Here is a 57,671-nt window from a genome sequence, read left to right as displayed (position 1 = left end):
CGCTATGGGTTTGGTGCACCTTTTCGGAGATTAAGCTGTAGATCTCGGTACCGGTGAGCTCTTCTAGCAGCTCAGCCCGCTCGTTTGCCGAGGCATTAAGAAATGCAGCAAACTGCCCCTGAGAGAGCAACATCGATTTGGTAAAGCGCGCAAAATCTAACCCACTGATCGACTCAATCAGCTCGTTTTTACGCTTCACTTGGCTGGCAAGAATTTCTCCCTCTTCTGCCTGCTCACCCGCTAACTTTGCTAGCTCGACCTTTGCCTCTTGTAAATTACCGTCTGCTCGATCACGCGAGCGGCGCTGACTCCAGAATGCACGGTAGCGCTGTTGTTTAATCTCGAATACAACTTCTGCCAACGACTCTGCGGTGCCCCGTGTCATCAGTTGGTTACTCGTTTTCGAGATGGTATCGATCCTTGGCGTGCGGTGATAAAGCGCTAAACAGATCGCATCTAGGATGGTGGTTTTGCCGGCACCGGTCGGGCCTGTGATCGCAAACAGGCCGCTATCAACAAAAGGGGCGGCCGCAAAGTTGATCTTCCACTCACCCTTTAAACTGTTGAGGTTTTTAAAACGTAACGACAAAATCTTCATGCGTTATCTCCCTCAGCAAACAAGTCCACTTGGTTCTGGCTCTCATCCGCCGCAGGTTTTAAGCTATTACTACGTCGTTTGGGCTTGGTGGGTGGCTCGCTGGGCAGCTCTGCCAAGGGGAACAGATCACCTTCAAGCTCTGCAACCAAAGGCTCAGCAGGCTTTTTGGTGGGACGCGTGACGACAATCCCCGTCTCCTCCTGCACCGCCTCAACAACCTGTTCGAAGCGCGCGGTTAGCTCCGTTTCAAGAGATGTGCCTACAAGCTCAGGTTCTAACGCCAAACGCCGTGCAAACACATCAAAGGGGCTCAGTTCTGCGAGGGTCTCGTTCTCTTCCTGCTGTATCCCTGCACGAGTCGTGTTACTCAGGCGCTTTACTTGCAGAATCTCAAGCGGGAGACCTTCGATCATCGTTTCGATACGTTGCTGTAAATCGCTGACATACTGATCACTGCTCACTTCAATACAGAGCCAAACTGGCAACGCTTCAGAGCCCTCACTGCTGGCCTCTTTGAGTTGGGCGGGCAGACTTTCAAGGTTACCGCGCACTGTTGCCATCGGCTGAAAGCGCGGGACGTTAATCGGCTCAATCGCGATGGACTCACGTTCTGAAAACGTCACTTGTACCACTTGCTTGGTGCTTTTTAGCTCATCAAACGCCAGTGGTATTGGCGAGCCGCAGTAGCGGATATGCTCGGTGCCCGCCACCTTTTGCGGCCGATGGATATGGCCGAGTGCGATGTAATCCGCCGGTGGAAATTCAGAAGAGGGAAACGCTTCGAGTGTGCCGATATAAACATCGCGCACGGCATCGCTGGTTTTAACACCCAGCGCCGTTAGGTGGCCGGTGGCGATAATGGGCACAGCCTTACCTAATTGATCCCGCTGCCGACACGCCGCCGTGTAGATCGCTTGGTAATGCGCAGCGATCGCCTGCCCTAGTGCTTGGTTTTTTTCTGTAGCGGAAAGATCAGCTTGGCTGCTCATCACATCGCGGGGCCGTAAAAAAGGTATCGCACAGAGCAGCGCCCCCACGGTTTGATCTTTGTTATATAAAGGAATGATTTGTTGATCTGGCGTTTCATCAGGCGCGGCCACCACATGGGTATTGAGGTATCCCAGCACGCCTTTTGACTCATTCAGCATCGCCACCGAATCGTGATTGCCTGCTAAAACCACCAACTGACAGCCGCAGTTGTTCAGCTTAGCCACGCAGTCATAATAGATTTCACGCGCATAGCTAGGCGGTGTGCCGGTATCAAATAGATCACCCGCAATCACAACTGCATTGATCTGGTTTTGCTCGACTAAGTTGACCAACCAATCGATAAACTGGCGGTGCTCTTGGGCACGATTTTTAGTGAAGAAGTGTTGTCCTAAGTGCCAATCGGAGGTGTGCAGGATTCGCATCATAAAATTTGCAGAGACCTATCAGTTGCCGCGTATAGAGGCTGTCTACCATACCAGATTTCCGCGTTCGATAGACGGATCTTCAGTGTGCGTTTAGGAACACGCCAAAATCAGCTACCTCTCACATCTATGCTGAGTATATTCCCTCGCTTAGCGAAAAAGCACTTCGAGTTTCGTTCGCAAGTCTTTCTTTTCCAAAGTGAAACATTCACGTCATCTAACTTTCATCTTAACTTTCCATAATGCGCCGCGTGGGAACCTTATAACCAATTTTAACCTCCTGCATGGAAGAACCATGATGAAAAAGAAGCTACTAACTGTTGCGATCGGTTCTGCGGTTGCATTGACAATTGCGGGCTGCAACAGCTCTTCAAACTCAACAGATACAGACACAAACAAGCTATTGCCAAAGGATGCGACAATCGCGTTTGCAGGTGTTAAAGCGCCGGTCACTGACGCCGAGAAGCGTGCGATTCTGGCGTCAGATGCGACGATCACCACTGGCTCAGATTCAATGCCACTAGACCTTGAGTACAACGTCTTTGCTCGTTCTGGTGACACATTTGACCATGCAGTATTTGGCCAGTTGGTTGATAAGCAGGGTAACCCACTTTCTAAGGAAGATGGTTCTCCAAGCATTGCGAACTCCAACGAATTCACATCCTTGCTGCCACGTGGTGAGCGCCTATTCTCGGTTTCTCAGTTTGAGAGCCGCCCAGGTGCTATGTTCTTGATGGAACTGAACCAAAACACAGAAAACGGTGAGCTTAGCGTAAAAGATGCGTGGCAGATCGACCAATCTGGCGTCAACGGTGGTTGGGTTCACTGCGCTGGTTCTGTTACGCCTTGGAGCACACACCTAGCATCTGAAGAGTACGAGCCGAATGCTCGTAGCCTAGTCACCGGTGCTGATGCTGCAGCTGACCGCTATGCGGCAGGTTTCCTTGACTACTTCAACGGCGACGAGTCTCAATGGAACCCATACCAAGTGGGTTGGAACATTGAAGTTGATGTACAAGCAGATAGCGGTGCGGCACCAACAGCAACCTCTAAAAAGCACTACGCGATGGGCCGCTTGGCGTTTGAGCTATCGTACGTGATGCCAGATGAAAAAACCGTTTACATGACTGACGATGGCACCAACGTAGGTCTGTATATGTTTGTTGCAGATAAAGCAGGTGACCTATCCGCTGGTACGCTGTACGCCATGAAGTGGAACCAAACAGCATCGACAGGCGTAGGCGCTGCAGACCTTGACTGGATCGACCTTGGCCACGCTACAAGCGCTGAGCTGTCTGACTACATTGAAGGCGCTAACCAACTCGCGTTTACTGACATTTTCGCGACAGCGGATGCTAACGAAGATAACAGCTGCCCAGATGGTTTCACCTCTATCAACGCAGGTGGCAACGGCCAAGAATGTCTGCAAGTTAAGCCGGGCATGGAAAAAGCCGCTTCACGCATGGAAACACGCCGCTACGCTGCCATGATGGGTGCAACAACTGAGCTACGTAAAGAAGAAGGTATTACCTTCGACCCAACACGCAGCAAGCTGTACCTCGCGATGTCTGAAGTCGCACGTGGCTTTGAGAGCTTCAAAAAGAATGGCGCAGATAGCAGCAGCTACGACCTAGGCGGCCCTAACCACATTCAACTGGAAGGCTTTAACCGCTGTGGCGCAGTTTACCAGCTAGATGTAGCGTCTGACGCAACGATCGGCTCATCTTATGTTGCGAAAAACATGTCTGCTTTGGTAGCCGGTGTACCAGCAACAGATAGCTACGGTGACGGCGTACAAAACCCTATTGTTGCAAACAGTGCGGACTACGCTGACAACAACAAGTGTCACATCGACGGCATCTCTAACCCAGATAACGTCACTTACATGTCTGGTTGGGATATCCTAATCATCGGCGAAGATACAGGTTCTGGTCACCAGAATGACGTGATCTGGGCGTATGATTTCGGTACCCAAGCGCTAACACGCATTCAAACAACACCTTACGGCTCTGAAACGACATCTCCTTACTGGTACCCGAACATCAACGGTTGGGGTTACCTAACGAGTGTTGTTCAACACCCATATGGTGAGTCTGATTCAGACAAAGATACTGGCAACGGTGAGAACCGTGCTTACACAGGTTACGTAGGTCCTTTCCCAGCGAAAGCTGAATAAGCCCGACCTGACGTTACCGAAGGGGAGCACACTGTGCTCCCCTTTTCTGCGTTATCCGTTATGCTCGATCTGTTGTGTACTAAGAGTCTAAGCATGAAATACCTATCCTCTCTGATACTAAGTGGCGTTGTTGCCTACACACCCTTAACGCTGGCACTCGATCAGGAAAATCCGGTCGCCTATATCCCTGCCCAGTGTTACACCAACCCGGTGGATGAGATCACAGGCCAAGTAGCAAACCCCTGCTACACCTGCCACACCGATAGCCGACGCCCCAACTATATTGATGACGGCGAGATCCAGACGTTGTTTTCATTTACCGAAGCTGCGCTCGTTAATAATTGGAAAAACTACTTTAAAGGCTTCTCGACGCGGGCCAGCGAGATCTCGAATCAGGTGATTTTAGACTACGTCAGAGAGAACAATTACTTTAATCAAGCGGGCCAAAACCTGATTGCCAAACGCATACTGACACACCTAGCCGAATACGATAGCAACAATAATGGTCAGTGGGATGGCTACATTCCCGACATCTACTACCAGTTCGACAACGAAGGCTTCGACCGCACACCGACGCATGGTTACACCGGCTGGCGCGCATTTGCTTACTACCCTTTCCCAGGTGGCTTTATGCCCACCAATGGTTCAACAGATGACGTGATCATTCGCCTACCTGCTGCCTTCCAACAAGATACCAACGGCAAGTTTGACCTAGAGATCTACAAAACTAACCTAGCGATTGTTGAGGCGCTGATCAAAGAGAAAGATATCCCGATCACTGCCACTGATGAGAAGCGTCTTGAGGTAGATCTCGACAAAGATGGCACGCTGGGCACAGCGCAGATCATCCGCTACGACTGGGCACCGCGCGAGGGCCGTATGATGAGCTATGTCGGCAAAGCGAAAGCACTGCTTACCAGCGGTAAACAGCATCTTGCCGCTGGCCTATATCCGGTAGGAACGGAGTTTATCCATTCGGTGCGCTATCTGGATATCGATAGCCAACAACGCGTACAAATGGCACCGCGGATGAAAGAGCTGCGCTATGCGCGCAAAACATTTTGGGTGAACTACTTCCAACACGATCGTATCGCAGCCAAAGAGCTGAAGGAGCGCCACGACTTTCCCGATCGTATCAAACAGGTGATTGGCTCAGCAGAGGCCGGTGTTCGCGTCCCCCAAGGTTGGGTATATCAGGGGTTTATTGAAGACCAAACCGGTGCGCTGCGTCCGCAAAGTTATGAAGAGCATGTATTCTGCACCGGCTGTCACTCCGGCATTGGGGTCATTACCGATACCACGTTTGCCTTTAAGCGTAAGCTCGATAGCGACCAATTCCAGCAAGGCTGGTATCACTGGACACAAAAGTCGTTTGCCGGTATTCCTGAACCACGCCGTGAAAGCGATGGCGAGTACGAGTACAGCTTCTACCTGAAACATAACCCAACCGGTGATGAGTATCGCTCCAATATGGAGGTAAAAGACAAGTTCTTCGACTTCTATGGCGAGCCAAAACCAGAGGCTTTTGCGGCGCTTCACGAGGATATCTCTGAGTTGCTACTGCCCTCGCCCGCTCGCGCATTAGAGCTAAACAAAGCCTACAAGGCCCTTGTCGAAGAGCAGTCTTATGTGAAAGGCCGCGAATCGATGCTAGTGGGCGAAGGCGTTATTCATCGTCAGGTAGAGTTGGACCAGAAAACAGGTATCGAAACACCCTTACAGTTCCACTAAACCTCCTTTTTAGCTTCTTTATGGCGGAGCCCTTTGTGGCTCTGCCGACGCTCATTCCGCAACCTATTAAAATACGATAACATGACCAGTCATTGCTAAGTGACTGAATTTCCATGTTTACTAAACTCTTTCGAAAAAAAACTCCGCCAAAACAGTTCCGTGTCCCTATCCTGTGTTACCACGCTATGAACGTACATGGCACAGACTACGAGCAGAACGACCACACAGCTCTAGATAGAGATATCACACTGATTAAGTCACTCGGCTTTACAATCAAGAGCCTCAGTTGGATTGTTGATGCCTATCGACGCGAAGATTGGACTGCACTCAACCACCCAGTTATCGCGATCTCGTTTGACGATGCACCAGATATCGAAGCATATAGCTATTGCGACCTGCGCTTTAACGAAATGGTAGAGAGCTTTCATAGTATTATTGCTCGTCATCATGTTCCTGCCACCAGCTTTTTGATCGCCAGCGAAGCTGCTCGCACTCAAATAGCACAGCATGGAGCGCCGGAGCCTCCCAACCTTTACAGCAGTGATTGGTGGAACAACACAAAAGATACTCTTTTGGATCTAGCAAACCATAGTTGGGACCACAACCATGAGCATGTTAGCCCTGTTGCTCAAAAGGAGCAGACGAAAGGAAATTTCTTCGCCATCGATAACGAAGCCGATGCAATAGCACAAATCACAACGGCACATAACCACTTAAAAGCGGCGACAAAAGACCGCGTGAAGCCGCTTTTTTGCTACCCCTATGGCCACGTTAATGAATACTTGCGCGATAATTTTTTTGCAATGCGCCCCGATCTTCACGAGATGCATGCAGCCTTCAGCACCGCTGGCGAGCACTTCACTGAGAACCACTCGATATGGGCTATTCCACGGTATGTATGCGGGCACCATTGGCGCTCAACCGCAGAGCTAGAGGAAATTTTAACGCAATGATTACCAAACTCATTAGTCGTGCCCGTCGTCTCTACCACCAACAACGCTTCGATCCGGCACCACTAACGTACCCGAACGACTATACCGAGCTATCTCAGTACGTCAGTGTGATCGAGGTGAGTAACGCGCGCCCCTTTATAGGCGAGCTATTCAAGCGCCACTTTGGTGATGAATGCCCGTTAGAGGAGCGCCACTTTATCGCCTTTTACACACCAGCCGAAGGACAACCCATACCGCTAGGCTACTTTCACCATACGCCTTATGGTCGGAGTTTCTTAGCAGGCGGATTGGTCATTGATGAGCGCATTTATCGCCGGCTGCCAAAAGAGCTGCGGCTAATCATTAAGCGCAGTGGCGGCATTGCTGAGTACTTGTCGGTGCGCAGTTTTGAGATGCTAGGCCCCCATGTTGATGCTATTTGGGGCCATGTTGGTGATCATAAAGCAAGACAAGTGGATTATCGGGTTGGGTTTGTCGACACGAAAGATCCGCACCTCATGGTTATTTGGCGCAATCAAAAACTCTCGCAACAGCAACGCGAGCAGATGATTAACGAGGTGCTCGCGCTAGGCCCATTCTAATGCTGCTTGTTAGGTGTGCTGGCTGCACTCCACTGAATGTTTGGCAGTATCCTACCCAACGCATCAGTGTAGAGTTTATGCCCCATCGCCTGGGGCGCTTGCTGATACTCCTTTAATAACGCGGCATAGCGTGCTGCCTCGCCTTGAGCGGCGGAGACAATCTCTTCGGCGCTCGCTTGCGCTGTCAAACGGACTTTTCGAGCATCGGCTCTGGCTTTAGCGCGGGCAGAGTTTTGGGCACTACGCGCATCCGAGATCAACTTACGCTTTTCAGTGCGCGCCCGATCCACACGATCAAACGCGCTTTTGACGCTAGCAGGCGGAGTTAGGGCTTTCAGTTGCACCGCTGAAAGGCGTATCCCAGATTCGAGTCTATCCAGATGCTGCTGAGTGTTGCGCAATAACGCTTGCTGAAACTGGTGCCGACCGGTGGTAAGCAAGTTGTCAGTATTGGCACGCGCCATCAATCGCGTTGCATTTGCCTGAATGAGATTTTCTAACACCTCAACCGGGCGCTGTATGTGATGCAAGAACTGTCCCAAATCCTGAGTGCTGTATTGCACCACCAGCACCACGGCAAGTAGGTTATTGTCGCCAGTGGCAAGCTCTTTGGGTTGCATCTCCACACCCAGTTCAGTGAAGCTCACCTCGAGCGACTGTACTGTCGCTGCAGGGCGCAGCTCAACGCGCTCGATCGGAAACGGCAAATGATAGTGCATTCCCGGCGGTACAGATTCATCCACCAGCGCACCAAAACGATAGCGCACCCCTCGCTGTTCATTCGAGACGCTATAAAGGCCACTGAGGCCATATAGCAGCGGTAGTAGTAGCAATAACCCCAACAGAATAGGGCGTGAGCGCAGCCAAACATGCTGCCAATCTGAACTAGCTGGCATCGTCACCCACCTCTACCGCTGGCGGAGCCCACAGGTAATCAAACAATGGCTGATCCGTTGATAAAATCAGGCGTGTTTTATCTGTAAAGATCTGTTCATAGGCCTGCATCGAGCGTAGAAAACGATAAAATTCGGGGTGCTCACGGTAAACCTCTGCGTAGGCTTGGCTCGCTTTCGCTTCCGCTTCACCAACTAAAATACGGCTCTCTCGGCGCGCCTGTGCCAGCTTTTGTCGCACTTCGAACTCCGTTTCAGCACGTACTTTAGCTGCTTGCTCTTGCCCCTCAGCGCGCAGCTGCTGAGCAATACGTCCACGCTCAGCCGCCATCCGCTTGTAGATATCAACGACCACAGGCTGCGGAAAGCTGATTCGGTTGATGCCCACGTCGGTCACGTCGATCCCTAGCGATGCGGCAGCGCGCTCTCTGACCTGCTCCACGATGTTACTCAGCACTCGCTCTAACTGATGCTGGTTTGGATCCGTATTGAGAATCGCGCTCAATGGATGTTGGCCAATCTGATTGCTAATCTCCGCCGTGACGAGATCATTTAAACGCACAGCGGCAGTCTCGTAATTTCGTACGCTCGATAAAAACCGCTGCGCATCCTTTACCCGCCAGATTAAATAACTATCTAGCACAACGTTGCGCCGATCACGCGTCACATACTCGGCCGTTGCTAAGGTCTCAATACGCTGCTTTTGGTCAAGGCGGCTAATTGTTTGAATGGGATCGGGCAGCTTAAATAGTAAACCGGCTTCGTTCTCCACCTTAACCACACGCCCAAACTGGCTTACCACAATAAGTTCTGACTCATACACGGGAACCAACGATGTTGAGAGCAAAAAGCCACCCAGAACAGTGCCTCCTAGGGCAGCTAACCATCTTTTTTTCATGGTTGATAGTCTCCAAACAAACGTGTGTCGCGCGACCTGAGCGCATCTTCGGTAATCACTTTTTCAATCTGAGGTAGTACTGTTTCGCTTAACTCTAAGCGTTTGTTAAACGCCACCAGCTCGGGTTGTTGCGCGTACTCGCCAGCGAGAGTGGCAAAGTAAGCAGCATCACCTGCGGCGCTCGCCTCCAGTTCCGCGATCTTTGCAGAAGTTTCAGCTGCTTCTTGGCTCAACCGCGCACGGTTTGCCGCGAGCTCCTCAACGCGCTCCCCTTGCACTTGATGCTGCAGTGCTTGCTGCTGCTCGGCGGCACGTTCAAGATCATGGTAAGCACTGACCACCGCGCTAGGCGGCTGCAGTTTTTGCACCGTGATTGATCCAATGTGTGTCGAAAGTCCATAGGCCTCAAGGCGCTGTTCCACCTGCGTAATGGCAGTTGTCTCAAAGCTGTCGGCCAAAGTGAGAGTGAACGGGGCTTGGCTAAGTAGCTGACTAACGGTTTGCTCCACCGCCGCAGCCACCAGTTGATGCGGCTGCGCAATTTGGCGGGATTCAAACCCCAGTTTGGGTAGTTGATATTGAACCGTCAGCGTTAAGTTGACGAGGTTCTCATCAGCAAACAGATAGTGATGATCCCGGTCGAGATTCACATTCCCAAGGGTTTGCCACTGCGAGCGGCTAAACACATTGGAGTGATCCCAAAGCGCCAGCGGTGTACCCACTTCTAAGCGATACACCTGTTGCGGACGGTAGCGCTCAATAGCACCTATCGGCCACGGCGCTAACAGATGCAAGCCTGGCGTTAACACTTCGGGCTGGGGCTGACCAAAAATGCGGTAGACCGCGTTCTCGTCACTGCGCACAACATGAAGGCCGGAACCTGCATAAAACACCAACACACCCACCAAAAAGCTAACCAAAACTCCGGACCGGTGCAGTTTTATGCGCTGGGCAGCACGCTGCCAAAATGGATGCTCGAGTAAGCGCTCAATTAAGCCATCAGGAGCCACTTCCGAACCGTTGATGAAGCTGCGCACCCCGCTAATAAAGAGCTCAATACCCGCAAAGGCCACCATCAACGCAATAACAAGTGCAACAATTTGATCGATATTGATCCCCACCAGCAACCCTACAAAGGAGCCGAGTACTGCAAACGAGGTAAACATATCGATATAGCTGTGGTAACCGTCCGCCTCAAGTGCTGGGGAGTCCGTATCTTGGCCAACGCGTGTTTTAAGCGTTGCCATCACATGCGCCAACACAATGGCGACCATCACACCAACGATGCCTAGCCAAATAAACTGGATATCACCGGAATTGCTTTGGTCAACACTGGTGACGATTTCGTAGGGCACCCAAAGGATCGTCAACGACACTAAAATCGCTAAGATTGCTTCCAACCGATAAGCCCGCGCCACACCCAGTGCGCTCGCCCGCTTCTCTTGACGGTAACGGATACCAATACCCACCAGCAGGACAAGCGAGATCAGCAGATCTGTTGCCGAGTGCAGCGCATCGGCGTACAGGGCCGTGCTGCCCGTTACCAGCGCGATGCCCAATTTCAGTGCAAAGAGCAGACTATCGCTGGTGATAGCCATTAAAGATGTCCGAATTCTGCGATCTTTAAACCACACTCGCCTGTTACCTCAAGACAACCAGCGTCAGGGAAACGCCAGCAGATGAAAGAAATGTGACAAGTGTGGAGCGACTAGATGACAAAAATATGAAAGGATTTAAAAATCAATTAGCTAGTGGCAGCGACTGATCATCAGCTGGCAGTTTGGCTATCGCGTTGCACGAGTAGCATCGCTGCCACCACACATCCGGCCCCAACCATAAGTAGCGGCGTTAAGCTCTCTTTCCCAAGCAGATACTCCAACAGCAAAACAAACACAGGGGTTAAAAAACTATAGGCCGCCACCCGTGTTGCACCCAGCTTTACTGTGCCAAATTGTAGCAAAAAGAAGGTGATTAGCGTTGTGAACACCGCAAGGTACAACGCACCCACAAAAACAGATGGATCCACTTGCGGCCAATTGATCGCGGGTAACTGAGGTAGAGATAGCAGGAATAGCCACACGCTACCGGCGCTAATGACCCAAAATGTCATCACTTCCATCGGCTCGCCCGCATAAAGGCGCTTAACAAGCGGGCCATAAGCCGCCATAAATAGACAACCAATAAAAAACACCAGATCGCCATGGTTCAGCTGCAAAGCCAATAGACGCTCGGCTTCACCGCGAAACACGATCCACAGCGCGCCTAACGTCCCTAGGAGTAGCCCACTTGCACGTATCGGGCTGAGCGTTTCACGATTAATCACAAATGCGTAGATCGCCGTAATGGCGGGCACCAAGGTGTAGATCGCTCCGGTGTTCAACGCACTGGTGTAACGCAAGGCTTCGAACATACACCAAAAAAATGCCACCAGAGGTAAGCTGAGCACGATATAACCTAGCAACTGCGCAGGTTTTGGTAGTGCAAAACCATGGCGTTTAAACACCAACGGCGCAAACAGCAATGCAGCCATAAGAAAACGGATAAACATCGTCACGGCTGGCGGCAGCTTGTCGGCAATGACTGCACCCACGGGAAAAGAACTGGCAACAAGTATCACCATTAGCAGCATCAAGCCGTGGACAAACCCAGATCGGACACCCAGCACCACACACCTCTTTAGTCTTGAAAATAGATAAGAGCAGCGTACCTAGTTTCCTGATTGACGATAATCCCTTTTACCATCACCATACTGTTAAACAAAAGTTAACAGTGGACACTATGGATACAATAGGCGCAATACCGGTATTTGTCTCAGTGGTGGAGTATGGCGGCTTTTCACCGGCAGCAAAGCATCTCAACATCACGAAGTCGGCAGTGAGCAAACGTATCACGCAACTTGAGGAGCAGTTAGGTGTGAAGCTCTTGCATCGCACCACCCGAAAGCTGAGCCTTACCGAAGCGGGTGAGCACTTTTTCGAGCACGCTAAACGCGCTGCGGTGGCTGCCCAAGATGCCGAAGATGCCGTGGCTCAGTTACAAGGCGAGCCACAGGGGCGGCTAAAAATCGGCTCCCCAATGTCGTTTGGACGCCTCCACATGGCGCCTATGATTCCGCGCTTTTTGAAAGAGCATCCCAAAATTAGTATCGACTTAGTGATGGACGATAAGCCGATCGACCTGGTGGGTGGCGGATTCGATATCGCCGTACGTGGTGGCAACCTGCCCGACTCCTCCTACATCGCCCGACGTTTGGCACCGCTGCGCAGCGTTTTATGTGCCTCGCCCAGTTATCTGAAGCGTTATGGAGCCCCAGAGCGCCTTGAAGACCTGCTCGAACACAACTGCCTGCCTTTTAGTTACTCGAACGATGTAAAGGAGTGGACCTTCTCTAAAGCGGGTAAAACACATTCGATTGTTGTCAGCGGAAATTATCAGGTCAATAACAGCGAGGCACTACGCGATGCAGTGCTGCAGGATCTTGGCATCGCACGTCTACCTACATTCGTTGCCGGTGAGGATATTCGTACCGGTCGCCTTGTGCAGTTATTTCCTGACTACGAAATGCCAGTGGCCGCCATCAGCGCCGTCATGATTGAGCGCCAGTATATGCCCGCAAAGGTACGCGCTTTTCTCGATTTTGCGATCACCTATTTCGGCAGCGACATCCCCTATTGGGACCAATACTAGTGAATTTATCTCAACAATAGGTTTCTAAATAGCCAGATTATCAACCAAACAAAAACAGCCTAAAGTACCTCCTAAGACAACACACGCCCTAATTTCAGCGTTAACCAAAAGGAGAAAACGATGGACCTGTTTACCGCAATAGAGACCCGACGTGCCGTAAAACACTATGATCCCAGCGCACCGGTAGCACCCGAAGCGTTCGAGAAGATCATGCAAGCAACATTGCGCTCGCCCACCTCGTACAATATTCAGCACTGGCGATTTGTTCGTGTACAGGATACCACTCTGCGCGAACAGATACAGGACGCGGCGTGGGGGCAAACTCAGATCACCGAGGCCGGAGAACTCATCGTTCTATGTGCAGATACTCAAGCATGGCGCAACCAGCCGCAGCGTTACTATCGCAACACCGATGCAGATACACGCCGTGTTCTACTCGAGATGCTACATAACTTTTATGTTGATCAACCCCAGCGCCAACACGATGAAGCGCTTCGCTCATGCGGGATTGCGGCGCAAACGTTTATGCTGGCAGCCAGTGGGCTGGGCTACGCGACCTGCCCCATGATTGGATTTGATAATGACAAGGTGGCACAGCTTATCAACCTACCCAAGGATCATATCATTGCGATGCTCATTACCCTTGGTAAAGCGGCCAAGCCGGCACACCCCCGTGCCGGCCAGCTGTCACTTAGCGATGTATTGGTCGTAGATCGATTTTAACAACAAGCGAGCGGCAACGGATGCCGCTCAATGATGTTTATTGTGTCACCTGATAGCGGCTTGATCGCATCACATCCAGCAGCGCTTGCGCCGGGTGCGGTAACGACGTTTGATCGATCCGTTTCACTTGGCTGCGGCAGGAGTAGCCTGTTGCCACAAGCTTGCCTTGATTTTGTGGATCATTAACCACTTCAGCCCAGCTCAGTTCGTAGATCTTTTTCGAAGTTGCGAGATTTGGCGTCTCGTGGCCGTAAGTGCCCGACATCCCGCAACAGCCGACCGCTTCAACGCTCAGCGTTTGACCAAGCGCAGCATAGATGGTTTGCCACTGCTTAATCGACGGCGCCGCCGATGTTTTCTCGGTACAGTGTGCCAGCAACTTAAAGTTGTGAGCTGCCAAGCGGCCAGATAGGTGCTCGAACGCTTCGGTCTGGGTCACTAACCACTCTTGAATCAGTTGCACATTCGGAGGGTTCTCCACCACCTTGGCGTACTCCTGACGGTAGGTTAGTGTCATGGACGGATCAACCCCGATCAGCGGTAACCCAGCAGACTCAAGCGCTTTAAGCATCTGGGTATTATGTTGCGCCGCGTTTTCAAAGGCACCCATAAACCCATGCACATGCAGCGGTTTACCATTGGGTAGGAACGGCGCTACCAGCACATTAAAGCCAAGCTCGGATAAGAGATCGATCAAATCCAGCACCACGTGCGTTTCAAAGTAGCTCGTGAATGCATCCTGCACCAACACAACGCTCTTTTCGCGCTGGTTACCCGTAAGCGCATTTAGAGTCTCAACACTCGCCCAAGGGATTGCACGCGCCTTTAAACCCTGCGCCAACGAGTGGCGACAGATCACAGGGCTATCAACCATGCCACCGGTATTGCGGAATAACCGCTGCGCGGTTTTGTTGCGCATCAACCAGTTATACGGCCCAGGCACTTTAGCCAATGTTGGTATCACGAACTCCAAGCTACCAATCATGTAGTCCTTGAATGGACGCATGTAGCGGCTGTAGTAAACCTCTAAAAACTGCGCTCGAAACTCCGGCACATTTACCTTGATGGGGCACTGACCGACGCAAGATTTACACGCCAAACAGCCGAGCATCGCCTCATGCACTTCGTTCGAAAAGTCATACTCGCCTTGCTGTTTACGCCAGCTGTTACGGATGCGGGCAGGGAGTGAGCCAATAAAACCGGACTCGCGTGTTTGCTGTGCAGCATCCGACAACGACACACCTTGCTTGGCCATTAAGCGCAGCCACTCGCGCACCAGTGAGGCGCGTCCCTTAGGTGAGTGAATGCGCTGGCGCGTTCCCTTCCAAGATGGACACATGGCATCTTTAGGGTCGTAGTTGTAGCACGCACCATTGCCGTTACAGAACATCGCCGCATCGTAAGTGTCACGATCCACCGCGGGGATCTCTCGGTCTAACTGGCCACGGGTTGTCACCGCGTCGATCTTAAGTAGCTCCGCACCATCGATCTGAGGGGTTGCGATCTTGCCCGGGTTCAATTGGTTATAAGGGTCGAAGACGCCCTTGATGCGTTGCAGCTCTACGTAAAGCTCACCAAAGAACTCAGGCGCATACTCTGAACGCACACCTTTACCGTGCTCGCCCCACAAAAGGCCGTGATATTTCTGCGTCAACGCCACAACACGGTCTGTCACCGTACGGATCATCTGCTCTTGTTCTGGGTCTTTCATATCGATGGCTGGGCGAACGTGCAAAACGCCCGCATCCACGTGCCCAAACATACCGTAGGCGAGATTATGGCTATCGAGCACTTCACGGAACTCCATAATGAAGTCCGCCAAGTTCTCCGGCGGTACAGCGGTATCCTCTACAAACGGGATCGGACGCTCTTGGCCCTGTGCATTGCCTAGCAAGCCAACCGCGCGCTTACGCATCGCCCAGACTTTTTTGATCTCTTCGCCACCATATACAACACTGTATCCGAAGCATTGCCCCGCTCCGCCCGAGACTGCATCAAGGTGTTCTGTTAGCTGCGCAACACGCGCTTTCAAAGCATCGGGGTCATCATCGGTATATTCAACCAAGTTGATACCACGGATGGCCGGATCACCCTCATACTGCGGGAAGTAGTCTGCAACGGTGTCCCAAACAATATCTTCCATCGCCAAATTTAGGACTTTGGAGTCGATTGTCTCAATCGAGGTAGGCCCCTTTGCCATGATCGCTTTTGCATCGCGCATGGATGCCTCGAAGCTGTCGTACTTCACATTCACAAGCGCTGCATACTTTGGAATCGGTAGAACATTGAGCTTCGCTTCAGCGATAAAGGCCAACGAACCTTCGCCACCACACAGCACAGAGTTCAAATTGAAAAGACCACTTTCATCGCGGATGTGCGCCAGATCGTAGCCTGTTAAGCAGCGGTTGAGCGGTGGAAACTTAGCTTTGATCAATGCGTGTTTTTCACGGAATATCTCATCCACCAGCCGGTGAGCCTGACCCACACGATCTTGGCGCGCTTTGATCTTCAGCAGCTCGTCATCATCAACGGGCCCAGATTCCCACACGGTGCCATCAAGAAAGACGCTTTTTAGCGCTAATACATGGTCACGCGTTTTACCGTACAGGCAGCTACCTTGGCCACTCGCGTCGGTGTTAATCATTCCCCCAACCGTCGCGCGGTTACTGGTGGATAGCTCTGGCGCAAAAAATAATCCATAGGGTTTTAGTGCTGCATTAAGCTGATCTTTGACCACGCCCGCTTGCACACGAACCCAGCGCTCCTCTGGATTGATCTCAAGGATCTGGTTCATATGCTTGGAGACATCCACGACCAACCCATCGGTCAAGGACTGACCGTTGGTGCCCGTACCGCCGCCGCGAGGGGTTAAAACAACCTCATTAAACTCTTGTTGCGAAGAGAGATTGGCGATCAACTGTAGATCATCCAAATGCTTGGGATAGAGGACGCCTTGGGGCAGCACTTGGTAGATGCTGTTATCGGTTGATAGCACGATACGGTTGGCATAATCCTGATTCAGATCGCCGGCAAAGCCTGCATCCTTTAACGCTTCGATAAAACGCAGGTAGACCGCTTGGGTAGTTTCAACAGTAGAGATACGTGGGATCATGGTTCTTGCATTCGATTGTTATTAATGGCGGTATGATGCAAAATCCTCATTAATCAATCAAACGATAAAATATGATTAATTAATCGAAATAGATGAATAATCTTGCCTACCGACACTTGCTGGCCTTTATACAAGTGGCTGAACACGGCAGCTTTACGCACGCCGCAGAGTTCATGCACGTCACGCAATCAACGCTCACCGCCACCATCAAGCAGCTTGAGAGCCAAGTGGGCATCCAACTTTTCGATCGCACCACCCGCCGCGTTAGCCTTACAGAGGCAGGAGAACGCTTTCTGCCGGTCGCGTTACAGCTCGTATCGGATTTCGACACCGCTATCGAAGACCTGCAAGCGTCCTCTCAGCAGCAACGTGGGCATGTTGCGGTCGCAGGGTCATCCTCCATGCTAACTCAGCTGCTACCGGCCATTATCTGTCGCTACCGCGAGGACTACCCAAAGATCAACGTCACTCTAATAGAGACAGGCGCAAGCGGCATTGAAGAGGCGGTGTTAAGCAATCGTGCCAGCTTTGGTATTGGCGGCAACCACTCAAACAGCCCGGACTTAACCTATCAGCCTATTCTACGTGATCGATATGGCGTGGTGATGCGCGAGGATGATCCACTGTGTGCGCAAAAAGAGGTTGATTGGACTCAGTTACAAGCGCGCCGCTTGGCGATGTTATCCCAGGATAATGGCATTCGATTACAGCTTGAGTGGCTACTTGCCTCAAATGATATTCCACTGTTGCTCGATAGCGCAGTGATTGAGGCGAACACACCTACGACCCTCGCATCCTTGGTGCGCCACGGCGCAGGACTGACTCTGCTACCCGCACTGGCTGCAACCACACCAGCTTTCGTGGGTTTGGTATTTCGCCCCTTAAGCGCACACCTTGAGAGGGAATTAAACGTGATTCTGCGGCGGGGGCGTTCACTGAGCCCTGCGGGCGAGGAGCTGCTGATACGGTGCCAAACACACTGCCGTACCACTACGCTCCCTAACCATGTTGCGAGAATCTAGTCATCAAGTAGCTTGATGCCTTCTGGTGAGATATCAATACGGCCTAGCTTTTTAAGATGGCCAATCGCCATCTTGTAGGCTTTTTTGCTCACTCCAAAGGCTTGATAGATCGCCTCAGGTTGGCTTTTATCGCCTAGTGGACTAACACCACCTTGCGCTGCTAAGTCGTCCAGAATACGTTGTGACAGTTCATCCACTTTGCCAAAGCCGGGCTTATCCAGCACAACGTCTACTTTACCGCCATCAACAACACGTTTGATGTAGCCCTGAACCTTGTGACCAATGCGCACTGTCCGGAATACGTCTTTTTGGTGCAGCAGCGCCCAGTAGCTGTTGTCGACGATCACGCTGTAGCCAAGATCGCCGCGCCGACATACCAGTAGCTCTACCGGCTGCCCCACTTTCAGATCTTGCGGTGGTGGCGAAAGTAGTTTGTCGAGCTTGGTTGTAGCGGCGATACGATCACTGTTATCAACATAAACACCCACGACAACGCGCTTCCCCGCCTCTAACGTGCCACGCTGCTCCGCATAGGGCAGCAACAGGTCTTTAGGCATACCCCAGTTAAGGAAAGCACCAATTTTGTTGACTTCAACCACCTGTAACGATGCAAACTCACCGACTTGCACCATGGGCGCTCGTGTTGTGGCCACTACAAAGTCATCGGTATCTAGCAAGATAAAAACCGACAGCTCATCACCCACAGCCGCACCTTCTGGCACCTCTTTGCGTGGCAGCAGAATGCCGCCAAACTCACCGCCATCTAGGTAAAGGCCGAAATCGGCTTCGCGCATAACTTTTAATGTGTTGATTTGACCGATCTTGACCAAAATGATGTCCTACTTGGGTGGTTGTTGAGCTGCTATTTTAACAAGTAAAAAGCCCCACATAGAAGCGGGGCTTATTTAGGAGTGCTTACGTTATTAATGGAGATTGTCGTACTTCTTACGAATCTCGATTAATTGGGGCTGGATATCGAGAGGCGCATAGTTCATGGCTTGCTCGAAAAGGTCCTTGTTCTCTTCAGATAAACGTTCTTCCTCCGACATTGAGCGTAACTTTTTCATCGCCTCAACAAATTTTGGATGTAGTGAATCGTTGTTCATCATACCTGCGCCCTCCCCATTGGATTTGGCTTAAAGATTCGGCCGCTAACGATTGTACGCAACCGAAAGTGTAAGGACCGTGACAAAAGCGCGCCATAGTAGCAGATCTGCGCTTTAATCGCGTCACTTTTTCCGTTTGTCCCGATACTCTTTTAACACCTTTTGGTTTTTCTCTTTGATACCACTGATACGCTCATTACGGTTAATACGTTGAATCTGCTTATCAACCAGTTTTGTTGCGTTTTCACCCTCAGCAACATGGCGCTTATTGTTACGCACACCGGACTCTTCTTCGTCACTCGTATCAGCTGATTTTTCATCGCTCTGGTTATCAGCTTTTTTGCCTTTCTCGACTTTCGCTTCACGCTCATCAGGAGTGGGATCTTCACCATCCTCAAGCGTCTCCGCTTCACCACGATATAGCTCTTCAGGCGGGCGCCGAAACGGTGTCGCTACCTCTTGGTAGACTTTACGCTCTACCTTGACGTTCGCATCCTCAGGCTTACGATCACTGTAGTGAGCCTTGCCATTCTCATCGACCCAGCGATAGATCTCGGCGTGAGCGCTGAGGGGCAATGTGGCAGCCATCGCAATGGCCAACACCTGTGTCTTGATATCTAAGCGACCTTTCATTGTCATCATCCGTTGAGGTAGGTTCTTATTCGTTAGAGCGGCACAGAGCCAAAAAGGTTCTCTAGCCGGTAATCAAGAAGCCATCGTGATTATCTTCATATTCCAGTTGTTCTGAAACCACTTCTGCAACATTGGCAAGTGCAGGGCCTTTGCTCAGCCAAGCTTCAACCTGGCGTACCGCGTTCTCATCGCCATACAGCATGACTTCTACACGGCCATCAGCCAAATTGCGCACCCAACCGGTGACGCCATGAGCTTGCGCTTGTTCGAGTGTAGATTGCCGAAACCAGACACGCTGCACACGGCCACTCACAAAACTGTGTATACAGATATTCGCCACGGTGTTACTCCTTACAATTGCTCCCATGCGCCGCAAACTCACGTTCATTCGCGCGGGTAAACAGCTCATTTAGCGTCAGTGCAAGATGCTGCGCCTGCTCGGTTTGCACAATTTTCAGTTGTTCATTCAGTGCAGGCTCCCACGCATAAACTTCAGTTTCGCTCGGCTCAGGTATTGGCCACGGGAGCCCTTGACTCAACTTGTGCACCGTTAAATCGTGTAGGTCACGTGCCAGCAGAATCGCACCACCTTCGGTACGATGAATCAACTCATCATCTTGCAACAACTGAACATACTCATCCCAGCTACTCTGATCAAGCCCTGCTACCTCTTGCAGTAGTTGTTCGTCGGTCAGAGCCTTACCCTCTTTTTGCGCCAACCACAGACGATGCAACACTCCTAGAACCGTGCGCAGATGCAAGCTCTCGCGGGTTTCACCAAACGCGCGGTATACAGTTAAGGCTCGGGTTAGCTCACACCCCATCAAAATAATAAACCAAGAGATAAAGATCCAAACCAGAAACAGCGGTACCGCAGCAAAGGCACCGTAAATCAGCTCGTAAGATGGGGCTTGTGTGGCAAAGAGTGCAAAACCACGTTTCGCCGCCTCAAACAGTACCGCCACCACCAGACCACCAATAAACGCATTCTTGATGGGCACTTTACAGTTGGGCACGGCTGCATACAGCAGCGTAAATGCCGCACAGGACAATACCATCGGCAGTAGCAGCAATAAGCGGGTCTTCCCTACGATGTCGGTTGCATCGCTTATAAATGGTAACGAGGCGATGTAAGAGGTCACAAAGAGACCAACACCAATAAGAAACGGGCCAAGGCTTAAAACGGCCCAATACAATAGAAAGCTGGACATGCCTTTGCGCTGCTCTGAGACACGCCAAATACGGTTAAACGCCACTTCGATATTGCGCATCATCATAACGGAGGTCACGATAAGAAAACCGATACCAACACCCGTGAGCTTCTGGGCTTGGGAGGTAAAGTCACGCAGGTACTCCTGCACCACTTCGCCCGTTGTCGGCACAAAGTTGGCAAATACCCAACCTTGAACCTGCTCCCCTACTCCCTGAAACGAAGGGATTGCCGCAATCATCGCATACGAAACCGTCATCAACGGTACCACCGCGAAGAGTGTTGTGTAGGTCAGCGCCGAGGCGTTAATGATCCCACCGTTCTGCAAAAACTGCCGTGCAAGATAGCGAATAAACGCAATCGCTGGCAGCTCTAGAAAAGTTTGCATAACCCCATCCTTGCAATAATTCCGCCATGGGCACATTGTCGCGCCGCAATATATCTATACAATATCAACTTATTAATAGCTGTTTATCAATAGTTTGTAAGGAATACCTGATGAGCCAAGTGACAATTTATCACAACCCACGCTGCTCGAAGTCGCGCCAAACGCTCGAGCTACTAAAAGAGCAAGGCGTTGAGCCAAGCATCAAGGAGTATCTGAAGGATGTTCCGTCTGCAGACGAGCTGAAGCAGGTATTGGCTGCACTAGATATGGCACCACGCGATCTGCTGCGTAAAAAAGAAGCTGAGTACAAAGAGCTCGGTTTAGATGATGCGAACGTTAGCGATGAGCAAGTTATCGAGGCGATGACCCAGGCGCCAAAACTGATCGAGCGCCCGATTGTCATTAAAGATGGGCAAGCACGCATTGGCCGCCCACCTGAGTCTGTGCTGGAGATTCTGTAAATGAGCGCGCCCTATGTTCTAGTGCTCTATTACAGCCGCCATGGGGCAACGCGTTCGATGGCACAGCAAATTGCCCGTGGCATCGAGCAAGCGGGTATCGAGGCCCGAGTACGAACCGTGCCTCCCGTTTCTACCCAATGTGAAGCCACACTGCCAGCCGTACCTAACGAAGGTGATATCTACTGCACCGAGGCAGATCTTAAAGACTGTGCAGGCCTTGCATTAGGCAGCCCAACGCGGTTTGGCAATATGGCGAGCGCATTGAAGCACTTTGTTGATTCAACCAGCGGCCTCTGGATGTCAGGCGCATTGATTGGTAAACCCGCTAGCGTGTTTAGCTCAACATCGAGTCTACACGGCGGACAGGAAACCACTCTGCTATCGATGATGCTCCCGCTGATGCATCACGGCATGGTGATAGCCGGTATTCCATATAGCGAAACCGCCCTGCTGAATACCCAGACTGGCGGTACGCCTTATGGCGCGACTCACGTTGCCGGTAGCGACAGCAATCGGCCACTTGATGAACATGAAACCACACTGTGCCAAGCCCAAGGCCGACACCTCGGTCAATTAGCGTTAAAACTGCAGGACTAACCATGCAAGCTCTAGCTCGAAAAACTCACCTCAGCCGCCTAATTACAGTCGGCAGCTACATCGCTCTGTTGGCTTTATTGACCCTCTGGTATCTGGTGGTCCACCCACTTGAAAAGGGCAACAGCTGGATCATTTGGCTCCTGCATGTACTGCCGCTGGCTGCATTTATTCCAACGGTGCGTTCCGGTAACCCACGCGGCCATGCATGGCTCTGCTTTTTGCTACTACTCTACTTCAACGAAGCGGTGCTAGCGGCCACAACACATACTGAAACACGCACCATGGGTGTGATTTACGGTCTGTTAGTTGCGGTCTTGTTTACCTCCGCCATGATGTATGCACGCTGGGCCAGCCAGTATGCGCGCTTAAAGCACACCACTGAGAACACCGAAGAGTCTTCCTAACTTTTTATGCTAGATATCAAACGTTTACGCCGTGACTTCCCGATCCTCTCATCGCGAGTACACGGCCGTTCTTTGGTTTATTTCGACAATGCGGCAACCACTCAAAAGCCCAAAGCCGTTATCGATGCGCTAACACGCTACTACAAAACCACGAATGCAAACGTACATCGCGGCTCCCATAGTTTATCGAACCGTGCTACCGCGCAGTTCGAAGCGGCCCGCGAGACAGTGGCTGCTTTTATCAATGCCACTGCAAGCCATGAAGTTATTTGGACACGAGGCACTACCGAAGGCATGAACCTAGTGGCCCAGACTCTGGGCCCATACGCCTTAAATAAAGACGACACTGTGCTTGTCACCACCATGGAGCACCACGCGAATATCGTCCCTTGGCAACAACTTTGCCAGCGCGTGGGTGCCAAGCTGATACCGGCTCCGTTGCGCGGCGATCAAACACTCGACCTTAAAGCCTATGAAGCGCTACTCGATGAGCACACGCCCAAGATCGTATCGCTGTGCCATGTGTCGAACACGCTTGGCGTGATCAACCCCATCGAGACCTGTATCGCTTTAGCAAAGCAACGTGGCGCATATACGGTGATCGACGGCGCTCAAGCAGTTGCCCATCTACCCGTCGACGTACAAAAGCTAGATTGCGACTTTTATCTATTCTCGGGTCACAAGTGCTTCGGCCCAACTGGTATTGGCGTGGTTTGGGGAAGATCCACACTGCTTGAGAGCCTTGAGCCATGGCAGTTTGGCGGTGAGATGATTAAAACAGTGAGTTTCTCCGGGAGCACATTTAACGACCTTCCCTTCAAGTTTGAGGCAGGCACTCCTCCGATCAGCGAAGCCATCGCACTAGCAACCACCCTCGACTACCTCACGAACCAAGACCGAGAAGCGCTTCACCAGCATGAGCAAAACCTGCGCGCACAAGCGATAGCGTTGCTGCAAGACATGGATGGCATCACGATCTACGCACCAAACAGTGAAAACGCTGGGGTTCTGTCGTTTAACGTAGCAGGCCTGCACCACCAAGATCTTGCCTTGATGCTTGATGAAGCGGGCATTGCAGTGCGTTCAGGCCACCACTGCACTATGCCACTGATGGAAAGCTTAGGTATTGATGGCACCGTGCGCGCTTCGTTTAGTATCTACAACACTGTCGATGAGGTGCGCTACTTCGCGAATACGTTAATTGAAATTGTCACGCAACTGCGCGAACTACCCAGTGAAGCGGGCACAGAAAAAGCGGCGTTTACATGGCCGCAAATGCAGCACAGTGCAGCGCAGGCGCAGCATATTCTTAGCACCTTGCCTAACTGGCAACAGCGCCTCAACACGCTGATTGAATGGGCAAACTTATTGCCCGTCCTACCCGATGATTTTATCGTTTACGAAAATAGAGTCAGCGGTTGCGAGTCTGCTGTTTGGCTGGTTGCTGATACGCACGACCAACACGCCTGCCAGTTTGCACTATATTCGGATGCGCGCATTATGCGGGGGCTATGCTATCTGCTGCTGACGCAGGTGCAAGCGCAACCAAGCGAGCAGATACGCAAATTCGATGTGCCTGCCCTGCTAGCGGCCTGCCACCTTGACCTGTTCTTAAGCCCATCACGCACCAATGGTGTGATAGCGATCGCCCATGCCATCAAGCAGCATGTCGCCGCTAAGCGTGGCTTGGAATAAGCGCGAGCAGATCAGTTACCCCAACATCTAAGCCAAACTGGCTGTACAGCGTGGTCAACTGACCACGATGATGGGTTTGATGGTTAAACAGGTGCAGTAATAGCGCTCCGGTCTCGCGGCAGGCCAACATTCCTTGCATGTTTTGATAGGTCAAGCGGTAAGTTAAGTCGGTATCCGACAACTCCTCCACGAGCCCTTCCAGCGCACTATCCACGATTTGCCGCTCCTGCCAGAGTTGATGTAGCTCTGAAAATAGCGTTTGATCCAGCCGTGTGGGGAGTTCGGTACTACGTAAGAACCCCAACGCCGCCGGCTGGATGGGGTGCTCGGCCAAGCGGCTAAGCCAGATAAGGTCGCCCACCAAAATGTGATTAAGCGTTCCCATCACTGAGCCAAAGAACGCACCTCGGTCCTCCGCTCGCTGTTCGGGTGTTAGTTGCTCTGCCAAAGCAAACAGCTGCTTGTTCATGTGTTTATTGTACTGGGCCAACAATTGTAGATGAGCTTGCATCGCATCCTCCAATCCTTGATCTTTTCTAAACAATAAAACAGTATTAGAGTGATATGGTTCTTTTACAATAAAAAATATAGCAAATCAGTTGCTTACCCTTTGGCGCGCGTTTCGGAAAACCCATGAATTTAAACGATATCAGTCTATTTATTCGTATTGTAGAGACCGGTAGTTTTACCGCCGCTGCCGAAAGTTTGGGTATCCAAAAATCGACCATCAGCCGCCGTATTGCGCAGCTCGAAGACGATCTAGGCGCACGTTTACTGCAGCGCACGACCCGCAAGTTAAAACTTACGGATGATGGTGAAGAGTTGTTTGCGCGATGCCAGCCACTGATCAACGAGCTAGAAACCGCGAAAGACTACCTAGCCACCAATCAAGACCATCCCCGCGGCCGTCTGCGGATCACAATGCCCTCTGAGCTAGGCGTGTTTATGATGAATGATGTAGTAAGCACATTCCTGCGGCGCTATCCCGACATCCACCTCGAAGTTGAGCTGAGCACCCGCGTGATCGACCTGATAGAGGAAGGGATCGACCTTGCCATTCGGGTGGGAGCGTTGGCAGATTCTACGCTCATCGCACGTCGCGTTGCCGAGGTTAACCGCGGCCTCTACGCCACACCGGAGTACCTCGCTAAGCATGGCACGCCGAAAACACCCGATGACCTGGTCGACCACAACTGCTTTGGGGTGCTCAAAGCCGATGAGCACTGGACGTTCGAGAACTGGGACAGCAGCGTCAAAGTGAATGGGCAGCTTAAGGCGAACAGCATCAGCTTTATTCGTGAAATGGTCTTTCAGCACATGGGTATCGCTCGGATGCCGCGTGTATTTTGCCGCGAATGCGTACAAGAGGGCGTACTAGTTGAAGTACTGAGTGACTACCACTGCCCTCCGTTTGAAATCAACGCAATCTACCCAAGCAAGCGCCATTTAAACCCTAAGGTGCGCCTGTTTATCGATCATATGATGGAGATGATTGGCGACCACCCGTGGGTGAGCGAGAAGCTTGTCACGCCCGGCGAAGTCGCGGCAGATGGCCAAGCAATATCATTGGCTCCTTAAGCTCTCTCTCTTGAGTACACCTAAAGGCCTGCTGAGCTGCGCCAATCCGGTAAGATCAGCCATCTGCTCGTGATAGATCAGATAGGTTGGCGAATGGGCTAGATCATCTGCCACGTCAATCACCTCGACGTCGGCTGCAAACATGCATTGGTCAATCACGCTGCTTGGCATCAGAGTCACACCCAGACCTACCGAAACACAACCTAGAATGCCTTCAAGCGTCCCCATCTCCATCATGTTATAAGTGTCTGGCTGGCGCTTACTCCACTCAATGGCCTTATCGCGATAGGCGCACCCTTCACGAAATAGGATCGTCTGCTTCGGATGAGCAGCACCGCGTTTACGCACCAGCACCAACTTCTCATTCAGAATTTCAACATACTTGATATTCGGCTGCTCAACATCGCCGCTCACGAAGGCGCAGTCGAGTTCATGCCGCTGCACAGCACTAAGGAGCGCTCGGCTGGTGCCACTTTGCACCTGTAGTTGCAGATTAGGGTACACCTCGCGCAGGCGTAACATCACCTCGGGTAAGCGAAGTGCGGCAAAACTCTCCATCGTGCCTATACGCAGTTCCCCTGCACACTCCGACATATTCTGCACCGCCGCCCGTGCTTGTCGCTCCAACTGCAACATCTTGTTCGCATAATCGAGCAGTACGCGTCCCTGCGGCGTGAGATTTAGCTTGCGGCCTTGCTTAAAAAATAGATCCACACCCAGGCTCGCCTCTAATTTACGAATGCGGCTGGTGATGTTTGACTGAACCGTGTGTTGTGACTTTGCCGCAGCCAGTACTCCTCCTTCCTCTACCACTGCACAGAATGTTGAAAGCGTTAACAGATCCATTACTTCACCCAAAGAGAATTTTTATAGAGTATGTATTCTTATTTTTAGATATGTATATACCACTTTCGCTAGTCCTATCCGGACAAGTGCCCTATCATGCCCATTCATTGTCAGGGAGTTTGAATGGACGGATTACTTTCTCACCGCTACCTAAACTGGGCGCTATTGCTAACCCTCGTGTTGATGTGGGGCACCTCGTTTATGGTCACTGCGCTTGCGCTTGAGGGCTTCACACCCACGGCTGTTACGCATATCCGTTTAGGTGTTGGTGCAGCCGTCCTATTAGGTATCTGCTATATAAAAGGCTACCGGCTGCCTTTAACACTGCGCGCTTGGGGCGTGTTTTTTATCCTCGGAATGATGGGTAATGCTATCCCTTTCATGCTGATATCCTGGGGGCAGCAAGAGGTCGCTTCGGGGACCGCTGGAACACTCATGGCCATTATGCCCATGATGACGATTCTTATTGCTCACTACCTACTACCTGATGAGCCGCTCAACCGCTTCAAGATTGCCGGCGTTATCGTCGGCTTTTCTGGCGTTGCGCTACTTTTGCGGGCAGATATCGCGCTCTCTGCATCGCTGTGGCACGAACTTGCTATTCTGATTGCCGCATGCTGCTACGCTCTCAACGCTGTACTAGCAAGAAAGCTATCAAGCTTTCACCCACTAGTTGGCAGCGCCGGAATGCTAACGGCTGCCTTTATTCTGACAACACCCCTATTTTTGAGTGAATCGTTGACTTACAGCCAGATCCTTCAGCAGACCGGTATTATCGCGGCGCTGTGGTTAGGTTTCATACCCACAGCGATCGCCTCACTTATCTTTTTTGTCGTTGTTGAGCGAGCAGGCCCCGGCTTCTTGGCTAATATCAACTTTATGATTCCGGTGGTCGCATTCTTTACCGGAGCCGTTGTGCTCAATGAGCCGATCAGCCTGAATAGCTTTGCCGCGCTTGTTATTATTCTTGCAGGCATCGTATTGACTCGCCGCACCGTTCAAGAGAAACCGTAGATGGATACCAACACGCTGGCCGCCTTTATTGCTGTTGCAGAAACCCGCTCATTTTCACAAGCAGCGCAGCAGCTCTTTATTACGCAATCAGCGATCAGCAAACGTATTGCTCTACTTGAAGGGCAACTGGATCAAAAACTGTTTGATCGAATTGGGCGGCGCATCTCATTGACCGAAGCGGGTTTGGCGTTGCTGCCGCGCGCTAAACATATTCTGGCCACCATCAAAGATGCGGAAACCGCCATGGGCAATCTAACTGGCGAGGTACGCGGCACCCTCTCAGTGGCTGCCAGTCACCACATCAGTTTGCACCGCCTGCCAAACATTTTGCGCGACTATTCACAGCGCTATCCCGATGTGCAGTTAAATTTACAGTTTGATGAGTCTGAGATCGCGTATGACGGCGTTTTACATGGTGATCTTGAGTTAGCCTTAATTACACTATCGCCTAATCCCGACCCGGCAATATTGTCACAGCCGGTTTGGGTTGATTCATTGCAGTATGTGGTCAACCAGAATCACCCGCTCGCGCACAAACCATGGGTTGATCTAAAAGAGCTAGCAAACTACCCCGCTATTTTGCCCAGCAGTGCCACCTTTACCCACCAGATCGTGGCTGAGCAGTTCCGCACCGAGGGGCTGGGTATCAACGTGGATATCTCCACAAACTACCTCGATACGATCCGTATGATGGTCAGTATCGGCTTAGGCTGGAGCCTACTTCCAGAAACCATGATTGATGCATCACTCAAAACCCTGAATACCGGGTCAAAGCCGATACAAAGACAGCTTGGTTACATCTACCATCGCGAGAGAACGCTATCCAATGCAGCGAAGTGCCTTATCGACATGCTTCCGCCTCCTGAAAGCATTTGATAAGTCGCGCCGCTTCAGTACACTGAGGCCCTTAGCCGTAACAATAAGACGAGGTTGCTGGGTTGTCAGAACAACAAAACGCTTGGCTACAAGCCCTTTTGGATCAGCAGAAAGCCTTACTTGAGCATTGGAGCTCTCTCTCTGCGTCAAGCGGGCTTAATCCAGAAACCGGCATGTTCAACCCGCAGCACTTCTCCGCAAACATCCAGCAGCAGTTAGATCAGCTAGCCTCTTTGGGGGAGCAGTTCACTCAACAGCAGACCGCGTCGCCGCATCAGGTGGAGTGGTTCAAAAGCGCACTGGCACTGTTTTCTCAGCAAACCTTGGCCGATCAACTCGCCGCGTGGAAGATTCCTGATGAACTGCTGCAGGCTTTGCAAAATCAGCTCCATAGCCAGCCACTGGATGCTCATTTCCAAAAGCTTGCCAGCACACCCTTCTTTGCATCGACTGAACAGCTAGACTGGCAACAGCGCAGCCAAAGAGGGTTAAACCACCTTGAAGCTTATCAACAAGCGCTGGCGGACTATCTTGAGATCTACCAGCAGATCAGCGAACAGGCCTCCGCGCAGTTGCTGCAGCAACTAAACAACGGTGAGCTGCAAATCGAGTCGCTAAGCGAGCTGCACCGCCATTGGTCGAACACATATGATGCCGTTTATGCTGATGTTATCAGCACCCCGAACTACAGCCAAAAACATGGTGCTATTAGTAACCAAATCAACCAACTGATCGCCTTTACCAACGAAACCCGCGATCAGCATATTCAGGCGCTAGGCTTCGTCTCACGAACTGAGCTAGACCAAGTGATGCAGCGCCAGCACAAGCTCCGCAAGGAGGTTCGCACGGTTAAGCGTAATCAGGCGAGCAGTGATCAAGCGGCGTTGAGTGGACTGATTGGTGATATGCAAGCCACCCTGAGCAATATGGCGGCTGAGATCGACACACTAAAGCACGAAGTCAAAACACTGAAGGCGGCACTAGAGAGCAAGGAGCAGGACAGTGAGCGGCCTTAAGTTTGATGCCGAACTGCTCGAAACGGAGTTTAAAGAGCTCTATCGCCAGCTCAGCACATGCGCAGACACACTCGCTAAAATCAGTGCGGTAGAGGTCGCGCCTACCCAATCTGAGTCGATTTTTCACTACGACAAGCTCACGTTGAATTTCTATCCGGGCGATAGATCCGTTTCTGAGCGCCCCTCCACACCACTACTGATCTGCTATGCGCTGGTCAACCGGTGGTACATGCTCGATCTGGATGCTGGCCGCTCACTTATTCAGCGGCTTAACGCACTGGGCGTTGATATCTATGTGATTGACTGGGGCTACCCTGATCGCACCGACCGCTTTACCGATCTCGACGATTATCTTAATGATTACCTGCTCAGTTGCGTTGAGCAGACATGCCAGCATGCTGGTGCAGAGCAGATCAACCTACTGGGTGTGTGTCAGGGCGGGACTCTCAGCTTGTGCTTTACAGCACTCTATCCTGAGCGCATCAAGAACCTGATTACGATGGTAACGCCGGTCGATTTCCACACGGCAGAGAATATCCTCAGCCGACTGGTACGCAATATTGATGTCGATCTTGCCGTCAACACCTTCGGTAATATTCCGGGCAGTATGTTGAATCAAGTGTTTCGTTCGCTTTCCCCCATGAAACTAGGGCCACAAAAAACACTCGACCTGCCCAAACAGTTACAAACCCCCGAGCAAGCCGAAGCGTTTCTTCGGATGGAGCGCTGGATAAACGACAGCCCAGACCTTGCGGGCAGTGCCTATCGGGAGTTTGTGCAATGGTTTTTCCAACAAAACCAGCTCGTGGCCAACCAACTACAAATTGGTAGCGAAGCGGTACGCCTTGCTGATATACGCTGCCCCATCTTCAACATCTACGGTACCCAAGACCACCTTGTTCCCCCTTGCGCATCTAAGGCCCTCGGTTCACTGGTCGGCACCACTGACTATACCGAACAAGCCATCGAGGCTGGGCATATCGGTGTCTTTGTCGGTAACCGTGCTCGTAAAACTCTGCCGCTTGCAATAAGCCAGTGGCTTTATAGCCGCGACTAACCTGCGCTCATACTGGGTAACTGCCTGTTTTACGCGCCATTGGGCGTTCTGGCCCTTAACAGGCAATATTCTTTGAATCTGTAGTCACTCTTTTATATATCTTTTAAGAATAAAAAAAAGATTTAAAATAACCGTATGGATTTGTAAAAACGCCCCTCGCTAACCACGACAAAAGTCGCTAATACTTTTGAATTACCCTTTGAAAGCCCCACCAACTCTAGGATTTTGCAGTGCACCTAAAAACTGGCTTTGTAGTTTAACTACAAACACCTAAGTTATTGATTTGTAGTATGACTACATCTTTGCTGCTATGCACAAAAGTCGCTTTGACAGAGCCCCTAGCTTGTCAGCAAAATGGCCTCACTTTGCGGCATACGTGATGTACCTCCACAGGCATCCGCCGCGACAGAAACCGTTGTTTTTTGTCCCTTTAGTAATAACTTTTGATAGGAAGGACACCATGTCTACACTGAATAAAGATATCGACGCAATCGCGACACTTAAAGGCGCTCAAGGCGCTGCGTGGGATGCGATTAACCCAGAATACGCGGCTCGTATGCGTGCTCAGAACAAATTCAAAACGGGTTTGGACATCGCTAAATACACAGCAGCGATCATGCGTAAAGATATGGAGCGTTACGACAACGATCCTTCCCAATACACCCAGTCTTTGGGTTGCTGGCACGGCTTCATCGGCCAACAGAAGCTGATCTCTATTAAGAAGCACTTCAACAGCACAGATCGCCGTTACTTGTACCTGTCTGGCTGGATGGTTGCTGCGTTGCGCTCTGAGTTTGGCCCACTGCCTGACCAATCGATGCACGAGAAAACGTCGGTTGCTTCCTTGATTGAAGAGCTTTACACCTTCTTGCGCCAAGCGGATGCGCGTGAGCTGGGCGGCCTGTTCCGTGAGCTAGACGCAGCACGTAAAGCCGGTGATGCCGCGAAAGAAGCGGACGTTCAGAGCAAGATCGATAACCACGAAACGCACATCGTGCCGATCATCGCGGATATCGATGCGGGTTTCGGTAACGAAGAAGCCACTTACTTGCTGGCGAAGAAGATGATCGAAGCGGGTGCATGCTGTATCCAGATCGAGAACCAAGTATCAGACGAGAAGCAGTGTGGCCACCAAGACGGTAAAGTGACGGTGCCGCACGAAGACTTCCTATCGAAGATCCGTGCTGTTCGTTACGCGTTCCTTGAGCTGGGCGTTGATGACGGTGTGATCGTAGCACGTACCGACTCTTTGGGTGCTGGCCTGACGAAGCAGATCGCGGTAACAAACGAGCCAGGTGATCTGGGTGACCAGTACAACAGCTTCCTAGACGGTGACGTGGTTAACGGCCCTGACGATATCGCAAACGGTGACGTGGTGATCAAGGCAAACGGCCAACTGCTGAAGCCTAAGCGTCTGCCATCTAACCTGTTCCAGTTCCGTGCAGGCACAGGCGAAGACCGTGTTGTCCTAGACTGCATCACGTCATTGCAGAACGGTGCTGACCTGCTGTGGATCGAGACTGAGAAGCCACACGTTGGCCAAATCGCGGGCATGGTTAACCGTATCCGCGAAGTGGTACCGAATGCGAAGCTGGTGTACAACAACTCGCCATCGTTCAACTGGACGCTGAACTTCCGTCAGCAAGTGTTTGATGCGATGGCTGAAGCGGGCCAAGACGTGTCTGCATACGACCGCGCTAACCTAATGAGCGCTGAGTACGACGCAACCGAACTGGCGACACAAGCAGATGAGAAGATCCGTACGTTCCAAGCAGACGCTGCGCGTGAAGCGGGTATCTTCCACCACTTGATCACGCTACCAACGTACCACACGGCAGCGCTGTCTACTGACAACCTTGCAAAAGAGTACTTCGGTGATCAAGGTATGCTGGGCTACGTGGCTGGCGTACAGCGTAAAGAGATCCGCCAAGGCATTGCGTGTGTTAAACACCAAAACATGGCCGGCTCTGACATGGGTGATGATCACAAAGAATACTTCTCTGGCGACGCTGCACTGAAAGCGGCTGGTGAAGACAACACGATGAACCAGTTCGGTTAATCGATACAGTTATTAAAAAGGGCGCTTAAGCGCCCTTTTCTGTTTCTCCCGCCTAGCCTTTTGTTTCCCCTCTACCCTATTTCGATCTAAAGACTGAGCCTCACTGACTCCTGCAGCCTTTCGCCCGTAAAGGAAAACCCTTAATATGAGTTAAAAATAACAGCATAAATGGATACCTTTATGAGCCTGCCTGTACCACTACTCAAAGATGCACATTTGGTTCTCAGCAACCGTGTCGCCACCTTAACGTTTAATCGCGATGACGTCCGTAACGCTCTCACCGGCACGGAGCTCATTGACGATATCCTAACCACCATCGACTGGGTAAACCGCAACGACGATGTTTCCTGCTTAATCATGACCGGCGCAGGGTCTGCATTCTCAGCAGGCGGCAATATCAAAGAGATGCAGGAGCGTGATGGCGAGTACCGTAACGGTGCCTTTGGTGGCGATGTCTATGAAGTACAGAACAAGTATCGTCGCGGTATTCAGCGTATTCCGCTTGCAGTGTATCAGTGCGAAGTCCCCGTGATTGCCGCTGTTAACGGCCCCGCAATTGGCGCAGGCTTTGACCTAACCTGCATGTGTGATCTACGGATTGGCTCAACCAAAGCGTTACTTGGCGAAACCTTTGTGAACTTGGGTATTATTCCGGGCGACGGTGGTGCTTGGTTCCTGCAACGCTTAGTGGGTTATCAAAAGGCCGCTGAGCTGACCTTTACCGGCCGCATCGTTAAAGCGGAAGAAGCCCAACAGATCGGCTTATTATTGGATGTTGTTGAACCAGACCAACTATTGGATCGTGCTCAAGCTTTAGCAGAACAGATTGCAGCCAAACCTCCTCAAGCTTTGCGCTTGACGAAGCGGTTGATGAAAAGCGCACAAAAGACAGAATTACCGGAGTTTTTGGAGATGTGTGCGGCGTTTCAGGGTATGTGCCACAACACAGAGGATCACCTTGAAGCGGTTAACGCATTCGTTGAAAAGCGCCCCGCTTCATTCAAAGGTCAATAACGCGTTAGCTTTGCAGTGTTTCTTGCTCGCTCTGCTTTTGAGCGAGCGCTGCAAGCGCCATCTTTTCACTAAAAATAGCCATCACATCGCTATTTTCAGGATTTTCACTGGCTTCATCCATCGCCTCGACCATCGCTTGGAGCGTTGGTTTTGTTTTATCAACTAGTTCTTCGATATAAGCTTCAGGGGATGTTGCCGTGTAGCGGTGATAGCGATCGAACAGCTCGACCATCTCAGCACTCAGTTCGATCTTCACAAATGATTTTGTAGCCATGCTAACCCTCTCTTACTCTATTTTTATCGTTTTTTAAACTATAGAGCCCAGCAGACAACCGCTTTAGATCCAGCCGCAATCACTGCATTAGGCCAGCTGGCCACACACAATAAAAGGAATTGGCCCTATTCACTAAAGTGGTCGTTTTTTACTCTGTGGAGCAGGGCTAAACCAACCTACAACGAAAATAAGTGGAGCCGACATGCCAGATTTTCCAAATCTAGCCGCCATGGGTCTTACCGACTCAACGCGCATCAGCCATTACCGATTGGCTGAGAAAGAGTCTGAAACAACGTTGAAAATTTACCTCAACGACGAAGAAAACCTTCCTCATCAAGAAAGCCACTCCTACACATTTCAGCACAACACCGACGCACACAGCGTGCAATTACCAAAAATCCTTAGTGAGCTAGACACCCTGACACTTGCAGGCTCTTCAGAAGACAAACAGCAGCTATTGATTGATGAACTCGAGAAGCTCGAGCAAGTGATGAGCGCCAAGATTTCAGAACTCAAAGACGATCTCAAACGCATCGCATAACCAGCATAGGACATTGCACACCCTGTGCACTAGTCACTCCCATCCCTTAGCGTTGCAGCTACCGCCCTCATTGCGAGGGCGGTCTTTTTGTTAGGCTACCCAGATAGATTTGCCGTTACAGAATTCACGAATACCATTGGTTCCAAGCTCTCGCCCAAGGCCTGAAGCTTTAACACCCCCAAAAGGCATACGCACATCACTGGCCACCTGCGCATTCACAAACCCGGCCCCCACATCTAACTGGCGCAACATCGCCTCACCCTTCTCAACATCTTGCGTCCAGATGCTGGCACCTAGACCAAAACGCGTCGCATTAGCCTGAGCGATGGCATCCGCCTCATCTCGGGCCGTAACAATCGCCGCCACCGGGCCAAAGATCTCTTCGTTAAATGCAGTCATGCCAAGCTTTACATTGGTAAGAACGGACGGTACATAGAAGAAACCACCTCCTTCAACAATGTCACATCCCGTTAGGTTCACAGCCCCTTCTGCCAGAGATTGCTGAACTTGGCGATGCACGCCGTCGCGCAGGTCAGCACGCGCCATCGGTGCTAGCGTCGTTGTCGCTGCAAGCGGATCGCCTGTTCTGAGTTCATTAACACGCTCGAGCAAGCGCGAGGTGAAATCATCCGCACAGCTTTGCAACACGATAAAACGCTTCGCAGCGATACAGATCTGGCCTGCATTACTGAAGCGGGCACGCAGCGCCACATCAACAGCCGTTTCCATATCAGCATCATCCAAGACGATAAACGGATCGGAACCACCCAGCTCTAAAACACATTTTTTAAGATTCTGGCCAGCTAACGCCCCGATTTTACGCCCAGCCCCCTCGCTACCAGTAAAGGCAACGCCATGTACACGATGATCAGCAATCACTGCGGACGCCTGCTCAACCGAAATGGTCAGCTCAGCAAACAACCCTTCTGGTGCCCCAGCTTCAGTGACCAAACGCTCAATCGCTTTTGCACACTGCGGCACATTTGGCGCATGTTTTAACAGTAGCGCGTTGCCAGACATCAGCACGGATACCAAGCAGCGGAACACTTGCCAGAAAGGGAAGTTCCACGGCATCACAGCAAAAATCACACCCAATGGTTGATACGTGACTAAACTGCGCTGCGCCGGTGTTGCGATTAAATCGTCTTGCAGCATAGATTCCGCATGCTCAGCGTAGTGCCGACACGCCAAAGCACATTTATCCACTTCACCTAGCGCTTCTGGTAGCAGTTTGCCCATCTCTAGTGAGATCAGCTTAGCGAGCGCTTCACGCTCTGCATCCAGCCTATCTGCCAATGCGTTAAGCAGCGCCGAGCGCTCACTAAAAGGTGCGGTACGCCAATGCTCAGCGGCCAAGTCAGCTTGCTGAAGCTTCTGCTCTAGCTGATCATTAGACAACATTGGAAACTCAGCCAAAAGTTCGCCGGTGTATGGGTTACGTGTTTCAAACTGCATGTGAGGCTCCTGATTCGGAAGTCGGTACCTGAGGCCGCGTAGCGAGCATTGCGCTACGCTGGCAAGCATGTCCGATCAATTGTTATTAGAGATAGCAATCATGCCATGTTAGAGAGACTCCATTCACCTGACATAGTCCAAATGAACGCAGCTGATGGTGCCACAATCCTGGACTCACTCTAACGTAGCAACTGGACCTGTAGGCTTTAATATAGATCCTTTAGTATGCGCGCCCGAGCTGATCCGGCAGAGACGCTCTCTACATTGAGATAGATAACACCATGATGGACTACACAACCCTACTCATTTTCTCCGGCATCATTGCTGCAGCAACTTATGTCCAAACGGTGACCGGCTTTGCGTTAGGAATGATTGTGATGGGCGCAGTCACCATGCTGAACCTCGTACCCATCGCATTCACTTCCGTGGTGATCAGCTTAGTGACGCTCGTGAACGGGCTTACCGCGATCAAGGGTGAACGCCAAGCCTTAGATCGTCGCCGTGTAGGTGCTGTGATGATCGGGATTGTGCCGGGCCTTGCGCTCGGTTTATATCTGCTTACCTTCTTAAGCAGCACTCACCAAACACTGCTTCACTTTGCCCTAGGGTTAGCGATTTTTGTGGGTGGTATGTTGATCATGCTGCGTCCTGAACCTTTAGAGCAGCCCTCATCACAGCCGGTTTTTATGGGTGCAGGGCTGGCATCAGGCTTCTTAGCAGGGCTTTTCAGCTTAGCTGGCCCGCCGTTGGTGTATCTTTTCTATCGCCAACCCTTTGAGCTAAAAACCATCCGCATCTGTTTGCTTGGTATTTTTCTCGCTTGCTCTTCAGTACGCACCATCATGGTTGGTTTTCAGGGGCAGCTGACCGCCGATGTGCTGATCTTCTCCGCCTGCTGCATTCCGATGGTGATGCTGTTCACTTGGGGCGGAAAGCGCTTTCCGCCACCGCTTAGCAGTACCAATATGCGCAGACTGGCTTTCGCACTTCTCATCGGTATCGGCGCAAGCCTAATGTTAAGAGCGGCATTCTAAGCTGGCGTTATCCGCTCCCCAGATCTGGCCCAACTCGCTTCTCTAAGACTGCCGTACACTCAGCTAAAAAGTATGGGAGTCACAGATCTATGTCTGATATACGCATTAACGAGCCTGATATTAGTGTTTCTGTTCGAGAGCTGTTCGGTATCGATACCGACCTGCGTGTGCCAGCATTTAGTGAACGTGACGACCACGTGCCAGAGATTGATCCGGGCTACCATTTCAACCCAGAGGTAACACTCGCTATTCTTGCTGGGTTTAGCCAAGACCGCCGCGTTATGGTGCAAGGTCTACATGGCACGGGCAAGTCGACGCATATCGAACAGGTCGCCGCTCGCTTAAACTGGCCGTGCGTGCGCATCAACTTAGATGGACATATCAGCCGCCTTGATCTAGTGGGCAAAGACACCATTGTACTGCGCGATGGCAAGCAGGTGACCGAGTTCCAAGAGGGTATTGTTCCGTGGGCGCTACGCCGCCCAACTGCCCTGATCTTCGATGAGTTCGATGCCGGCCGCCCCGACGTCATGTTTGTCATCCAGCGTATTCTGGAGCGCGATGGCAAGTTTACGCTACTCGATCAAAACCAAGTGATTACGCCGCACCCACAGTTTCGCCTTTTCGCGACGGCCAATACGGTCGGCTTAGGCAACAGTAACGGCTTGTACCATGGCACGCAGATGGTCAACCAAGCACAGATGGACCGTTGGAATATCGTCGCCACACTCAATTATCTACCGGCCGAAGATGAAGCCAAGATCATCAAAGCTCGCGTACCAAGCCTCGATAACCCGCAAGGTGAGAAGCTTATCCGCTCAATGATCGCCGTGGCCGAGCTAACCCGCAACAGCTTCGCCGCGCATGATATTTCCACACTGATGTCCCCTCGAACCCTGATCTCATGGGCCGAGAACTGCGCGATTTTCCATGACACATCGGTGGCATTTCGACTCTCATTTTTAAATAAATGCGATGAAGCGGAGCGAACACTGATCGCCGAGTACTATCAACGTTGCTTTGATGAAGAGCTCACTGAGTCATGGGCGCACCAAGCACCTAAGCTGGCCTTGGCTGAGTAATATGAAAACGGCAGCGCAGCAAAGCCAACTGCAACAGTTTGTCGAAGAGCTCTGTGGGGCCTCCATTCGTGCCGCTACAAGCGCAGCAGGTTTTCGTTTTCGCGGACGCGAGGCGGTAATCGACGAGCGCTCGGCAGGCATTCGCGCCCCGCATCTGTATCCGCAACTCGATAGCGATACCTTTCGCTCTTTTCGTGGTGCCGCCGATGGTATTACGCAGCGTATTAAACACAGCGATAGCGCGCTACACCGCTCATTGATGCCCAGTACCGAGACCGGCAAGCTACTGTTCGAGTTGCTGGAGCAACTGCGCGTGGAGTCTCTTGTTGATCGAGACAAATATCCCGGTTGCGCCGCTAACCTAGACTATCGCTACAAGGCTTGGTGTGCGCAATTTTGCGACTCTGGCTTAACAGAGTCCCATGTTGGCCTACTTGTTTATACCATCGCGCAGGTTGCGTGGTCGCGCCTCAGTGGGCAGCCAGTCAACGAGGCCACTGAGGGCCTTATCGAGCCTCAACGTATGATGCTTGCGCCTCACATTGGGGGCTACCTTGCAGGTATGCGTCGCGCCCGTGAAGACCAACACGCATACGCTCAGAATGCGCTGGGGATTGTTGCGGTCATTAACGAGTTAACCGAAGCGCTGTCGAAAGCAGATAAAACACCGCAAGACGACGGAGATGACACGTTAACGAGCGGCAGCATGACCCTGTTTCCAGAAACCGATGACCAAGGCCTGCTGCCGGGCCTGCGCAGCCATGCTCATAGCGCTTCCTTTGAAATGCTGCAAACGCAGCTCAGTGATTACAAAATCTATTCAAATGCCCGAGACCGCGTAATCGAGGCCACTAAACTGGTCTTGCCCCACCAGCGGGAAAGCCTTCGCGAGCAGCTTGATGAGACCATTCGCGGCCAGCGCGTCAACATTCCGCGTCTGGCTCGCCAACTCCGCGCACTACTCAGCGCCAGTGAACATAACCACTGGGCAGATGCGCAGGAGGAGGGATACCTCGATTCGGCGCAGATCAACCGTATCGTAACCGCACCCAGCTATCGCGCTGTGTTTAAGCAAGAACATGCAAAACCGCACAGTGATTGCGTGGTGAGCTTTCTGATCGATAACTCTGGTTCAATGAAAGAACACATTCAGCCGATTGCCGCCTTTATTGAGGTGTTATGCCGCGCGCTAGCTTTGGCTGATATTAAATCTGAGGTACTCGGTTTCACAACACGTTCTTGGCAAGGCGGCGCGAGCTTCAAAGCGTGGCGGCGCGCAGGAGGCACACCAAACCCGGGCAGACTCGCTGAGCTCGAGCACATTATCTACAAAGATGCAGACACCGATATTCGCCGCGCACGCTCAGCACTCGCAGCGATGTTGAAACCCAGCATCTTTAAAGAGAGCGTGAATGGTGAAGCTTTGCTGTGGGCCACCGAACGCTTGATGGCTAGGCCGGAAAAACGCCGCATCCTGATCGTTCTATCTGATGGTTGCCCGATGGAGACAGCAACCGTACAAAATAATCCGGACGATTTCCTTGATACTCACCTTGCGATGGTCGCAGCGCTCTTGGAAAAGCATCCAAATATTGCGCTGTTTGGTCTCGGTTTTGGTCTCGACTTGAGCCGCTACTACCGCCACAGCCTCGCGTTGGACCTACCGCATCCACTGGAGAACAGTGTATTCAACGAGTTCCTTAGGCTTCTTGCTACACAGCGTTAGGCAGTCGTAACTGGCTCCATCCGAAAAAGAGTTCTGGCGCTAGCTAGAGAAGCCGCTCGCGCCCTATCATGGCCACCAGCGGCGTCGTTACGGGTTGTTACCTATCTTTCCGTCCAACACCGCTACTTTTGAGCCGTAATGACCGCTCAGCTCAAACACTTTACAGCGCCATCAGGTATGGTTTCGCTGGTTTTTTACTATCTGTCTTTTGAGCCTTGCGCGATGCGTCGCGCGCAATATGAGAACCTTCTGACATGTCAAACTTTCCAACGCTGACCAAAATGGGTGTTAAATCACTCGATCAGATCGAACGCTTCGCCCTGCGCCACCAAGGCAACACCGACGTGTTAAAAATCTACTATAAACGTCCCAAAGGCTCGCTGCTCTCACGCAGTAAGAAGTTTACATTTGTCCGTGGTCGTCGTGGCGTACCGCTTGAAGTTCAGAACTCAAAAGCGTTTGAAAACATGCAGCGTATTAGTCCTCAACTGCTGGCTGCACTGGAAGAGCTAAAACAGCTTGAGGCAACACGCCATGAGGCCGATCCAATCGATCCAAAAGAGAAGATCCGCTCCGACATTGATCATTTAGAAAAAGTTATGTCATCTAAAATCAACGAGTTGCGAAGAATTCTTGATTCTATTGATTAAAACGCATTAGCTCTCCGTTTGCATCTTAGCCGCATCGCTAGGATGCAAACACCTACCCCGTCAAAGGCTATATCAGCCACTACGTGCTGCTCAGTTGCGTTTATCCGTTTTGTTTCGACTACACTGAAGATTACGAGCAAAACAACGGAGCGCACCTATGTCAACGCAAGCCTTTCCCTTTGCACCGGAAAGCACGGATGCTGACACACTGCCACCGACGCCTCCTTGGACCGTACTCATCGTTGATGATGAGGAGAGTGTTCACCAGATTACCCGCTTGGCCCTGCGTCATATGGAATGCGCAGGCCGCCCTATCGAGCTGGTGCACGCATACTCAAGTGAAGAGGCAAAAGCCATTTTCCACGCCAAAGGCAGCAACGTAGCCCTTGCCCTGGTCGATATTGTGATGGAGACCGAAGACGCGGGGTTCAAGCTGATCGAATATATACGAGAGCACTTAAACAACTCCATCACCCGCTTGGTGGTGCGTACAGGACAACCAGGCCAGGCGCCCGAGGAACAGGTTATAGCGCACTATGACATCAACGATTACAAAGCCAAAACTGAGCTAACCAATATTAAGCTCAAAACCCTTATGCACTCAGCACTGAGGGCTTATCAAGATATTTTGGCGCTACATAAACAGCGGCTAAGACTAGAAGCGACGATCTCAGCATTACGAGAGGTCAGCAGAACACCGAGCCTCTCTCTGCTACCCCAGACCGCAGCATCGGCGCTCAAAACAGCACTGAATATTGACTGTTCAGAGGTTCAGCTCATTACGCAGATTCCGTTTGGGGGTAGTGAAACCTACCTTCAATTAACGCGAGCCAACGGCCAAAAAACCACGGATACCTATACCGGTCTCACTGCAGTATCTGCTGCCGACCTCCCGAAGTATCTAGCAAACGCCATCACGACGACCCTCGTAAAACAACGGTCAGGCCAAACCGGCCTCGGCTACACAGCGCTTAGCAAAGATCACAGTGGAAATAATTGTTTCCTTTATCTAGCTAGCACACAGGCTCTCGATCAAGATGAGTTACATGCACTGGACCTGTTTTGCAGCGGCGCTCTGGCGACCTATCAAACACTGATGGCCAAAGATGAGCTCAACGCAGTTCAGTCTGAACTGATCTGCATCTTGGGCGAAGCGATCGAGAAGCGCTCTGAAGAGACCGGTGCTCATGTGCGCCGTGTTGCAGAGATTTCGGCTCTCATTGCCGCAAAATACGGTGAATCTGATCAGTTCGTAGAGTCGTTGCGTTTAGCCGCGCCACTGCATGATATTGGTAAGATTGCCATTCCCGATGCGATATTAGAAAAACCCGCGCGTCTCGAGCCACACGAGTGGGAAGTGATGCAACAACACACCACCATTGGGGAGGAGATGCTATCGCACAGCGACAAACCCCTATTTCGATATGCAGCGACCATTGCTGGGTGTCATCACGAGCGCTGGGATGGTCAAGGTTATCCGCGCCAGTTGCGTGGTAAAGAGATCCCTCTCGAGGGCCGGATCACGGCAGTTGCAGACGTGTTTGATGCACTTCTCCATGCACGCAGCTACAAAGCACCTTGGTCGCTAGAGGAGACCTTAGCCTACTTCACCACAGAGCGCGGAAAACACTTTGATCCAGAACTCGTTGATCTTTTGCTGGTAAACGTCGATGCTGTCATGGATATCTGTGACCGGTTTCACGAATAGCTAGCCATTCATAGGGAAAACCAGATCGTGATGAGTTTACCTCGTGTGTTCGCAAGTACTTTGGGGCGGCGATTCGTCTTATTGATCGTGCTGTTTAGCTCATTTTTCACGCTGATCGCCAGCTCCGTCCAGCTATTTATGGACTACAACGAAGATGTAACTCGCGTTAACAGCCAAGTCTCAGATATCGAGAGGTCTTATCTCAACACCATTACGCTGAGTCTATGGTCTCTTGATGAGGACCAGCTCACGGTGCAATTACAGGGGCTCAGCACACTACCCGACATCGAATGGGTCGCGATTACGGCGGATGGGCGCGTAGAATATGAGGCTGGCTCTCGCCCTGCTAGTGAAGACCACCTACACACGCTGCCTTTGATATACGAATCCAACAGAACCGAGCCCATTACGTTAGGGCAACTCCATATTGCTGCTAACATCAACAATATATACAACCGGTTGCTCTACAAAGCCGGAGTTATCTTGTTTAGCAACGCTTTGAAAACTTTCGCCGTCTCTGGGTTTATTCTTATCTTGATCTACGTTCTTGTCACTCGCCCATTAACGAGCATTGCCGATTATCTGAGCCAATTATCGGTGCGCAGTATCGACCAACCACTTCGCCTGAACCATCCTCGACATACACGCAAGAAAGATGAAATTGACTCTGTCGTCGAGAACTTGAACATCATGCGTAACAATCTGAACGTCGCGATTGAGCATCTGCAAGCGACTCAGCAAGAGCTAAGGCAGTTACTAAAGGAGCGCGACCGACTGCTAGAGATGGACAAGATCTATAACGAGCAATTAGAGCTGCTCGTGACACAACGTACGCGCCAAGTTGAGCAGTCACTTGCTGATGTCAAAGCCGCCCAAGAGTCGCTCGTCGAAAAAGAGAAAATGGCAGCACTTGGTGATATGGTCGCGGGCATCGCGCACGAAATAAACACACCGATCGGTGTGTGCCGTACCGCAGCGAGTGTGCAAAGCGATGGCGTTGCCTCCGTCCGCGAAAAAATGGAACAAGGCACACTCACGCAGTCGGATCTAACGCGCTTTTTAGACGATGTAGAGGAAGCAAGCAGCCTATTCGATACGAACATTATTAAAGCCAGCGAGTTGATCTCTAACTTCAAGCTCATATCCACCGATCAAAGCCACGATACGATTCATACTTTTAATCTCAACGAGTACATACACTCATCCATCCAGACGATTTTTCCGCAGATTAAAAAGCAGAATATAACCTTCAACATTGACGTTCCTGACGAGATCGAACTCACCACCTACCCCGGAGCGATTCACCAAGTGCTCACCAATCTGATTTTGAACTCAGCCAACCACGGCTTTAACCAGCAAAGCGGCAAAATAGGCGTGTCGGCAACGCTTGATGAAGGCTGCGTTTTATTGAGATATCAAGATAGCGGACGGGGACTATCAGATGAGGAGAGGTTGCGTATTTTCGAGCCTTTCTACACCACCAAACGGGGTAAAGGAGGCAGTGGGCTGGGTATGTCTATTGTCTATAACATCGTCACCAAACAACTGCAGGGGCGATTAAAACTAGGCGATGGCGATGGCTTTAACTTATCCATGCGCATTCCCAAAACCCTTGATGCTGAACAAGATAGTGGCTGAGATGAGCCAATGAACAACCCATTACCCTTGCTTAGTAATCGCTCACCCGACCACGCAGTTGTTTTGTTTTACCCCGTAAACTTTTGCTATCCATGCGTCTGCGCTGCGAGCCTTTTGTCGGGCGTGTTGCCACCCGTCTTTTCTGTTCCACCAGCGCTGCCGCTATCAATGCACACAGCCGCTCAACCGCCTCAAGCCGATTTTTCTCTTGCGTTCTGAACTGCTGAGCTTTAATGACAACCACGCCCTCACGACTGATACGTCGATCAGATAACGCTAGCAGCTTCTGCTTGACGCTTTCACTGAGAGAGGATGCTTTAATATCAAAACGCAGCTGAATCGCCGTTGCGACTTTGTTGACGTTTTGCCCTCCTGCACCTTGAGAGCGAATCGCGGAGAAGCTTACTTCATCTTCCCCAATACTGACGCGCGGCGTAATCTCTATCATCCGTTTAAGCCTAAATTTAACCTCATAACTCTTGAACCTAGTCTATGCGTAATACCGATCATTTTACACCGCTCAATAAGATGGCAAGCATCAGACCAATAACGCTATACTCGAAACTCAATCAAATATAGAGATGATTTAATGGGACTGTTTGACTCACTTAAAGCTATGTTTAGCGGTGCTAGCACACCACCAGAGCCAACACGCTACACTGAGCAATATGAAGACTACGAAATTATTGCAGAACCTGCCGCAGAGGGCGGACAGTATCGAATAAACGGTCTTATTCGTTTTCAGGAGAAAGAGCATACCTTTATCAGAGCAGATCTACTGCCATCTGAAGAGCTATGTACTCAAGAAACGTTCCGCAAAGCGAAGCTAATGATTGATCAACAGGGCGAACGCCTGTTTCAAGAAAGGGGCTAAACGCCCCTCAGATATACTGATTAGGCCGCACTTTGAAACAGCTGGCGGCTTTGGTCGGCATAAGTCGTCATCACGGCATCCATATACCAATGCGCTGCACTAAACCAATCATCAATATTCTTTGCCTCAAACACCTTTTCAACATAGGTGTCGAGTAGCGCTTCCTGCACGTCGACCCAATCCTCAAAATCACGGATCTTCGAAGCCATGTGTACCTCACTAGAGCACGAGTTAGTCAAAACTATTCAAAGCGGATACTGCTACTTTGGAATCAGGCTGAATTATACTAAGGTATATTGTGCAGCGCAACAAAAAGCGCTGCTTTAACCACGAAAATAGATGCTTTTGTACTCGGTTTTTTCTCTACCCTGTTTTATACTGCGCAGCCTCATGAGTTACGAAAAACACTGAACGTCTGCCAATATGAATAGAAAAACACTCAAACCTCTTCGCTTTATTCCGTTCCGAAAAAGAGACATTATTGAGATGTGCTTAGTATCTAACGGATTAAACCAGCAGGAACGAGAACAGTTTCGTCATGTTGCCACACAGATTCAGCAACTCTTTCATGTGCTTTTTCTAACGCAAAAAGAAGCGATGAAGGATAGCTTTAGCAGCATCAACCCCGACCGAGACACATTCGCCGTCGAACTGCCTGCAACGATGGCAGAAGAGATTACCCCATTTCCAACATTGTTGAGCCAGCTGTTGGAAAAGGCGAACTATGAAGCCCTCAACCAAAGCGTGATCGAGGATGCTCTTTCTCAAGATTCATTGTTCAAAGTACGCTTAGAAGTTGATTTCTCTGACTATGCTGAGGTCGTACTGTATGTACGCGGCGAGCACGAAAAAACGGAGTCGGTACCCAAATTCTGGGGGCTTAAATCTGCCCCGCTGACCTTCACTAATTATGAGCGGGTCGCCCTGTATTTGCGCATCCGCGAAGACCTTCCCACCGAACGTGCAGAGACATTTAACCTGCCACCAGGGGGGATCATTTTGAAGTTGTTTAAAAATGTTCCCAAAGCAGATCTGGAGATGCTGTTTCCAAATACACAGGTTCGAATGCGCTTGATCGACAAGCTAATGATTGGCGTTCCCGCAGCAGTAAGCGGTGGCTTAGTGGTAACAACCAAGCTGGGCGCTAGCCTAGTGCTGATAGGATCACTGCTAGGGTTCTGGCTAGGTTTGCACAGCCAACCTGTTGAGCTCAACCAAGCCGCGTTAGTCGCACTACTCGCTGGGCTAGGAGCGTTAGGGAGTTATCTCTGGAAGCAGTTTAACAACTTCAAGAACCGCAAGCTGAAGTTTGTTCAGAAGCTGACACAGAACCTGTATTTTAAGAACTTAGATAACAACGCTGGCGTATTTCACCGCCTCTTGGACGAAGCAGAAGAGGAAGAGTGCAAAGAAGCGATTTTAGCTTATTACTTTTTGCTCACCGCGCCGGCGCCGATGTCACGTCCGATGCTCGACCACACCATTGAGCAGTGGCTAAGCGAAAAATGGCAAGCTGTAGTCGATTTTGAGATTGATGACGCCTTAAAAAAGCTGACCAAACTGGGGCTCATTAGCACAAATGCAGAGGGCGTCATCACCCCCGTCAGTCTAGAAAACGCAACGGCAAAACTCGCCCAGCGCTGGGCAAATTTTCAGTAGAAACATGCAATAAAAAAGGCGCTAATCTAGCGCCTCAAACGTCGGGATGTAACAGCGATGCCCTTCAATTATAGTCTAAATCTGCAAATGTAAAGCTTATTTAAAACTCTTGTTTGAAAAACTTGACGTATGCGTCATGTCGGTCTAATTTAAAAGAGCATTCTAGGTCAGGGACGACTTCCCTTTTAGATTTTTTTAATGGATATGCCGAAAAGCAGCATAGCTACATCGCATTATCAGACATCGCCCGCTTCTCTTCTTTTTCTTCTGACGCTTTTACTTTCTCTTTAACCCGCTCATCGAGCGTCTTATTTTCAAACATGCACTTCTTTTGCACCGATACTTTACGCAATGCTTCGTACTCGCCCTTCATCTGACTATATTGCGCAGCTTCAGGGCCATCGCCTCCCTCAAGAAAGAACAGCGCAGGCCAGAATAGGACCAAGCGTGCAGCGTCACTGAATTTTCTTTGGAGCGGATTCCAGATTCATTGTGTGGCTTAATTTGATCACAGCGCCTTCCATCCGGTGAAAGTAGCAATTGCCGAGGGTTCGGCAGGAAAGTCAGCAGATATATTCAGGCAGGCACTGTCGAAAAAGCGGTCTACTGAGCAAGATAGAAATCATAACCACCTACTGAAGTGGATGGTTTTAGGCTGAAAACAAAAAAGCGGGAGTAAACTCCCGCTTTTTTATTATGCATGCTTACTAAGCCTAGGCTTTGCGGCGGCGCTGGCGAGCAGCGAAAACAAGGCCTAGTGACATCAGAGCAAGCGTTCCTGGTAATGGGACACCCGTGTGAGGGCTGCCGATTGGGCCTGGTGTACGTACTTCACCGGTGATGCCCGCAAACTTGATACTATCAAAGGCAGTATCACCTACATAATCACCACCCGCACCCACTGCAGACATATAGGTACCAACAATCCAGTAGCTCGAGAAGACATTGTTAAGATTGCTGTTAGCGCTTTCGTAACCAGAACCCGTGTTGGAGTGATGGCTGATAACACCCCAACCATTGGAGCTCAGTTCACTAACATTCAGCGAAGAGATGTTCTGAGTAGGATCACCGTTACCTGTATAAGCAAGCACAGTAACGTCAGAGTCATTACCTACTGAACCGTTATAGAACGACTCGAGAGAGAACTCTTGATCGCCGAAGTCAAACAGCACAAATTCTTGTACGTTTCCGTTATCGATATAGTGCGAGTCACCGCCTGAGCAACCGCCATTGCTACCGCATGGGTAACCATCTTGGTCGATAACTAAACCCCAAGGGTTGCGACCAAACACATGGTTAGCATTCTGTATGTCGTTGTAGCCAACCGCATTCCAAGCCGATAACGTCACAACAGAACCATCACTGCCTGACCACTCATAAGAGCCACCGGTAGCGGTCGAAATACGCTCGGCGCTGCCTGTAAAGTCCCAACTGACAGCCGCATGAGCGCCGACACTAATCAACGATGCGAACGCACATACACCCACTTTTTTGAACAGTGACAACATATCCATTTCCTACACTATTAAACGGTTATCAATTAAACGAGCTGACTATTCCTAAGCTAGCGAATGTGCACGCGCGCAAAATCAGGTATCTCAACAACCTAAAATATTAACTATCTACGGAATAGCTTAAGGTAGCAAGATGAACAAAGTATTAATGAAAGATCATATAGCTAATTCATGAATCTCAACCCGTTGGTTGACTCAAGACAGCTAATCAAGCCGCTATCTTTCAGCTCACTTAAAACTTGCGCAAATTCTAGCCAAAACACACCATTCAAACAACAACTTTTTTATTAACGCAAATTAAATTAAATAAAAACAAATACTTAAATATATCATTCAAACAAGTGTTCTTTTAATTTCTCTGCTTTATGCCGCTCACTGAAAGGCAAGTCACTAGCAAGCGCTTTCACTATATAGCGCTTTGCCTCCGCATCACGGCCAAGTTCAGCGAGCACAGAGCTTAGATGGTAGAGAATTTCAGGTCGGTTCGCCGCACGTGCAACCGCTTCGCGCAGATACCTTAAGCCTTCTTCTCTATCGCCATTTTTAACTAATAACCAACCATAGGTATCGGTAACTAACGGATTCTCTGGCGCCAAACCATAAGCATGTTTTGCGAACTTTAGCGCTTCCCCCACATTAAGATGAGAAAGTGCATAGGCCATATTGTTAAGCAACGACACGTTATCGGGCTGCGCTTTTAAAAGCTCAGCCAACAATACAACAGCGCCACGGTAGTTTTGCTTGTGAAGCAGCAGCTCACTTTCGGTAGCTTTTAAGATTAAGCTGTCAGGCATGGTATCGCGCCACTTCGCAGCTTCAGACAATGCGTCATCGATACGTCCTTGCTGCTGCAATGTACGCACCAAGCTCACCGCCAGAGAGTCCACAGGCTGAAGAGCTAGGCCTTCGCGGTAAGCCGTTTCCGCCTCAGGTAGACGCCCTTGTGCGAGGAAAAGGTCCCCTTGCAGTTTGGCACTAACGGGGTTTTGAGGATATGCCGCGCGTAACTGATCTAAGCTGGTTTGGGCATCATTAAATAGCCCCTGCTTGCTCTGTAGCTCAGTGATCAAAACTAACGCTTGATAATTTTGGCTATCGACCTGCAGTATTTTAGCCAGTGAGTATTGCGCATCTTTGATCGACCCCGCCCGTAGCTGTAGACGAGCAATTTTATAGAGGGCATCAATATCAAACCCAGCATCTTTCACCATCGTCTTCAACGTGGTTAAGCCGGCTTTATTCTTTTGCTGAATAAACTGAATCTGAGCCAGCGCCGACTTAGCTTCCAGAGAATTTCCGTTTGCATGTACAGCTGCGCGGATCGCGCTCTCAGCCTCTTCATAGGCTTTCAGTGCAACAAGAATATCAGCCAGATAGAGCGACGCCTCTAGGTAGCCGCTTTGCATACTTGTTGCTCTCTCCGCCCACTTACGTGCCTCGGCAATATTACCGTCAGCCTCCTCCACACGAGCTAACTCCAAGGCGACCTTAACATTTTCTGGCTCCGCCTGATTTAGCGCCAACAATGACTCCCGTGCTTGAAGAAGTTGGCCCTCTAGCGTGTCTATTTTGGCGATATTTATCTTTGCTGGTAGAAACGCTGGAGTGATGGACAAGAGATGCTCAAACTGTTGGCGCGCTGCACTCAACTGCCCAGCCGCCAGTAACGACACGCCATAAAGGTTCTGATAGGTTGCGTTATCGGGTGAGTTAGCGACGAGTGTTTTACCGATAGCTTGGGCTTGATCAATAAGCCCTTCGTTCAAATAATGCACCAGCAGCACAACACCTGACTGATGAGATGGGTTCTTCTCGTATAAGCTCTGTAGTCGCTCGATATCCTCAGCGACACTCTTACCCGCTTTAATACGGCTCTGTGCAAGCTGGGTTTGCAAGTTTAAGTTACGTGACAGCCCAACCGCCTCTTCCAATATGCTCGCAGCCTGCGTGTCACGACCAGTGGCCGAATAGGCTGCTGCTAATAAGCTCAAGTAGGCCGGATCTCGCGAAGCGTACGCCCTTGCCGCCTGAAGCACACGTATCGCCTCTTCAGGGACATCTTGCTTGAGCAAAACATCACCTAATAGCTTACGTGCACCCACATCGGTCGTGTTTCTTCTCAAATAAAGCTCGAGATAGCTTCTTGCCTCTTCTAGCTGAGCCAACGCGTAATGAGATAAAGCCCCCAACATGAGCAACCTAGCGTCCAACTTAAGGCGCTGCTCTGGAACCGCATCGATAATTTGCGCCGCTAGCTGATAGCTCTCTTTAGATTCAGTTTCGTTTTCATCTTCGAGTAAAAGCCCTCGAAAGTAAGCGCCGCGAGGCTCATGCTCAGCGACCTCTTTTAGTACATCAAGCTCAGCTCTGGCGTCATCTTTGCGGTCCAAGTCGACCAAAATGCCAATCTTGGCCACTCGAGCATCCACATGAGCGCGGTCTAGCTCAAGCGCTTTGCTATAAGCTTTTAACGCCTCGCTCAACCTACCCGAGGCATGTAACGTGGAGGCTAGGCTATTCCACGCCCGCGGATCATCGGGGTATTGCATTAACAGCTGCTTGGCTTTCTCTTGTGCGTCGGTACGCTTACCTTCTTTTAGTAATAACGCTACCTCAGCCAAGCTAGGTAACAAAGCGTTATTCTCTAAGCTAAGGGCATATTCAATTTTGAGGTGCGCATCGGTAAATTTTCCCAAAACCGTTAACGCTTCTGCCTGATAGCCTAACAGCGGCACTCGTTCAGTGGGGCTGATATCGTCGGCATTGATATCTTCAACCAATGCGCGGTATTTGCCCTGCTGCAGATAGGATTCTGCAAGATTGATCACCAACAGAGAGGGGTCCGCCCCAAACTCTTGCGCTTGGCGTAATGTATACTCTGCCGCCGCTGCATCACCTTCTTTTAGGAGAATATCACCCGAAAGGAGCAGCGAAGGCAGGTGTTTTGGATTAAGTTGCAAGGCATTCTTGAGCTGAATCATCGCTCCTGGCAAGTCATCAGAGTAGAACAAGCGGTTTGCATCTTCATAATAGTTGGCAACATCCGCTTGATTCGCACCACTTACACTGCTGCTTAGTAATGCAGCCAATGCCACTGCTAACGCCTTTTTTCTAAACACAACCACTTCCTTCTAAAAAACAGATCGCCGCATCCAAAAACCACACGGCACTACCACCACGCTTTCACCAATCCAAACAAACTAACGACTAAAAGCACACTACCTAAGACACGAAAGAAAACCGGCGTCTCAGCGGTGACAAGTTTACGATGAAAACGCGAACCCAGTACGTGACCGAGTGTGGCACAAGGGAGTAACCAAAGATGATGAATCAGTTGAAAATCGACACCTGCCCACACGAACGCAGCACACTTAATCAGTACCAAGATAAACCATAGTACAAAGAGCGTGTCCCGTAGCGATTCTTTTGCCACTCGGCCCGCATAAACTGCCACAATAAGGGGCGCTCCGATCAAAGATGCACCACTAATGTAGCCGCCTAGCGCCAAAAACGTATTGTCCACCGCACGACTGCGACTTTGGAAAGGTCGGTTACGAATATACCCCACCGCATAGAAAGCCACGATGACAAAGATGAGACTCGTCATCCAGGCGGTAGGCAATGTCAGCAGGCCAAACACACCAATGAGCTTAGGAATGATCATGACTCGCAGAGAAGCACCCAAGTACTGCCAGTCAATCGTCCCCTCCTGCCCGTGTGGCCGGCTTTTTTGGTTATGCCACGCGATCCAGCTCGAAAAGATCAACAAGTGGACCGCGATAATAGGTAAAAAGACTAATGCATCGTTATGAACCAGAAGCAGAAATGGCAAGCTCAAGACGGCGCCGCCAAACCCTAAGCCAGAGCGAACAAAGCCACTCCATACGAAAAGAATACCAATGGCGACATACTGCCAAGCCAGCAAGTTATCCATACTATGCTCCGGGTGAGAAAGAGACGCATTCTAACAGCCCTGACGAGCAACTTGCTATATATCAAGCAGGTGAGGAGATCAGCCTCATATGCAGCGCACGCAGCACACCGCTGGCAACAAACACGCCAAGCGAAATCAAGACCAAGCCGACAAGCATGGTTGGCGTCAGCGACTCACCCAATAGCCAGTAACCACCGATGGCCACCAATACAGGGGTTAACGCGCCAATGGCTGAGGTTGCCTCTGCACCAAGCGAACGTACAGCATAGGCGTAGCTAAACCCCGTGACGATACCGACACAAAGGAACTGCACAAACATTTGATGCGAGAGATCCGCAAAGCTAGCGCTGGCAAACGGTACAGCATCTGTAAACGGCAATAACATCAACAACACAACGGAAGACACACAACACAACAGCGCTGCCCCTGCCCAAGGCGATAACCCAGACACTCGCAACGAGATGGTAAATAGCGCCCAACACACACTTGCACCTAGGAAAAAACCATAGCCAATTAAACTCTCTTGCTGACCCGCCCACAGAGAGCGTGCAACTAATACAACAACCCCAGCAGCAATCGCAGCCAAGCCCACCACTTTGCTATGGTTAAGCGGCTCACGATAAAAAACCGCAGCGATAATCCCCACAAAAATGGGAAAGGTGCCAGTAATCAACAAACCGGCATCCGCCGCAAGTCCGTAAGCCATGCCTTGAGAAGATAGAAAGAAAAACGGTAGCCCCGCGCCACAGCATATACCAAGCAAATAGCGCTTCTTAACGCAAAGATAGCTCGGCAGATGACGTATCAGCACTGGCCAAAGCACTAGCGCAGCGCAACCGTAACGTAATATGGCCAACTCATAGGTACTCAAGCTCGATTGCTGGCCATAGCGCATAGAGAGTAGCCAAGACGCCCATATACAGATCGTCAGCAGCCCCGCTGCAATACCAAGACTCGCTTGCCCCTTTAGCTCATTCATACCTTTCCCTTTAACGGCTCATCAAAAGAGCACATTATCGAGCGAGTTAGGAGAGCATGTCCTTGCGAATTCGATTACGAAACCCTACCGTATTAGCATAAGCTTCCAATAAATCATTAAATTGTAATTAGATATGCCAACACATGGACAAAACAGATAAAAAGATAGCCGCGTTACTACAAGAGAACGCCCGATTAACCAATGTCGAACTAGCCGAAGCGATAAACTTATCTGCTTCACCCTGCTTGCGTCGCTGGAAGCGCCTTGAGGAGTTGGGAGTCGTTACTGGATACTATGCTGCGCTTGATCGACAGCAAGTTGGGCTCAGTATGACCGTATTTGTTGATGTCCGATTAGATAACCACCGCGACCATGCCAGCGATCTATTCGAAACCACCGTGCAAGCAATGGACAACGTGATCAGTGCATTCGTGGTATCAGGCGCATCAGATTACCGCTTGGAGGTTGTCGTAAAGGATCTGGCTGATTACGAACAGTGGTTAAAAGCGCTACAAACACTCCCAGTGGTCAAGGACATACACAGCAACTTCGCGATTCGTGCGGTAAAAACTAACACGCCACTGCCGCTCTCCACACTCGAATAGCAGACAACAAAAAAGGGAGCCAAAGCTCCCTTTTCTAAATTTCCAGCGCGATATTATTGAACGTCATTCGCTAGGAAGAACCATGTGTCCAGTACAGAGTCTGGGTTCAACGAGACACTGCTAATCCCCTGCTCCATAAGCCATTTAGCAAGATCTGGATGGTCAGATGGACCTTGGCCACAGATACCAATGTACTTGTCTTGGTCACGACACGCTTTAATCGCCATAGCCAGCAACTTCTTCACTGCCTCATTACGCTCATCAAAGAGATGCGCGATAATGCCAGAGTCACGGTCTAGGCCCAGCGTTAACTGCGTGAGGTCATTAGAACCAATTGAGAAGCCATCAAAGTACTGCAAGAACTCGTCCGCTAGTAGTGCGTTGGATGGGATTTCGCACATCATAATGATGCGCAAGCCATTCTCGCCACGCTTCAAGCCGTTGTCAGATAGCATCTCAACTACTTGTTTCGCTTCACCTACCGTACGCACGAACGGCACCATGACCTCAACATTGGTCAAGCGCATTTCATCACGAACCTTCTTGAGCGCACGGCACTCAAGCTCAAAGCAATCACGGAAATCATCAGAGATGTAACGCGCCGCGCCACGGAAACCTAGCATCGGGTTCTCTTCACCCGGCTCGTACTGATCACCACCAATCAAGTGGCCGTACTCGTTTGACTTAAAGTCAGACATACGCACGATCACTTTCTTCGGATAGAACGCAGCTGCCAGCGTCGAGATACCCTCAACAAGTTTCTCAACATAAAAATCGACTGGGCTATCGTAGCCACCAATGCGACGCTCAATCACTTGGCGCACATCAGCCGGTTGATCGTTTAAGTTTAGCAGCGCCTTCGGGTGAATCCCGATCATACGGTTGATGATAAACTCAAGACGCGCCAAGCCAACACCTGCATTCGGTAGCGCTTGGAAATCAAATGCGCGGTCTGGATTACCCACATTCATCATCACATCGAACGGCAAGTTTGGCATCGACTCAACGCTATTGGTCTGATGTTCAAACTCTAGCTGGCCATCGTACGCTCGGCCGGTATCGCCTTCAGCACACGAAACCGTGACCAATTGGCCATCTTGTAGACGCTCAGTGGCGTCACCACAACCCACAATAGCTGGAATACCAAGCTCACGTGCAATGATCGCAGCGTGGCACGTACGACCACCGCGGTTCGTTACGATTGCCGCAGCGCGCTTCATGACCGGTTCCCAGTCTGGGTCTGTCATATCGGTTACCAAAACATCGCCAGGCTTAACTTGATCCATCTGTGACAAGTCAGATACCAAACGGACAGGGCCTGAGCCAATTCGATGACCGATCGAACGGCCTTCAACCAACACATTACCTGTCTCTTTAAGCAAGTAGCGCTCAATCACATTGCCAGATTCGCGGCTACGAACCGTTTCAGGACGCGCTTGTACAATGTAAAGCTGGCCATCGTCACCATCTTTAGCCCACTCAATGTCCATTGGACGGCCATAGTGCTGCTCAATGATCAATGCGACATTCGCAAGCTCTTGCACGTCTTCATCATTGATACAGAAGCGCTGACGATCTTTCGCATCAACATTGACGGTTTCTACTGCGCTTGCAGTTGAGCCTTCGCCAGCGTAAACCATCTTGATCGCTTTAGAGCCAAGTGTACGGCGCAAAATAGCCGGCACGCCCTGCTTCAGCGTTGGCTTATAAACGTAGAACTCGTCTGGGTTGACTGCACCTTGTACAACGGTTTCGCCCAAACCATAAGCAGCGGTGATAAATACCACATGATTAAAGCCAGACTCGGTATCCATCGTGAACATAACACCGGATGAGCCTGTTTCACTGCGCACCATGCGCTGCACGCCAGCAGACAATGCAACTTCGCTGTGTTCAAAGTTGTGGTGCACACGGTATGAGATTGCGCGGTCGTTATAAAGCGATGCAAATACCTCTTTAATCGCCTGCTTAACATTGCTCAAGCCGCGAATATTCAAGAAGGTTTCCTGCTGGCCCGCGAATGATGCATCGGGTAGGTCTTCCGCTGTTGCAGAGGAGCGCACAGCAACCGCCAGTTGCTCGTTGCCGCCAGTCATCTCTGCAAAGGCTGTTTCGATCGACTGATCAAGTGCAGGCTGAAACTCTGCATCCATAATCCACTGACGCACCATTTTTCCGGTCTCGGCCAGTGCATTCACGTCATCAACGTCGAGTTGGGATAGCGTGGTATCGATCTTTTCTTTAAGACCACCATGCTCTAGAAATTCGCGGAAAGCCTCGGCAGTCGTCGCAAAGCCACCGGGTACTTTGACACCGGCTTCGCTCAGTTGGCTGATCATCTCACCCAACGACGCGTTCTTACCACCTACCTTTTCAACATCATCCATACCCGCCTGATCAAGACGCAATACGTAATTTTGCAAAGCTATAACTCCCATACTCGGCGAAACGTTAGTTTCTGGTTCTGACTTTGTCGAATTTGCCACAGGATACTTGATCTTCAGGAAAAAATGAAAAGTTGATGAAAAAAAACGGCAGCTTTTTCCTGCTCAGGCGCCAAATTCCGACAGAAATTTGCTAAAACGCTGCTCAACCACCTGCGCAGCCGATCGAAACCCTGCCTCACTCATGAGCAGTGCTGCGCACTCGGCGGTACATAGCCCGCCTTCGCGCTGATTTCTGCGCAAGTTAAATTGGGATTGAAGGCCGAGGGGTAATGAAATGCGCGGCAGCTCATGAAGGTATGCACTGCGGTTATAGATCTTACGCGCTTCTTGCCAGGTGCTATCGATCAGAATGAGCGTATCAATGCCATGCGTTGCTAGCGCAGATGGCAACACGCTTGTGTGTGCAGCGACTTCTGCAGAAGGGTACAGCAAACCAACGCGGCGCTGATCGATAAGGTTTAAAAGATCGGCATTTGGGTTCTTCCGTGCCCACTCGATGCGCGACACAACAACACCAGGCAGTGGATCACACAACAGCGCACCAGTATTGGTTTTTTTCGCAAGTTCTCTTTCGTGAGTGAGCAGAATTAGATGCATGAGCTAGCCGCTAAAAAAGAGCTAGCATACCTTGCAAGGACGTTGGCGAAAACCACTGAAAAAAGAGGGGCCGGAGCTGCGCATCCTGCTTAGCTCCGGGGTGAAATCTCCTGTTTGAAAAAGCCGATTTTTCAGATTCACCAATAAATAAATGTGCTCGTTAGCGATTTAGAGAAGTAAACAATACAGCTTCGATACTTTTGAAACGCGTCACAAGCGGAGCAACTGGACAATGAGAACGGCGTAAACGCTACCTATCGCTTATCCGCTCGTCTGTCGTTGAGATCATTATATTAGAGATGATTAAAAAAGCCAATTTTGTTTGAATTATTATCTAATAAGCATATTACAGATCACAAATACCATTTTATTTCAACAGATTAACGAAATAACAAAAAACGATATTTATAAAAATTTGTTTTAATTAATTCAACGTTTACATTGATTTTAAAAGCGAGGGTCATCTCGAATACCGATGCGATTGCCATCGGGGTCGCAGATATTAAGCGCAGTAAGATGCACCAGCACCCTATCGATGACAGTTACGTTAATACGTAGCTGCGCAGCGCCTGCTCAATCGGCTTCTGCCCTTTTACAGCCGTCTTACCAACCGTTTCGATCATTAGGCATGCAGCACACTATAAGAAACACGTGGTGCAAAAGTCACCATCGCGTTTGATAAAAAGCACGGGTAGCGCAACAACCGTGAATAAAGCGCCATGCACCCGGCACGATTTTGGATGTCAGTTATTCGTATTTAGATACAGCTCCGCTTGTATAACACCCAAAACTCGCCCCCTCACGGTTGCTAGACCAACCTTACTCATGCTGCGCTGATAACCCGTTAGTGCGCAGTTTTACCCATATAGATAACGGTATAATTTTATTTTATATTGGCAGCACGCGCCGCTTGCAGCTTTTTATAGCTATCGAGCAGGCGCAAATGGCGATCCAACCCTTCAAGCTGTGTATTGGTTGGTGTCAGGCCATAGAAACGCTCGCTGCCTTCAACAGAGCCGATCACCGCATCCATCACCTGATTACCAAACATACGGCGCAGGTTAAATTCAAAGTCTTCCAGTTCAAGCTCTGCATCCAGGGTAATCTCTAACACCGCGTTCATGGCTTGATAAAAGAGGTTACGTTCAACGGTGTTGTCATTGTACTGCTGGAATGTCTCCACCAGCTCCAGCGCCGTTTCTAGCTCGCCAAGC

General features: G+C 50.6%; 54 protein-coding genes (2 of these 54 cut by a window edge). 28 read left to right on the top strand and 26 right to left on the bottom strand.

All coding sequences use genetic code 11. The annotated features are described in order from the left end of the window. Together EOE65_RS03830 and sbcD are read right to left on the bottom strand one after the other, a co-directional pair. Positions 1-598: the 5' portion of an AAA family ATPase gene (locus tag EOE65_RS03830; RefSeq protein ID WP_127692963.1), read on the bottom strand. Its footprint begins 119 nt before the window's first position; 598 of the gene's 717 nt are visible here — the first part of the coding sequence; its start codon is at positions 596-598; the stop codon falls past the left edge of the window. Further along, a complete protein-coding gene (gene sbcD, locus EOE65_RS03825; protein ID WP_240656902.1) occupies positions 595-2,013 on the bottom strand; it encodes an exonuclease subunit SbcD in 1,419 nt (472 codons plus the stop codon). Before sbcD ends, EOE65_RS03830 begins: the two co-directional genes overlap by 4 nt. Before the next feature lie 292 nt (positions 2,014-2,305). Between sbcD and EOE65_RS03820 the strand changes: the two genes are divergently transcribed. From EOE65_RS03820 to EOE65_RS03805, 4 genes are all read left to right on the top strand, one after another. Beyond that, positions 2,306-4,186, top strand: a complete 1,881-nt coding sequence (locus EOE65_RS03820; protein ID WP_206052596.1) for a PhoX family protein — start codon at positions 2,306-2,308, stop codon at positions 4,184-4,186. A 93-nt stretch (positions 4,187-4,279) separates the two neighbouring features. Beyond that, positions 4,280-5,917: a hypothetical protein gene (locus EOE65_RS03815; RefSeq protein ID WP_127692962.1), complete on the top strand. Its 1,638-nt coding sequence runs from the start codon at positions 4,280-4,282 to the stop codon at positions 5,915-5,917. A 185-nt stretch (positions 5,918-6,102) separates the two neighbouring features. Next, positions 6,103-6,870 (top strand): polysaccharide deacetylase family protein, encoded by a 768-nt coding sequence (locus EOE65_RS03810; protein ID WP_164847005.1) that lies wholly within the window; start codon positions 6,103-6,105, stop codon positions 6,868-6,870. After that, a complete protein-coding gene (locus EOE65_RS03805; RefSeq protein ID WP_127692960.1) occupies positions 6,867-7,451 on the top strand; it encodes a hypothetical protein in 585 nt (194 codons plus the stop codon). Before EOE65_RS03810 ends, EOE65_RS03805 begins: the two co-directional genes overlap by 4 nt. Here the strand turns inward: EOE65_RS03805 and hflK are convergent. From hflK to EOE65_RS03785, 4 genes are all read right to left on the bottom strand, one after another. Further along, positions 7,448-8,347 (bottom strand): FtsH protease activity modulator HflK, encoded by a 900-nt coding sequence (gene hflK / locus EOE65_RS03800; RefSeq protein ID WP_127692959.1) that lies wholly within the window; start codon positions 8,345-8,347, stop codon positions 7,448-7,450. The genes EOE65_RS03805 and hflK overlap by 4 nt on opposite strands. Beyond that, the gene (gene hflC / locus EOE65_RS03795) at positions 8,337-9,242 is read right to left on the bottom strand and encodes a protease modulator HflC (RefSeq protein WP_127692958.1); all 906 of its coding nucleotides are present in this window, start codon (positions 9,240-9,242) and stop codon (positions 8,337-8,339) included. Before hflC ends, hflK begins: the two co-directional genes overlap by 11 nt. Further along, positions 9,239-10,840, bottom strand: coding sequence for a cation diffusion facilitator family transporter (locus EOE65_RS03790; RefSeq protein ID WP_127692957.1), 1,602 nt, complete (start codon positions 10,838-10,840; stop codon positions 9,239-9,241). The genes hflC and EOE65_RS03790 overlap by 4 nt, the downstream gene beginning before the upstream one ends. Before the next feature lie 170 nt (positions 10,841-11,010). After that, positions 11,011-11,907, bottom strand: a complete 897-nt coding sequence (locus EOE65_RS03785; protein ID WP_240656901.1) for a DMT family transporter — start codon at positions 11,905-11,907, stop codon at positions 11,011-11,013. 113 nt (positions 11,908-12,020) lie between these two features. On the opposite strand from EOE65_RS03785, the gene EOE65_RS03780 reads away from it, so the two are divergent. Further along, positions 12,021-12,929 (top strand): LysR family transcriptional regulator, encoded by a 909-nt coding sequence (locus tag EOE65_RS03780; RefSeq protein WP_127692956.1) that lies wholly within the window; start codon positions 12,021-12,023, stop codon positions 12,927-12,929. A 120-nt stretch (positions 12,930-13,049) separates the two neighbouring features. Beyond that, complete coding sequence (locus EOE65_RS03775) at positions 13,050-13,652, top strand: nitroreductase family protein (protein ID WP_127692955.1); 603 nt, start codon at positions 13,050-13,052, stop codon at positions 13,650-13,652. A gap of 37 nt (positions 13,653-13,689) precedes the next feature. Here EOE65_RS03775 and ydiJ read toward each other — a convergent pair whose 3' ends face one another. Continuing rightward, positions 13,690-16,764: a D-2-hydroxyglutarate dehydrogenase YdiJ gene (gene ydiJ, locus EOE65_RS03770; protein WP_127692954.1), complete on the bottom strand. Its 3,075-nt coding sequence runs from the start codon at positions 16,762-16,764 to the stop codon at positions 13,690-13,692. Positions 16,765-16,856: 92 nt separating this feature from the next. Here ydiJ and EOE65_RS03765 point away from each other — a divergent pair, with 92 nt between their 5' ends. Next, positions 16,857-17,786, top strand: coding sequence for a LysR family transcriptional regulator (locus EOE65_RS03765; protein WP_127692953.1), 930 nt, complete (start codon positions 16,857-16,859; stop codon positions 17,784-17,786). Here the strand turns inward: EOE65_RS03765 and EOE65_RS03760 are convergent. From EOE65_RS03760 to EOE65_RS03740, 5 genes are all read right to left on the bottom strand, one after another. Further along, complete coding sequence (locus EOE65_RS03760) at positions 17,783-18,616, bottom strand: CvfB family protein (RefSeq protein WP_127692952.1); 834 nt, start codon at positions 18,614-18,616, stop codon at positions 17,783-17,785. The two genes, EOE65_RS03765 and EOE65_RS03760, sit on opposite strands and share 4 nt — an antisense overlap. A gap of 93 nt (positions 18,617-18,709) precedes the next feature. Beyond that, complete coding sequence (locus EOE65_RS03755; RefSeq protein WP_420846518.1) at positions 18,710-18,895, bottom strand: hypothetical protein; 186 nt, start codon at positions 18,893-18,895, stop codon at positions 18,710-18,712. Positions 18,896-19,015: 120 nt separating this feature from the next. After that, positions 19,016-19,525 (bottom strand): DUF4124 domain-containing protein, encoded by a 510-nt coding sequence (locus tag EOE65_RS03750; RefSeq protein ID WP_164847004.1) that lies wholly within the window; start codon positions 19,523-19,525, stop codon positions 19,016-19,018. Between the two features lie 61 nt (positions 19,526-19,586). Beyond that, positions 19,587-19,865 carry an acylphosphatase gene (locus EOE65_RS03745; RefSeq protein WP_127692950.1) on the bottom strand — a complete coding sequence of 93 codons (279 nt, stop codon included), beginning with the start codon at positions 19,863-19,865 and terminating at the stop codon, positions 19,587-19,589. A gap of 4 nt (positions 19,866-19,869) precedes the next feature. Continuing rightward, complete coding sequence (locus EOE65_RS03740; RefSeq protein WP_127692949.1) at positions 19,870-21,123, bottom strand: YihY family inner membrane protein; 1,254 nt, start codon at positions 21,121-21,123, stop codon at positions 19,870-19,872. A 110-nt stretch (positions 21,124-21,233) separates the two neighbouring features. Between EOE65_RS03740 and arsC the strand changes: the two genes are divergently transcribed. From arsC to EOE65_RS03720, 4 genes are read left to right on the top strand one after another with little or no spacing between them, the layout of a single operon-like run. Then, a complete protein-coding gene (gene arsC / locus EOE65_RS03735; RefSeq protein ID WP_127692948.1) occupies positions 21,234-21,584 on the top strand; it encodes an arsenate reductase (glutaredoxin) in 351 nt (116 codons plus the stop codon). Further along, positions 21,585-22,181, top strand: a complete 597-nt coding sequence (gene wrbA, locus EOE65_RS03730) for an NAD(P)H:quinone oxidoreductase (RefSeq protein ID WP_127692947.1) — start codon at positions 21,585-21,587, stop codon at positions 22,179-22,181. Between the two features lie 2 nt (positions 22,182-22,183). Beyond that, entirely contained in the window at positions 22,184-22,585 is a 402-nt protein-coding gene (locus tag EOE65_RS03725) for a DUF2069 domain-containing protein (RefSeq protein WP_127692946.1), read from the top strand. A gap of 6 nt (positions 22,586-22,591) precedes the next feature. Next, positions 22,592-24,280 carry a SufS family cysteine desulfurase gene (locus tag EOE65_RS03720; RefSeq protein ID WP_127692945.1) on the top strand — a complete coding sequence of 563 codons (1,689 nt, stop codon included), beginning with the start codon at positions 22,592-22,594 and terminating at the stop codon, positions 24,278-24,280. On the opposite strand, the gene EOE65_RS03715 is transcribed toward EOE65_RS03720, so the two are convergent. After that, complete coding sequence (locus EOE65_RS03715) at positions 24,261-24,791, bottom strand: DinB family protein (RefSeq protein ID WP_127692944.1); 531 nt, start codon at positions 24,789-24,791, stop codon at positions 24,261-24,263. The genes EOE65_RS03720 and EOE65_RS03715 overlap by 20 nt on opposite strands. A gap of 122 nt (positions 24,792-24,913) precedes the next feature. Between EOE65_RS03715 and EOE65_RS03710 the strand changes: the two genes are divergently transcribed. After that, positions 24,914-25,858 (top strand): LysR family transcriptional regulator, encoded by a 945-nt coding sequence (locus EOE65_RS03710; RefSeq protein WP_127692943.1) that lies wholly within the window; start codon positions 24,914-24,916, stop codon positions 25,856-25,858. On the opposite strand, the gene EOE65_RS03705 is transcribed toward EOE65_RS03710, so the two are convergent. Further along, a complete protein-coding gene (locus EOE65_RS03705) occupies positions 25,844-26,704 on the bottom strand; it encodes a LysR family transcriptional regulator (protein WP_127692942.1) in 861 nt (286 codons plus the stop codon). The genes EOE65_RS03710 and EOE65_RS03705 overlap by 15 nt on opposite strands. A 123-nt stretch (positions 26,705-26,827) precedes the next feature. Here EOE65_RS03705 and EOE65_RS03700 point away from each other — a divergent pair, with 123 nt between their 5' ends. The 6 genes from EOE65_RS03700 (at position 26,828) to EOE65_RS03675 (ending at position 33,740) form a co-directional block, all read left to right on the top strand. Further along, positions 26,828-27,718 (top strand): DMT family transporter, encoded by an 891-nt coding sequence (locus EOE65_RS03700; RefSeq protein ID WP_127692941.1) that lies wholly within the window; start codon positions 26,828-26,830, stop codon positions 27,716-27,718. Next, positions 27,719-28,594 carry a LysR family transcriptional regulator gene (locus EOE65_RS03695; protein ID WP_127692940.1) on the top strand — a complete coding sequence of 292 codons (876 nt, stop codon included), beginning with the start codon at positions 27,719-27,721 and terminating at the stop codon, positions 28,592-28,594. 62 nt (positions 28,595-28,656) lie between these two features. After that, a complete protein-coding gene (locus tag EOE65_RS03690; protein WP_127692939.1) occupies positions 28,657-29,610 on the top strand; it encodes a poly(R)-hydroxyalkanoic acid synthase subunit PhaE in 954 nt (317 codons plus the stop codon). Beyond that, positions 29,597-30,667, top strand: coding sequence for a class III poly(R)-hydroxyalkanoic acid synthase subunit PhaC (gene phaC, locus EOE65_RS03685; protein WP_127692938.1), 1,071 nt, complete (start codon positions 29,597-29,599; stop codon positions 30,665-30,667). The genes EOE65_RS03690 and phaC overlap by 14 nt, the downstream gene beginning before the upstream one ends. 460 nt (positions 30,668-31,127) lie before the next feature. Further along, the gene (locus EOE65_RS03680; RefSeq protein ID WP_127692937.1) at positions 31,128-32,726 is read left to right on the top strand and encodes an isocitrate lyase; all 1,599 of its coding nucleotides are present in this window, start codon (positions 31,128-31,130) and stop codon (positions 32,724-32,726) included. Positions 32,727-32,906: 180 nt separating this feature from the next. Continuing rightward, a complete protein-coding gene (locus EOE65_RS03675) occupies positions 32,907-33,740 on the top strand; it encodes an enoyl-CoA hydratase-related protein (RefSeq protein ID WP_127692936.1) in 834 nt (277 codons plus the stop codon). A 4-nt stretch (positions 33,741-33,744) separates the two neighbouring features. On the opposite strand, the gene EOE65_RS03670 is transcribed toward EOE65_RS03675, so the two are convergent. Next, positions 33,745-34,014, bottom strand: coding sequence for a hypothetical protein (locus EOE65_RS03670; protein WP_127692935.1), 270 nt, complete (start codon positions 34,012-34,014; stop codon positions 33,745-33,747). Positions 34,015-34,216: 202 nt separating this feature from the next. Between EOE65_RS03670 and EOE65_RS03665 the strand changes: the two genes are divergently transcribed. Further along, the gene (locus EOE65_RS03665; protein ID WP_127692934.1) at positions 34,217-34,555 is read left to right on the top strand and encodes a DUF3461 family protein; all 339 of its coding nucleotides are present in this window, start codon (positions 34,217-34,219) and stop codon (positions 34,553-34,555) included. A 90-nt stretch (positions 34,556-34,645) separates the two neighbouring features. Here the strand turns inward: EOE65_RS03665 and EOE65_RS03660 are convergent, their stop codons facing one another. After that, on the bottom strand, positions 34,646-36,010 hold the full coding sequence (locus EOE65_RS03660; protein WP_127692933.1) for an NAD-dependent succinate-semialdehyde dehydrogenase: 1,365 nt from the start codon (positions 36,008-36,010) through the stop codon (positions 34,646-34,648). Between the two features lie 281 nt (positions 36,011-36,291). Between EOE65_RS03660 and EOE65_RS03655 the strand changes: the two genes are divergently transcribed. The 6 genes from EOE65_RS03655 (at position 36,292) to EOE65_RS03630 (ending at position 43,848) form a co-directional block, all read left to right on the top strand. Next, entirely contained in the window at positions 36,292-37,044 is a 753-nt protein-coding gene (locus EOE65_RS03655) for a sulfite exporter TauE/SafE family protein (RefSeq protein ID WP_206052595.1), read from the top strand. An 89-nt stretch (positions 37,045-37,133) separates the two neighbouring features. Beyond that, positions 37,134-38,126 carry an AAA family ATPase gene (locus EOE65_RS03650; RefSeq protein ID WP_127692932.1) on the top strand — a complete coding sequence of 331 codons (993 nt, stop codon included), beginning with the start codon at positions 37,134-37,136 and terminating at the stop codon, positions 38,124-38,126. After that, positions 38,068-39,852 carry a cobaltochelatase CobT-related protein gene (locus EOE65_RS03645; protein WP_127692931.1) on the top strand — a complete coding sequence of 595 codons (1,785 nt, stop codon included), beginning with the start codon at positions 38,068-38,070 and terminating at the stop codon, positions 39,850-39,852. The genes EOE65_RS03650 and EOE65_RS03645 overlap by 59 nt, the downstream gene beginning before the upstream one ends. A 254-nt stretch (positions 39,853-40,106) precedes the next feature. Then, positions 40,107-40,502 carry a DUF3461 family protein gene (locus tag EOE65_RS03640; protein WP_127692930.1) on the top strand — a complete coding sequence of 132 codons (396 nt, stop codon included), beginning with the start codon at positions 40,107-40,109 and terminating at the stop codon, positions 40,500-40,502. Between the two features lie 157 nt (positions 40,503-40,659). Continuing rightward, the gene (locus tag EOE65_RS03635; protein ID WP_127692929.1) at positions 40,660-42,210 is read left to right on the top strand and encodes an HD domain-containing phosphohydrolase; all 1,551 of its coding nucleotides are present in this window, start codon (positions 40,660-40,662) and stop codon (positions 42,208-42,210) included. Between the two features lie 30 nt (positions 42,211-42,240). After that, positions 42,241-43,848 carry a sensor histidine kinase gene (locus EOE65_RS03630; RefSeq protein WP_127692928.1) on the top strand — a complete coding sequence of 536 codons (1,608 nt, stop codon included), beginning with the start codon at positions 42,241-42,243 and terminating at the stop codon, positions 43,846-43,848. A 31-nt stretch (positions 43,849-43,879) separates the two neighbouring features. Here EOE65_RS03630 and arfB read toward each other — a convergent pair whose 3' ends face one another. Further along, complete coding sequence (arfB, locus tag EOE65_RS03625; protein WP_127692927.1) at positions 43,880-44,296, bottom strand: alternative ribosome rescue aminoacyl-tRNA hydrolase ArfB; 417 nt, start codon at positions 44,294-44,296, stop codon at positions 43,880-43,882. A gap of 141 nt (positions 44,297-44,437) precedes the next feature. On the opposite strand from arfB, the gene EOE65_RS03620 reads away from it, so the two are divergent. Then, positions 44,438-44,722, top strand: a complete 285-nt coding sequence (locus EOE65_RS03620; protein WP_127692926.1) for an HlyU family transcriptional regulator — start codon at positions 44,438-44,440, stop codon at positions 44,720-44,722. Between the two features lie 20 nt (positions 44,723-44,742). Here EOE65_RS03620 and EOE65_RS03615 read toward each other — a convergent pair whose 3' ends face one another. Then, the gene (locus EOE65_RS03615; RefSeq protein WP_127692925.1) at positions 44,743-44,931 is read right to left on the bottom strand and encodes a hypothetical protein; all 189 of its coding nucleotides are present in this window, start codon (positions 44,929-44,931) and stop codon (positions 44,743-44,745) included. Positions 44,932-45,145: 214 nt separating this feature from the next. On the opposite strand from EOE65_RS03615, the gene EOE65_RS03610 reads away from it, so the two are divergent. Beyond that, a complete protein-coding gene (locus EOE65_RS03610; protein ID WP_127692924.1) occupies positions 45,146-46,381 on the top strand; it encodes a TMEM143 family protein in 1,236 nt (411 codons plus the stop codon). A 223-nt stretch (positions 46,382-46,604) separates the two neighbouring features. Here the strand turns inward: EOE65_RS03610 and EOE65_RS03605 are convergent, their stop codons facing one another. The 5 genes from EOE65_RS03605 to EOE65_RS03585 form a co-directional block, all read right to left on the bottom strand. Then, entirely contained in the window at positions 46,605-46,826 is a 222-nt protein-coding gene (locus EOE65_RS03605) for a hypothetical protein (protein ID WP_127692923.1), read from the bottom strand. 268 nt (positions 46,827-47,094) lie between these two features. Beyond that, a complete protein-coding gene (gene xdp1, locus EOE65_RS03600; protein WP_164847003.1) occupies positions 47,095-47,889 on the bottom strand; it encodes an exosortase-dependent surface protein XDP1 in 795 nt (264 codons plus the stop codon). Between the two features lie 335 nt (positions 47,890-48,224). Continuing rightward, entirely contained in the window at positions 48,225-51,014 is a 2,790-nt protein-coding gene (gene prsT, locus EOE65_RS03595) for an XrtA/PEP-CTERM system TPR-repeat protein PrsT (protein ID WP_164847002.1), read from the bottom strand. A gap of 50 nt (positions 51,015-51,064) precedes the next feature. After that, positions 51,065-51,829 (bottom strand): sulfite exporter TauE/SafE family protein, encoded by a 765-nt coding sequence (locus EOE65_RS03590; protein WP_127692920.1) that lies wholly within the window; start codon positions 51,827-51,829, stop codon positions 51,065-51,067. 61 nt (positions 51,830-51,890) lie between these two features. After that, positions 51,891-52,808 (bottom strand): DMT family transporter, encoded by a 918-nt coding sequence (locus tag EOE65_RS03585; protein ID WP_127692919.1) that lies wholly within the window; start codon positions 52,806-52,808, stop codon positions 51,891-51,893. 143 nt (positions 52,809-52,951) lie between these two features. Here EOE65_RS03585 and EOE65_RS03580 point away from each other — a divergent pair, with 143 nt between their 5' ends. After that, the gene (locus tag EOE65_RS03580) at positions 52,952-53,413 is read left to right on the top strand and encodes an Lrp/AsnC family transcriptional regulator (protein WP_127692918.1); all 462 of its coding nucleotides are present in this window, start codon (positions 52,952-52,954) and stop codon (positions 53,411-53,413) included. Positions 53,414-53,466: 53 nt separating this feature from the next. On the opposite strand, the gene ppsA is transcribed toward EOE65_RS03580, so the two are convergent. From ppsA to EOE65_RS03565, 3 genes are all read right to left on the bottom strand, one after another. Further along, positions 53,467-55,851 carry a phosphoenolpyruvate synthase gene (ppsA, locus tag EOE65_RS03575; RefSeq protein WP_420846517.1) on the bottom strand — a complete coding sequence of 795 codons (2,385 nt, stop codon included), beginning with the start codon at positions 55,849-55,851 and terminating at the stop codon, positions 53,467-53,469. A gap of 111 nt (positions 55,852-55,962) precedes the next feature. Continuing rightward, entirely contained in the window at positions 55,963-56,457 is a 495-nt protein-coding gene (locus EOE65_RS03570) for a DTW domain-containing protein (protein ID WP_127692916.1), read from the bottom strand. Between the two features lie 883 nt (positions 56,458-57,340). After that, a protein-coding gene (locus EOE65_RS03565) for an OsmC domain/YcaO domain-containing protein (protein ID WP_127692915.1) crosses the window boundary here: on the bottom strand, positions 57,341-57,671 show its 3' portion. The gene runs 1,850 nt beyond the window's last position; the window shows 331 of its 2,181 coding nt (coding positions 1,851-2,181); its start codon lies off the right edge, out of view; its stop codon occupies positions 57,341-57,343.

It is taken from the genome of Neptunomonas marina (assembly GCF_004005935.1).
Classification (GTDB): domain Bacteria; phylum Pseudomonadota; class Gammaproteobacteria; order Pseudomonadales; family Balneatricaceae; genus Neptunomonas; species Neptunomonas marina.
The sequence above is the reverse complement of the archived record's forward strand: the minus strand, read 5'-3'. Positions and strand labels throughout refer to the sequence as shown.

Excerpts from the sequence above, each read along its gene's own strand:
- EOE65_RS03655 (WP_206052595.1), top strand. The coding sequence starts at position 36,292 with ATGATGGACTACACAACCCTACTCATTTTCTCCGGCATCATTGCTGCA.
- arfB (WP_127692927.1), bottom strand. The coding sequence starts at position 44,296 with ATGATAGAGATTACGCCGCGCGTCAGTATTGGGGAAGATGAAGTAAGC.
- EOE65_RS03670 (WP_127692935.1), bottom strand. The coding sequence starts at position 34,014 with ATGGCTACAAAATCATTTGTGAAGATCGAACTGAGTGCTGAGATGGTC.
- EOE65_RS03580 (WP_127692918.1), top strand. The coding sequence starts at position 52,952 with ATGGACAAAACAGATAAAAAGATAGCCGCGTTACTACAAGAGAACGCC.
- EOE65_RS03570 (WP_127692916.1), bottom strand. The coding sequence starts at position 56,457 with ATGCATCTAATTCTGCTCACTCACGAAAGAGAACTTGCGAAAAAAACC.
- EOE65_RS03710 (WP_127692943.1), top strand. The coding sequence starts at position 24,914 with ATGAATTTAAACGATATCAGTCTATTTATTCGTATTGTAGAGACCGGT.
- EOE65_RS03775 (WP_127692955.1), top strand. The coding sequence starts at position 13,050 with ATGGACCTGTTTACCGCAATAGAGACCCGACGTGCCGTAAAACACTAT.
- EOE65_RS03640 (WP_127692930.1), top strand. The coding sequence starts at position 40,107 with ATGTCAAACTTTCCAACGCTGACCAAAATGGGTGTTAAATCACTCGAT.
- EOE65_RS03650 (WP_127692932.1), top strand. The coding sequence starts at position 37,134 with ATGTCTGATATACGCATTAACGAGCCTGATATTAGTGTTTCTGTTCGA.
- EOE65_RS03665 (WP_127692934.1), top strand. The coding sequence starts at position 34,217 with ATGCCAGATTTTCCAAATCTAGCCGCCATGGGTCTTACCGACTCAACG.
- hflC (WP_127692958.1), bottom strand. The coding sequence starts at position 9,242 with ATGAAAAAAAGATGGTTAGCTGCCCTAGGAGGCACTGTTCTGGGTGGC.
- EOE65_RS03700 (WP_127692941.1), top strand. The coding sequence starts at position 26,828 with ATGGACGGATTACTTTCTCACCGCTACCTAAACTGGGCGCTATTGCTA.
- EOE65_RS03680 (WP_127692937.1), top strand. The coding sequence starts at position 31,128 with ATGTCTACACTGAATAAAGATATCGACGCAATCGCGACACTTAAAGGC.
- EOE65_RS03780 (WP_127692956.1), top strand. The coding sequence starts at position 12,021 with ATGGATACAATAGGCGCAATACCGGTATTTGTCTCAGTGGTGGAGTAT.
- ppsA (WP_420846517.1), bottom strand. The coding sequence starts at position 55,851 with ATGGGAGTTATAGCTTTGCAAAATTACGTATTGCGTCTTGATCAGGCG.
- EOE65_RS03635 (WP_127692929.1), top strand. The coding sequence starts at position 40,660 with ATGTCAACGCAAGCCTTTCCCTTTGCACCGGAAAGCACGGATGCTGAC.
- EOE65_RS03615 (WP_127692925.1), bottom strand. The coding sequence starts at position 44,931 with ATGGCTTCGAAGATCCGTGATTTTGAGGATTGGGTCGACGTGCAGGAA.
- EOE65_RS03755 (WP_420846518.1), bottom strand. The coding sequence starts at position 18,895 with ATGATGAACAACGATTCACTACATCCAAAATTTGTTGAGGCGATGAAA.
- arsC (WP_127692948.1), top strand. The coding sequence starts at position 21,234 with ATGAGCCAAGTGACAATTTATCACAACCCACGCTGCTCGAAGTCGCGC.
- EOE65_RS03695 (WP_127692940.1), top strand. The coding sequence starts at position 27,719 with ATGGATACCAACACGCTGGCCGCCTTTATTGCTGTTGCAGAAACCCGC.
- EOE65_RS03720 (WP_127692945.1), top strand. The coding sequence starts at position 22,592 with ATGCTAGATATCAAACGTTTACGCCGTGACTTCCCGATCCTCTCATCG.
- EOE65_RS03620 (WP_127692926.1), top strand. The coding sequence starts at position 44,438 with ATGGGACTGTTTGACTCACTTAAAGCTATGTTTAGCGGTGCTAGCACA.
- EOE65_RS03675 (WP_127692936.1), top strand. The coding sequence starts at position 32,907 with ATGAGCCTGCCTGTACCACTACTCAAAGATGCACATTTGGTTCTCAGC.
- EOE65_RS03805 (WP_127692960.1), top strand. The coding sequence starts at position 6,867 with ATGATTACCAAACTCATTAGTCGTGCCCGTCGTCTCTACCACCAACAA.
- ydiJ (WP_127692954.1), bottom strand. The coding sequence starts at position 16,764 with ATGATCCCACGTATCTCTACTGTTGAAACTACCCAAGCGGTCTACCTG.
- hflK (WP_127692959.1), bottom strand. The coding sequence starts at position 8,347 with ATGCCAGCTAGTTCAGATTGGCAGCATGTTTGGCTGCGCTCACGCCCT.
- EOE65_RS03705 (WP_127692942.1), bottom strand. The coding sequence starts at position 26,704 with ATGGATCTGTTAACGCTTTCAACATTCTGTGCAGTGGTAGAGGAAGGA.
- EOE65_RS03590 (WP_127692920.1), bottom strand. The coding sequence starts at position 51,829 with ATGGATAACTTGCTGGCTTGGCAGTATGTCGCCATTGGTATTCTTTTC.
- xdp1 (WP_164847003.1), bottom strand. The coding sequence starts at position 47,889 with ATGTTGTCACTGTTCAAAAAAGTGGGTGTATGTGCGTTCGCATCGTTG.
- EOE65_RS03715 (WP_127692944.1), bottom strand. The coding sequence starts at position 24,791 with ATGCAAGCTCATCTACAATTGTTGGCCCAGTACAATAAACACATGAAC.
- EOE65_RS03645 (WP_127692931.1), top strand. The coding sequence starts at position 38,068 with ATGAAGAGCTCACTGAGTCATGGGCGCACCAAGCACCTAAGCTGGCCT.
- EOE65_RS03585 (WP_127692919.1), bottom strand. The coding sequence starts at position 52,808 with ATGAATGAGCTAAAGGGGCAAGCGAGTCTTGGTATTGCAGCGGGGCTG.
- EOE65_RS03750 (WP_164847004.1), bottom strand. The coding sequence starts at position 19,525 with ATGAAAGGTCGCTTAGATATCAAGACACAGGTGTTGGCCATTGCGATG.
- EOE65_RS03725 (WP_127692946.1), top strand. The coding sequence starts at position 22,184 with ATGCAAGCTCTAGCTCGAAAAACTCACCTCAGCCGCCTAATTACAGTC.
- EOE65_RS03810 (WP_164847005.1), top strand. The coding sequence starts at position 6,103 with ATGAACGTACATGGCACAGACTACGAGCAGAACGACCACACAGCTCTA.
- sbcD (WP_240656902.1), bottom strand. The coding sequence starts at position 2,013 with ATGATGCGAATCCTGCACACCTCCGATTGGCACTTAGGACAACACTTC.
- EOE65_RS03740 (WP_127692949.1), bottom strand. The coding sequence starts at position 21,123 with ATGCAAACTTTTCTAGAGCTGCCAGCGATTGCGTTTATTCGCTATCTT.
- EOE65_RS03660 (WP_127692933.1), bottom strand. The coding sequence starts at position 36,010 with ATGCAGTTTGAAACACGTAACCCATACACCGGCGAACTTTTGGCTGAG.
- EOE65_RS03610 (WP_127692924.1), top strand. The coding sequence starts at position 45,146 with ATGAATAGAAAAACACTCAAACCTCTTCGCTTTATTCCGTTCCGAAAA.
- EOE65_RS03630 (WP_127692928.1), top strand. The coding sequence starts at position 42,241 with ATGAGTTTACCTCGTGTGTTCGCAAGTACTTTGGGGCGGCGATTCGTC.
- EOE65_RS03790 (WP_127692957.1), bottom strand. The coding sequence starts at position 10,840 with ATGGCTATCACCAGCGATAGTCTGCTCTTTGCACTGAAATTGGGCATC.
- EOE65_RS03820 (WP_206052596.1), top strand. The coding sequence starts at position 2,306 with ATGATGAAAAAGAAGCTACTAACTGTTGCGATCGGTTCTGCGGTTGCA.
- EOE65_RS03765 (WP_127692953.1), top strand. The coding sequence starts at position 16,857 with ATGAATAATCTTGCCTACCGACACTTGCTGGCCTTTATACAAGTGGCT.
- wrbA (WP_127692947.1), top strand. The coding sequence starts at position 21,585 with ATGAGCGCGCCCTATGTTCTAGTGCTCTATTACAGCCGCCATGGGGCA.
- EOE65_RS03815 (WP_127692962.1), top strand. The coding sequence starts at position 4,280 with ATGAAATACCTATCCTCTCTGATACTAAGTGGCGTTGTTGCCTACACA.